General features: G+C 69.3%; 48 protein-coding genes and 1 riboswitch (2 of these 49 running past the window's edge). Of the genes, 36 read left to right on the top strand and 12 right to left on the bottom strand.

Annotation, left to right across the window (positions count from 1 at the left end; translation table 11 throughout):
- The 3 genes from rpsD to EOW65_RS05300 form a co-directional block, all read right to left on the bottom strand.
- Window positions 1-503 carry the 5' portion of a 30S ribosomal protein S4 gene (gene rpsD / locus EOW65_RS05310; RefSeq protein ID WP_128147947.1) on the bottom strand. It extends 118 nt beyond the left edge of the window, so only the first 503 of its 621 coding nucleotides appear in the window; its start codon is at window positions 501-503; its stop codon lies beyond the left edge, outside the window.
- 279 nt (window positions 504-782) lie between these two features.
- On the bottom strand, window positions 783-1,790 hold the full coding sequence (locus EOW65_RS05305; RefSeq protein ID WP_369407169.1) for a Hint domain-containing protein: 1,008 nt from the start codon (window positions 1,788-1,790) through the stop codon (window positions 783-785).
- A gap of 196 nt (window positions 1,791-1,986) precedes the next feature.
- The gene (locus EOW65_RS05300) at window positions 1,987-2,928 is read right to left on the bottom strand and encodes a lipid A-modifier LpxR family protein (protein WP_164880003.1); all 942 of its coding nucleotides are present in this window, start codon (window positions 2,926-2,928) and stop codon (window positions 1,987-1,989) included.
- A gap of 365 nt (window positions 2,929-3,293) precedes the next feature.
- Between EOW65_RS05300 and EOW65_RS05295 the strand changes: the two genes are divergently transcribed.
- The 15 genes from EOW65_RS05295 to EOW65_RS05225 all read left to right on the top strand — a co-directional run bounded on the left by EOW65_RS05295 (window position 3,294) and on the right by EOW65_RS05225 (window position 20,079).
- Window positions 3,294-4,493 (top strand): cytochrome P450, encoded by a 1,200-nt coding sequence (locus EOW65_RS05295; protein WP_128147944.1) that lies wholly within the window; start codon window positions 3,294-3,296, stop codon window positions 4,491-4,493.
- Between the two features lie 40 nt (window positions 4,494-4,533).
- Complete coding sequence (locus tag EOW65_RS05290; protein ID WP_113899193.1) at window positions 4,534-4,719, top strand: ferredoxin; 186 nt, start codon at window positions 4,534-4,536, stop codon at window positions 4,717-4,719.
- 4 nt (window positions 4,720-4,723) lie between these two features.
- Entirely contained in the window at window positions 4,724-5,941 is a 1,218-nt protein-coding gene (locus EOW65_RS05285) for an NAD(P)/FAD-dependent oxidoreductase (RefSeq protein ID WP_128147943.1), read from the top strand.
- Between the two features lie 7 nt (window positions 5,942-5,948).
- The gene (locus tag EOW65_RS05280; protein ID WP_128147942.1) at window positions 5,949-7,265 is read left to right on the top strand and encodes a type I glutamate--ammonia ligase; all 1,317 of its coding nucleotides are present in this window, start codon (window positions 5,949-5,951) and stop codon (window positions 7,263-7,265) included.
- A 26-nt stretch (window positions 7,266-7,291) separates the two neighbouring features.
- Complete coding sequence (locus tag EOW65_RS05275; protein WP_128147941.1) at window positions 7,292-8,773, top strand: glutamine synthetase family protein; 1,482 nt, start codon at window positions 7,292-7,294, stop codon at window positions 8,771-8,773.
- Window positions 8,774-8,801: 28 nt separating this feature from the next.
- The gene (locus EOW65_RS05270) at window positions 8,802-9,992 is read left to right on the top strand and encodes a PAS domain-containing protein (protein ID WP_164880002.1); all 1,191 of its coding nucleotides are present in this window, start codon (window positions 8,802-8,804) and stop codon (window positions 9,990-9,992) included.
- An 18-nt stretch (window positions 9,993-10,010) separates the two neighbouring features.
- Window positions 10,011-11,393: a sigma-54 interaction domain-containing protein gene (locus tag EOW65_RS05265; RefSeq protein ID WP_128147939.1), complete on the top strand. Its 1,383-nt coding sequence runs from the start codon at window positions 10,011-10,013 to the stop codon at window positions 11,391-11,393.
- Window positions 11,394-11,424: 31 nt separating this feature from the next.
- A complete protein-coding gene (locus EOW65_RS05260; RefSeq protein WP_128147938.1) occupies window positions 11,425-12,471 on the top strand; it encodes an ABC transporter substrate-binding protein in 1,047 nt (348 codons plus the stop codon).
- A gap of 112 nt (window positions 12,472-12,583) precedes the next feature.
- Window positions 12,584-13,681 (top strand): ABC transporter ATP-binding protein, encoded by a 1,098-nt coding sequence (locus EOW65_RS05255; protein ID WP_128147937.1) that lies wholly within the window; start codon window positions 12,584-12,586, stop codon window positions 13,679-13,681.
- Complete coding sequence (locus EOW65_RS05250; protein ID WP_206364018.1) at window positions 13,678-14,544, top strand: ABC transporter permease; 867 nt, start codon at window positions 13,678-13,680, stop codon at window positions 14,542-14,544. Before EOW65_RS05255 ends, EOW65_RS05250 begins: the two co-directional genes overlap by 4 nt.
- A gap of 1 nt (window position 14,545) precedes the next feature.
- On the top strand, window positions 14,546-15,364 hold the full coding sequence (locus tag EOW65_RS05245) for an ABC transporter permease (protein WP_128147936.1): 819 nt from the start codon (window positions 14,546-14,548) through the stop codon (window positions 15,362-15,364).
- Between the two features lie 14 nt (window positions 15,365-15,378).
- Window positions 15,379-16,875, top strand: coding sequence for an aldehyde dehydrogenase (locus EOW65_RS05240; RefSeq protein ID WP_128147935.1), 1,497 nt, complete (start codon window positions 15,379-15,381; stop codon window positions 16,873-16,875).
- 44 nt (window positions 16,876-16,919) lie between these two features.
- Window positions 16,920-17,645: a type 1 glutamine amidotransferase gene (locus EOW65_RS05235; RefSeq protein ID WP_128147934.1), complete on the top strand. Its 726-nt coding sequence runs from the start codon at window positions 16,920-16,922 to the stop codon at window positions 17,643-17,645.
- Window positions 17,642-18,856, top strand: a complete 1,215-nt coding sequence (locus tag EOW65_RS05230; protein ID WP_128147933.1) for an RNA polymerase factor sigma-54 — start codon at window positions 17,642-17,644, stop codon at window positions 18,854-18,856. Before EOW65_RS05235 ends, EOW65_RS05230 begins: the two co-directional genes overlap by 4 nt.
- Window positions 18,857-18,951: 95 nt before the next feature.
- Complete coding sequence (locus tag EOW65_RS05225; protein ID WP_128147932.1) at window positions 18,952-20,079, top strand: NAD(P)/FAD-dependent oxidoreductase; 1,128 nt, start codon at window positions 18,952-18,954, stop codon at window positions 20,077-20,079.
- Between the two features lie 6 nt (window positions 20,080-20,085).
- Here EOW65_RS05225 and EOW65_RS05220 read toward each other — a convergent pair whose 3' ends face one another.
- Entirely contained in the window at window positions 20,086-20,796 is a 711-nt protein-coding gene (locus EOW65_RS05220; RefSeq protein WP_121530190.1) for a winged helix-turn-helix domain-containing protein, read from the bottom strand.
- Window positions 20,796-22,775: a hybrid sensor histidine kinase/response regulator gene (locus EOW65_RS05215; RefSeq protein ID WP_164880001.1), complete on the bottom strand. Its 1,980-nt coding sequence runs from the start codon at window positions 22,773-22,775 to the stop codon at window positions 20,796-20,798. Before EOW65_RS05215 ends, EOW65_RS05220 begins: the two co-directional genes overlap by 1 nt.
- A 342-nt stretch (window positions 22,776-23,117) precedes the next feature.
- Between EOW65_RS05215 and EOW65_RS05210 the strand changes: the two genes are divergently transcribed.
- On the top strand, window positions 23,118-25,310 hold the full coding sequence (locus EOW65_RS05210; RefSeq protein WP_128147930.1) for a 3-hydroxyacyl-CoA dehydrogenase/enoyl-CoA hydratase family protein: 2,193 nt from the start codon (window positions 23,118-23,120) through the stop codon (window positions 25,308-25,310).
- 51 nt (window positions 25,311-25,361) lie between these two features.
- Window positions 25,362-27,002 (top strand): acyl-CoA synthetase, encoded by a 1,641-nt coding sequence (locus tag EOW65_RS05205; protein WP_128147929.1) that lies wholly within the window; start codon window positions 25,362-25,364, stop codon window positions 27,000-27,002.
- Between the two features lie 33 nt (window positions 27,003-27,035).
- Here the strand turns inward: EOW65_RS05205 and EOW65_RS05200 are convergent, their stop codons facing one another.
- Window positions 27,036-27,998, bottom strand: a complete 963-nt coding sequence (locus tag EOW65_RS05200) for a threonine ammonia-lyase (protein ID WP_128147928.1) — start codon at window positions 27,996-27,998, stop codon at window positions 27,036-27,038.
- A 159-nt stretch (window positions 27,999-28,157) separates the two neighbouring features.
- A riboswitch (cobalamin riboswitch) is annotated at window positions 28,158-28,357 on the top strand.
- 117 nt (window positions 28,358-28,474) lie between these two features.
- On the opposite strand from EOW65_RS05200, the gene EOW65_RS05195 reads away from it, so the two are divergent.
- The 7 genes from EOW65_RS05195 to metH all read left to right on the top strand — a co-directional run bounded on the left by EOW65_RS05195 (window position 28,475) and on the right by metH (window position 37,412).
- Complete coding sequence (locus tag EOW65_RS05195) at window positions 28,475-30,286, top strand: TonB-dependent receptor plug domain-containing protein (RefSeq protein ID WP_164880000.1); 1,812 nt, start codon at window positions 28,475-28,477, stop codon at window positions 30,284-30,286.
- Window positions 30,261-31,118: an ABC transporter substrate-binding protein gene (locus EOW65_RS05190; RefSeq protein ID WP_128148027.1), complete on the top strand. Its 858-nt coding sequence runs from the start codon at window positions 30,261-30,263 to the stop codon at window positions 31,116-31,118. Before EOW65_RS05195 ends, EOW65_RS05190 begins: the two co-directional genes overlap by 26 nt.
- A gap of 8 nt (window positions 31,119-31,126) precedes the next feature.
- Window positions 31,127-32,116, top strand: a complete 990-nt coding sequence (locus EOW65_RS05185; RefSeq protein ID WP_128148026.1) for a FecCD family ABC transporter permease — start codon at window positions 31,127-31,129, stop codon at window positions 32,114-32,116.
- Window positions 32,116-32,853, top strand: a complete 738-nt coding sequence (locus EOW65_RS05180; RefSeq protein WP_128147926.1) for an ABC transporter ATP-binding protein — start codon at window positions 32,116-32,118, stop codon at window positions 32,851-32,853. The genes EOW65_RS05185 and EOW65_RS05180 overlap by 1 nt, the downstream gene beginning before the upstream one ends.
- Window positions 32,850-33,533, top strand: coding sequence for an adenosylcobinamide amidohydrolase (locus tag EOW65_RS05175; RefSeq protein ID WP_128147925.1), 684 nt, complete (start codon window positions 32,850-32,852; stop codon window positions 33,531-33,533). Before EOW65_RS05180 ends, EOW65_RS05175 begins: the two co-directional genes overlap by 4 nt.
- A 105-nt stretch (window positions 33,534-33,638) precedes the next feature.
- Window positions 33,639-34,679: a homocysteine S-methyltransferase family protein gene (locus EOW65_RS20210; RefSeq protein ID WP_128147924.1), complete on the top strand. Its 1,041-nt coding sequence runs from the start codon at window positions 33,639-33,641 to the stop codon at window positions 34,677-34,679.
- 9 nt (window positions 34,680-34,688) lie between these two features.
- A complete protein-coding gene (gene metH, locus EOW65_RS05165; protein ID WP_128147923.1) occupies window positions 34,689-37,412 on the top strand; it encodes a methionine synthase in 2,724 nt (907 codons plus the stop codon).
- 87 nt (window positions 37,413-37,499) lie between these two features.
- On the opposite strand, the gene EOW65_RS05160 is transcribed toward metH, so the two are convergent.
- Window positions 37,500-38,591, bottom strand: a complete 1,092-nt coding sequence (locus EOW65_RS05160; RefSeq protein WP_128147922.1) for a hybrid-cluster NAD(P)-dependent oxidoreductase — start codon at window positions 38,589-38,591, stop codon at window positions 37,500-37,502.
- A 4-nt stretch (window positions 38,592-38,595) separates the two neighbouring features.
- Window positions 38,596-39,834 (bottom strand): aromatic ring-hydroxylating oxygenase subunit alpha, encoded by a 1,239-nt coding sequence (locus tag EOW65_RS05155; RefSeq protein WP_128147921.1) that lies wholly within the window; start codon window positions 39,832-39,834, stop codon window positions 38,596-38,598.
- A gap of 249 nt (window positions 39,835-40,083) precedes the next feature.
- Here EOW65_RS05155 and EOW65_RS05150 point away from each other — a divergent pair, with 249 nt between their 5' ends.
- The 8 genes from EOW65_RS05150 to EOW65_RS05115 all read left to right on the top strand — a co-directional run bounded on the left by EOW65_RS05150 (window position 40,084) and on the right by EOW65_RS05115 (window position 49,393).
- Window positions 40,084-41,031, top strand: a complete 948-nt coding sequence (locus EOW65_RS05150) for a LysR family transcriptional regulator (RefSeq protein ID WP_128147920.1) — start codon at window positions 40,084-40,086, stop codon at window positions 41,029-41,031.
- 132 nt (window positions 41,032-41,163) lie between these two features.
- Window positions 41,164-42,135 carry an ABC transporter permease gene (locus tag EOW65_RS05145; protein WP_128147919.1) on the top strand — a complete coding sequence of 324 codons (972 nt, stop codon included), beginning with the start codon at window positions 41,164-41,166 and terminating at the stop codon, window positions 42,133-42,135.
- Between the two features lie 61 nt (window positions 42,136-42,196).
- Window positions 42,197-43,222 carry a sugar ABC transporter substrate-binding protein gene (locus tag EOW65_RS05140; protein ID WP_128147918.1) on the top strand — a complete coding sequence of 342 codons (1,026 nt, stop codon included), beginning with the start codon at window positions 42,197-42,199 and terminating at the stop codon, window positions 43,220-43,222.
- A gap of 91 nt (window positions 43,223-43,313) precedes the next feature.
- On the top strand, window positions 43,314-45,437 hold the full coding sequence (locus EOW65_RS05135; RefSeq protein WP_128147917.1) for an ABC transporter permease: 2,124 nt from the start codon (window positions 43,314-43,316) through the stop codon (window positions 45,435-45,437).
- Window positions 45,434-46,480, top strand: a complete 1,047-nt coding sequence (locus tag EOW65_RS05130) for an NHL repeat-containing protein (RefSeq protein WP_128147916.1) — start codon at window positions 45,434-45,436, stop codon at window positions 46,478-46,480. Before EOW65_RS05135 ends, EOW65_RS05130 begins: the two co-directional genes overlap by 4 nt.
- A 2-nt stretch (window positions 46,481-46,482) precedes the next feature.
- Window positions 46,483-47,982: a sugar ABC transporter ATP-binding protein gene (locus EOW65_RS05125; RefSeq protein ID WP_128147915.1), complete on the top strand. Its 1,500-nt coding sequence runs from the start codon at window positions 46,483-46,485 to the stop codon at window positions 47,980-47,982.
- 22 nt (window positions 47,983-48,004) lie between these two features.
- Entirely contained in the window at window positions 48,005-48,409 is a 405-nt protein-coding gene (locus EOW65_RS05120) for a carboxymuconolactone decarboxylase family protein (protein ID WP_128147914.1), read from the top strand.
- 12 nt (window positions 48,410-48,421) lie between these two features.
- Window positions 48,422-49,393, top strand: a complete 972-nt coding sequence (locus EOW65_RS05115; RefSeq protein WP_128147913.1) for a quinone oxidoreductase family protein — start codon at window positions 48,422-48,424, stop codon at window positions 49,391-49,393.
- A gap of 4 nt (window positions 49,394-49,397) precedes the next feature.
- On the opposite strand, the gene EOW65_RS05110 is transcribed toward EOW65_RS05115, so the two are convergent.
- Window positions 49,398-50,783: an SLC13 family permease gene (locus EOW65_RS05110; protein WP_128147912.1), complete on the bottom strand. Its 1,386-nt coding sequence runs from the start codon at window positions 50,781-50,783 to the stop codon at window positions 49,398-49,400.
- An 85-nt stretch (window positions 50,784-50,868) separates the two neighbouring features.
- On the opposite strand from EOW65_RS05110, the gene EOW65_RS05105 reads away from it, so the two are divergent.
- Entirely contained in the window at window positions 50,869-51,669 is an 801-nt protein-coding gene (locus EOW65_RS05105; RefSeq protein WP_128147911.1) for an AraC family transcriptional regulator, read from the top strand.
- Here EOW65_RS05105 and EOW65_RS05100 read toward each other — a convergent pair.
- The 3 genes from EOW65_RS05100 to EOW65_RS05090 form a co-directional block, all read right to left on the bottom strand.
- Window positions 51,666-52,988, bottom strand: coding sequence for an aspartate aminotransferase family protein (locus tag EOW65_RS05100; RefSeq protein WP_128147910.1), 1,323 nt, complete (start codon window positions 52,986-52,988; stop codon window positions 51,666-51,668). The genes EOW65_RS05105 and EOW65_RS05100 overlap by 4 nt on opposite strands.
- Window positions 52,985-54,052, bottom strand: coding sequence for a phosphotransferase (locus EOW65_RS05095; RefSeq protein WP_164879997.1), 1,068 nt, complete (start codon window positions 54,050-54,052; stop codon window positions 52,985-52,987). The genes EOW65_RS05100 and EOW65_RS05095 overlap by 4 nt, the downstream gene beginning before the upstream one ends.
- 170 nt (window positions 54,053-54,222) lie before the next feature.
- Window positions 54,223-55,134 (bottom strand): pirin family protein, encoded by a 912-nt coding sequence (locus EOW65_RS05090; RefSeq protein ID WP_128147908.1) that lies wholly within the window; start codon window positions 55,132-55,134, stop codon window positions 54,223-54,225.
- Window positions 55,135-55,297: 163 nt separating this feature from the next.
- On the opposite strand from EOW65_RS05090, the gene EOW65_RS05085 reads away from it, so the two are divergent.
- The 3 genes in view from EOW65_RS05085 to EOW65_RS05075 are tightly spaced (at most 49 nt apart) and all read left to right on the top strand, a layout consistent with a single transcriptional unit that may run on beyond the window.
- Entirely contained in the window at window positions 55,298-56,827 is a 1,530-nt protein-coding gene (locus EOW65_RS05085) for a VOC family protein (protein ID WP_128147907.1), read from the top strand.
- Window positions 56,820-57,149: a GNAT family N-acetyltransferase gene (locus tag EOW65_RS05080; RefSeq protein WP_128147906.1), complete on the top strand. Its 330-nt coding sequence runs from the start codon at window positions 56,820-56,822 to the stop codon at window positions 57,147-57,149. Before EOW65_RS05085 ends, EOW65_RS05080 begins: the two co-directional genes overlap by 8 nt.
- A gap of 49 nt (window positions 57,150-57,198) precedes the next feature.
- A protein-coding gene (locus EOW65_RS05075) for a LysR family transcriptional regulator (protein WP_128147905.1) crosses the window boundary here: on the top strand, window positions 57,199-57,223 show its start. The gene runs 872 nt beyond the window's last position; 25 of the gene's 897 nt are visible here — the first part of the coding sequence; its start codon is at window positions 57,199-57,201; its stop codon lies off the right edge, out of view.

Here is a 57,223-nt window from a genome sequence, read left to right as displayed (position 1 = left end):
AGGTAATCCGGAACGTCACGCTCGCCCGACTGCACGGCTTCGAGCACCAGCGCGAGCTGACGCGACTTGTCGCGAACCGCGATCACGTCGCCTTCCTTCACACGGTAGGAGGCGATGTTGACACGCTTGCCGTTCACGGTCACGTGGCCGTGGTTGACGAACTGACGGGCGGCGAAGACGGTCGGCACGAACTTGGCGCGGTAGACGACCGCGTCCAGACGGCGCTCGAGCAGGCCGATCAGGTTTTCGCCGGTGTCGCCCTTGACGCGTTCGGCTTCACCGTAGATGCGGCGGAACTGCTTCTCGGTCAGGTCGCCATAGTAGCCCTTGAGCTTCTGCTTGGCGCGCAGCTGGGTGCCGAAGTCCGACAGCTTGCCCTTGCGGCGCTGGCCGTGCTGGCCCGGGCCGTATTCGCGCTTGTTCAGCGGCGACTTGGCGCGGCCCCAGATGTTCTCGCCCATGCGGCGATCGATTTTGTACTTGGCAGACGTGCGTTTGGTCACGGCTGATCTCCTTCATGTGTTCCGAAGGGCGTTGTCCTCCTCCCTCGGCCCCATCCGCGAGGCCTCAGGCGACAGGTTTCCCCTTGCGGGGTCCACCAACACCAATGAAATCCGGAAGACCGCGGCCATCCGGACTGGCGGGGCTTATACAGCCCGCCCGACCGGAGTCAATGCCCGAATGCCCTGCCCCCTCGCCCGGCGTTCTCCTTGCCGAAAATACCTCGGGGGTGACGGCGCCCGCGGCGCCGGAGGGGGCAGCGCCCCCAGCCCGGCCTGCCCTCAGGCAGCCAGATCGTGGCGCAGGATCGCCGCCTCGGACCCGCTCAGCGCGCGCCGCGCGAAGGTGCCATAGCGCAGCGGATCGGTGGCGATCTCGGGCAGCAGCGCCAGCAGCCCCGCCCGCTGCGGCTCGGAAATCATCTCGAGCGCGGTCGAGGCCGGGTGGAAGCTCTCGCTCTCCATGCCGTTCGCACGGATCACCTGATGGCGCGCGAAGAGCAGATGGATGTAGTGCAGCCCCGCCAGACCCTGCTCGACCCGCACCGCACCGCCGTCGACCAGGTCGCAGGCCTGCACCAGCACCTCGGGCTCGTTGAACAGCATCCGCGCCTGCGGGCCGCGGATCAGCATCCGGTGCTGCGGCGAGACGATCAGGTCGCCCGTCGGCCGGCCGATGCCGAAGGCGCCGGCGCGGATCCGCACCGGGCGCAGATGCGGCAGCGCATGCAGCCGCGCCCCGGTCATCCGCCGCGAGCCCATCCACAGCAGTTCCTGCGCGCCGTCGTCGCGGGTCAGCACCCGGTCCCCCGGGCGCAGCGACTCGACCGGGCGCATGCCGCCCGGCGTGTCGATCAGCGTGCCCGGCGTGAAGCAGATCACCCCCGGCGGCGGCAACCGCACCGGCTCGGCCCGGGTATCGAGCCCGAGCTCGACGACCCACAGATCGGCGCCGCGCGGCGGCACCCCGCCCGAGAACATCAGAAGCCGCACGCCCCCCGCCGCCTCGACCAGCGTCACCACCCAGGCGGCATGGCCATCGGTCACGGTGAAGCTCTGGTCGGGAAGCTCGGGCAGCGCCACCCGCAGCGGGTCGTCGGGCAGTGGCGTCTCCTCGGGGGCCGCGCCCAGCAGCCGACGCACCATCTTCGCCGCGCGCCGCCGCACCGCGGCCTCGCCCTCGGCGCCGCTCAGCACCAAAAGCCCGCGCGGACCATCGACGCAGACCGCCTCGCCGCCCCAGCGCCAGCAGCTGCCGATCGCCAAAGCGGACGCCGGCGCGCCAGCCACGCCGTCGATCTCCGTCTGTGCCCATGAAATGACAAACGTGCCCTGATAGCCCGTTTTCATTGCCTGTATGTCCCGCGCTCGTTCTTATGGACCTTTTGGCCCTTGATTGGGGACCACGCTAACATGGGCGAATCTTCTTGGGAATCCCCCTTGGCAACGATTGTGGCAGCGTGCCGCAGGCGCCCCCCCCCCCGCGTCAGAAGTTGACGCGCGCGCGCAGACTGCCCAGCACCTGCCCCTCGGGCTGGCCCTCGAATTCCTTCGACAGCCAGGTCACGCCGTAGAACAGCCCGAAGGTCCCGGACCGCAGGCTGACGCCTGCACGCAAACGGGTACGGGTGCCCTCGAAGTCGACCCCGTCTTCCGAGGGGAAATAGCTGCTGTCGAAGACATGGGCGACATCGGCGCCCAGAACGAGACTCGGGACCAGCGGCTCGGACCGGCCCGAGATACCGACATAGCGCTGCCCGGTGATCTCATCGCGCAGCCACAGCGCGCCCTGTTCGCGCATGCCAAAGGCAAGGTCGACGCCCGCGCGCACCAGCGTCTCGTCGCCCGCCCGCGCCTCGACGAAGGGCCGCGCGTCGAGCCCACCGAAGGAGAAGCTGCGGCCAAGCTCGCCGTCGATCACCGGATAGAGATGGTCCCCGAGCTGATCCTTCGCCGCCTTCGGTGCCGGCGCCGAGAAGATCCGGTGCACGGATTCGTGGAAATGCGAGACGCCGGTCGAGGGGCCGACGGCAACAAGGCCGAAGCCGAGCCCCGCCTCGACCTTCGGCGCCAGCTCGAACTGGGTTTTCGCGGCGAAATGCAGCACGCCCGCATAACGACGATCCCCGGCCGGCGGATTGCGCAGCTTCGACGGCGCGACGATCGAGGCGCCAAAGCGGTATTCCATGATCTCGAACGGCCGCGACGGCAGCGCCCCGTCCCAGCTCACGCCGCGCACCACCGAGATGTTGTAACTGCCGGTCTGCCAGCGGTCCTTGCCATCGCCCAGATAGTCGTTGTTGAAGAACCGCCCCAGGCCGAGCGTCGAGCGCCCGGACAAGTCGATCTCGGCCCGGGCCACGGCGGGCGCGAGCAGCGCAGCAAGAAGGAGCAGGCCGCGCAGGGCGGCCTTCGGGCGGTTCGTCATCGTGTCTGTCCTGCTCTGACGCCCGCACTTGGCCGGCGGGCTTGGTGATGGGCAAAAGGTCTTAAAGCTTCCTTCACCTAGAATCTGGCCAAAATGCGGACGGACCCGTATTTTTTCATGCCCCCGCGCCCCCTTTGCGCAGACGCAAGTGATGCGCAACTGCCGGCTGCAGGCGATGCAGCGACGCATCACCCGCAGCCCCCGGCCCGATGCGACCGCAAACCTTCCCCGGCCGCCCCCAGAATGAAAATTTCTTTCCCATAAATTTCAATGAGATGCGATTTTATTGCGGCCATCTGAAATTCTGGAATGCTTCTTGCATCTTGCTTCGGTGAACCGCGCACCCCTGACCGGAGCCTGAGCCGATGACGCAAGAAACCCTCGCCGAAGCGCCCTATCTGGACGTTGCCGACCCCACCTTCTCGATCCGCTCGCAGGCGGTCCTCGAGGCCCGCGAGGCGAGCTGGTATGCCCGCACCAACTACGGCATCGCGGTGCTGCGCTATGATGACGTGATGAAGCTGCTGCGCCATCCGAAGCTGCGCCAGGGCTCCTATCGCTGGCCCGAGCTGAGCGGTGTGCACGGCGGCCTCTTCGCCCGCTGGTGGGGCGCGATGCTGCTGTCGCAGGAGGGCGAGACCCATTCGCGCCTGCGCCGGATGGCCAACCCCGCCTTCTCGCCCAAGCTCATCACCGAGCTGCGGCCGAAGTTCCAGGCGCTCGCCAACAAGCTGATCGACGGCTTCGCCGCGAAGGGCGAATGCGACTTCATCGCCGAGTTCACCGAACCCTATGCCACCGGCGTCATCTGCGACCTGCTCGGCCTGCCCTTCGAGACCTGGCGCGAGCTTGCCGACATCGCCGCCGAGATGGGCCTCGCGCTTGGCGTGACCTTCAAGCAGGACCTCGCCACGGTCGAGGCGGCGACCGCGCGGCTACTGAAATACGCCGAGGATCTGGTGGCGCTGAAGCGCGCCAATCCGTCCGACGATTTCGTCGGCATGCTGGTGCAGGCGAATGCCGACAAGTCGCAGCTCTCGGATCAGGAGCTGCTCGACATGATCGTGCTGGCAATCTTCGGCGGCATCGACACCACCCGCAACCAGCTCGGTCTGGCGATGGCGACCTTCATCGAGCACCCCGAGCAATGGGCGCTTCTGGCCGAACAGCCCGATCTGGCCCGCGCCGCGGTCGAGGAGGTGATGCGCGTGCGCCCGACGGTGACCTGGGTCACCCGCGAGGCGACCGAGGACTTCACCTACAACGACCTGCCGATCAAGGCCGGCACCACGATCCACCTGTTCTCGCAATCGGCGACTTCGGACCCGGCGGTCTTCCCCGAACCCGGCTTCGACATCACCGCCGAGCGCAAGCCGCATTTCGGCTTTGGCGGCGGCGCGCACCATTGCCTGGGCCATTTCATCGCCCGCGGCGACATGACCGAGGCGCTGAAGCTGCTTGCCCAGCGGCTGAAGAACCCGCGCTTCAACGGCGAGGTGAAATGGCTGGCCGACAGCGGCAACACCGGCGCCATCACCCTGCCGATCGCCTTCGATCCGGCCTGATCCAGGCCACCCAGACCCCATCAGACACAGGGAAGCGAAAATGAAAGTTGATGTCGACATGTCGATCTGCCTGCTGCACGGCCAATGCGTGATCGCCGCGCCTCAGGTGTTCTCCTTCGACGACGACGGCGGGCTCGTCTGGGTCGCCGAAGTGGACGAGGCGCAGCGCGCCGATGTCGAAGCCGCCGCCGACGCCTGCCCCGAGCAGGCGATCCTTCTCGGCTGACGCCATGACCGCGCCGCGCATCACCATCGTCGGGGCTTCGCTTGCGGGCCTGCGCACGGCAGAGGCGGTTCACGCCGCCCTGCCCGCGGCGCGGATCACCCTTGTGGGCGACGAGCCGCTTGCCCCCTACAACCGCCCGCCGCTGTCGAAGGAGGCGGCCGAGACGCTCGCCCGCGACACCACGGCGCGCGAGGCGGTGTTCGGCAAGCTGCTGCTGCGCTCGAAGCTTTCGCCCGCAGCGCTGAGCCTGCGTCTCGGGTCGGGCGCGGTGGCGCTCGAACCGGGCGGCGTGCGGCTCGCCGATGGTGCGCTGGTGCCGGGCGAGCGGGTGATCGCAGCGACCGGGCTGCGCCCGCGCCGCCTGCCCCTTCCGGGCGCCGAAGCCCGCCGCCACGTGCTGCGCAGCTTCGACGACCTCGTCCGCCTGGCCCCGAGCCTGCGCCCCGGCGCGCGGATGGTGGTGATCGGCGGCGGCTTCATCGGCTGCGAGATCGCCGCGACCGGCCGCAAGCTCGGTCTCGAGGCGACGATCGTCGAGCCGTCGCCGCAACCGATGCTGCGCGCCCTCGGCCCGCGCGTCGCCGCGGCGATGGCGGCGCTGCACCGCGCCCATGGCGTCGTGCTGCTCACCGGCCGTTCGGTCGCGGGCTTCTCGGACGAGGGCGTGATCCTCGACGACGGTCAGGCGCTTGCCGCCGAGGTGATCGTCGAGGCGCTCGGCTCGCACCCGAATGTCGAATGGCTTGCCGGATCGGGCGCCGATCTGCGCGACGGCGTGCTGGTCGACGACCGGATGGTCGCCCCCGGCGCCGAAGGGCTGATGGCCGTGGGCGACGTCGCCCGCTTCGTCAACCCGCTCTTCGGCCCCGAGGCGCGCCGCACCGAGCATTGGTGCGTGCCCGGCCAGACCGCGAAACGGGTGGGCGAGACGCTGGCCGCCGAGGCCGCGGGCACCGCGCTTGCCACCCGCTTCGCACCGATGCCCTCGTTCTGGTCGGACCAGCACGGGATGCGGCTGCAGGCCTTCGGCGCGCCCTCTCTCGCCGACGCCTGCCGGGTGCTGGAAGGCGAGCTGTCGCTTGTCGGCCGCGCGCCGGTGATCGTCGAATACCTGCGCGGGGGCGAGCCGGTCGGCGTGCTCGGCCTCGGCGCGAACCCTGCCGCCCTCGCAAAGGCCCGCGCCCGTCTTGACGCGGCGCTGACCGAAACGCTTACCGCCTGAGGCCCCGATGACCCACGCCCTGACCGCCGCCCTTGACGCCCTGAATGCCGAGATCGTCCATGTCGGCCAGTTCGACTATGCCTCGGTGTTCCGCGAACGCCGGCTGCGCCGCCCGCAATTCCTCGACTGGGCGACGGACGCGCGCTTTGCCAACGTCCTCGCCTATTGGGACAGCGCCGACAACCTCTATGGCGGCGATGCCTTCTACACCGAGACGGTGGAGATCGACCCGAGTTCGATGCGCCGCAACCCGTCCGAACCCGGCGCCGTCACGGTGATCGCCGAGCTCTCGGGTGCCGCGAAGGAGCTGATGCCGCGCGAGGTGCTGCGCCGGCAGATCGACCGCGCCGCCGCCATGGGCTTCACCGTCGACGCGGCCTTCGAATTCGAGGTGATCGTGCTCGACGAGACCGACACCTCGGTGCGCGAGAAGGGCTTCGCCGGCCTTGCGAAATTCGCCCCCGACAACAAGTGCTGGTCGGGCGCCACGGCAAACACCCATGCCGCGTTCATCGCCGGGATGGAGGCCGAGATCCTCGGCCATGACGTCGCGCTCTACGGTCTGGGCGTCGAGCTCGGGCCGGGCTGCCTCGAGGCGACGCTCGGCGCGACCGAGGGGCTGCGCGCGGCCGATGACGCCGCCTTCTTCCGCATGGCGGCGCGGTCCTATGCCCGCAAGATGGGCAAGACGGCGAGCTTCATGCCCTATCTCGGCGCGGACTACCCCGGCATCGGCGGGCATTGCACCGTCTCGCTGCGCGACAAGGCCACCGGCAAGAACCTGTTCTCGGACCCCGAGGCGAAGACCTCGGCGCTTGCGGGCTCGTTCATCGCCGGCATGATGCAGATCGTGCCGCAGGCCTTCGCGATGTGCACCTCGACGGTGAACGCCTATCGCCGGCTTGCGCCGGGCAGCTGGGCGCCGAAATCGCTGACCTGGGCCGAATACCCGTTCACCGTTGCGGTGCGCTCGGCCCCCCATGCGGGCGACCGCGCGCGACTCGAATTCCGGGTGCCGCCGGCCGACTGCAACCCCTATCTCACGCTTGCGCTGATGCTGGGCGCGGGGCTCGACGGGATCGAGCGGCAGCTTGCCACCCCCGCCCCCGCCACCGCCACGCATCCCGATGTCGTGCCCGAGGGCGCCCAACGCTTTCCGCGCGACCTTGCCGAGGCGGCCGACCGCCTCGACGCCTCGGCCGATGCCGCGCGCCTCTTCGGGCAGGCCTTCTGCCAGAATTTCGCGGCTGCCTGCCGCGCCGAATACGCCAGCCTCGCGAAAGCGGTCAGCGCCGAAGAACGCGCCCGCTATCTCGAAGGCTGAGTGGTCAGAACAACAGGGAGACGACCATGACCACCACCGACACCGACTATCACCGCGAGATCGAGGCGCCCGGCCGTGCCGCGCTCGTCGAGCGCGTGCGCCGCAAGATCGACGCGCTTGGCGTCGATTACATCTACTACCAATACATCTCGATCACCGGCCGCGTGATGGGCAAGGCCGCCCCGGCGCGGCACTGGGAGACCCAGGCGCGCAAGGGCGTGCAGACCTGGATGGGCGGCGTCGCCGACGTCACCCCGAACTTCAAGGGCAACCTGATCGGCTTCGACAGCAACGCGATGGAATGCATCGCGCTGCCCGATCCCGACACCTTCTGCCAGCTGCCCTGGGACAAGCGCGTCGCCCGCGTCTTCTGCACGCTCTACTACAGCCTCGAGGACCCGAATTTCCCCGGCCAGCATTACGAATACGACACCCGCGGCAACCTCAAGCGCTTCGACCGCGAGTTCCGCGAGGCGCATAACGGCCTCACGCTGCGGGTCGGCCTCGAGCCCGAGATGCTGTGGCTCAAGCCGAAGGACGGCGAGGTCCGCCCCTACGAGGGCATCACCGAGGCCTATGCCTATCACATCGGCCAGTTCGAGAGCGCCCGCAACATCTGGATGCAGGTCTCGGATTACGCCCGCGCCATGGGCCTCGACATGATCCAGGGCGATTGCGAGGACGCGCCCGGCCAGATCGAGCTGAACTACCAGTTCGACGACGCGCTGCCGACCTGCGACCGGATGACCACCTACCGGCAGATCTGCGCCGAGGTGGCGCGGCAGAACGGGCTCATTGCCTGTTTCATGGCGAAACCCTTCATGGGCTATGCCGCGAACGGTTGTCACCACAACTGCTCGGTCTGGACCGGCGGCTCGCGCGAGTTGCAACAGCTGATCCCGGGCGAGCTGCCGGGCATGGAAGAGCTGTGGCACTACTCAAAAGGCGGGGTGAACGAGTTCGAGAACACCGACGGCGGCTGGCTGCCGACGGAGCTGGGCCACCACATCCTCGGCGGCTCGCTCAAGCACATCGACGCGCTCACCTGCCTCGGCGCCTCGACGGTGAACTCCTATCGTCGCTTCAACGACTTCGGCCTCTGGGCGCCGATCGGCGCGAACTGGGGTCTGCAGAACCGCTCCTGCACGATCCGCATCTCGTCGCCCGACCGCTTCGAGTTCCGCGCCGTCGACAGCATGGTGAACCCGCATCTCTTCTGCGGCGCGCTGCTGAAGGCGATGGACGACGGCATCCGCAACAATATCGACCCGGGCGCCCCCGAATCGCGCAACGTCACCGAGGTCTGGCAGTCGGGAGAGCCGGTGAAACTCATCCCTCTCAATCTGCGCGATGCACTGACCGCTTTGGAAAAGGACGAGGTCATCCGTTCGGCACTTCCCGGCCGGCTCTACGACGTCTTCGACGAATACAAGCAGGATGAGTGGACGCGCTTCCTGCGAGAGGTCACCAATTGGGATGTGGAACGCTACTTGCACTGCGTGCCCTGACGCGGTGCCGACCGGGGGAGATCACCTGATGGGAGCACGGGAACCGCAAGGTTCGATGCTGGAAGACTGGCTCGCGCGCGACGGGACGATCCTGCGCGCGAGCCCGGCACAGGACACCGCGCTCGGGCTTGCCCCGGGCGCGGCCGCAGGCCGTCCGTGGTCGCTGATCTATCCGCTCGCCGCGCGCGAGCGGCTGGAGACGCTGTTTGCCCTCACCGGCCCCTGGCCGCAGGTGCTGGCGCTCGAGCTGCGCTGTGCCGGCGCGGCGCTGCTGCCGGTGACGGCGGTGATCGAGCGGGTCGAGGACCCGCTCGCGGGCCCCTGCCTGCGGCTCTTCAAATGGCCGCGCGGCGGGATGATCGACGCGGTCGAGCGGCTGGCCGAGGAGAACGAGGTGATCGCCTCGATCCTCGCCACCTCGGACGATGCGGGCTGGTGCATGGAATGGGCCGAGCCCGTCGACCTGTCCGCGCCCGAGCAGGAGACGATCCGGCAGGTCTTCGAGAACGGCCCGCGCTGGCGCTTTTGCAACGACGCGATGGCACGGCTCTACCGCACCCCGCCCGGGCGCGATTTCAACGAATTGCCGGTGCACGAGACCTTCCCGCGCACGCCGGAAAACGAGGATTTCGTCCGCCGTCTGGTGCGCGCAAGTTTCGACGTCACCGCCTCGCCCTCGCACGATCTGCGCTATGACGGGGTCTGGATCGAGGTCGAGAACGACGTGCGCGGCCATATCCGCGGCAACCGGCTGACCCGGATGTGGGGCACGGTGCGCGACGTCTCGAAACACGCCCGCCGCGCCGCGGTGCTGCGCGACGAGATCGAGGCGCTCGAGGCGGTGCTGACGGCGCTGCCCGATGCGGTGCTGGTGATCGACCGCGCCGGGCACCTGCTGCGCACGAACCTTGCGGCGGAAGAACTGCTGTCGCTCGCGACCGATGCCTATGCGACGCGCGAGCTGGGCGATTACATCGAGCTGCCCCTGCCGCTCGAGGCGCTGTTCGAGGCCGCGGCGGGCCGGCTGCCAGGTCATCCCGACCGGACCTGGACGGTGGAGCCGCTGCGCTCGGAAACCGGGGTGCGGGCCGAGATGCAGGCCCGGCCGCTGCGCCTGCGCGAGACCGAGTGTCTGGTGCTCAGCCTGCGGCTGAAGCGCGGCCCGGCGCTCGCGGGTGCCCCCGCGGGCCGCATCGCCCGCTTCCGGGCGGAGCGCTGAGGGATGGGAGGTGACGCGATGACCAGCCACACCGACCCGCAGCGCCCCGCGCTCGAGACCGCGCTCGATGCGCTGCCCGACGGGCTGATCGTGCTCGACGCCGCGGGCGCCGTCACCCACCTGAACCGCGAGGCGGCGATGATCGGCGGGCTCGACGCCACGACCGCGCCGGGCCAGACGCTGGCCCGGCTCGGTGCCGGCTCGGCGCTGAACTGGCTGCCGGTCGAGGAGATGATCGAGGCCGGGCGCACCGGCTCGGTGATGCTGCGCGGCGACACGGTGGGGGCGGTTCTTGTCACCCTGCGCCGGATCGCGACCGGCGGCCATGTGCTGACCCTGCGCGATCTGGCGGTGCTCGACCACGCCCGCCGCCAGGCTGCGGGCCAGCGCGACGCCGCGCCCTTCCCGACCACCGCCGAGCGCCGCTTGCGCCCCGACTTCGCGCGCCAGCGCCACCTGTCGCCCTGGCTCGACCGGATGATGTCGCGCGGCGAGCGGGCACTTTTGCAGGGCGCGCGGGTCATCATCACCGGCGAGTCGGGCGTCGGCAAGACCGAGATCGCGCGCCACCTGCACGCCTTCGTGTCGAACGCCACCGACCCGTTCATCGCGGTCAACTGCGCCGCGATCCCCGAGACGCTGTTCGAAAGCGAGCTCTTCGGCTACGAGAAGGGCGCCTTCACCGGCGCCTCGACCGAGGGCAAGAAGGGCCTGATCGAGATGGCCGAGGGCGGCACGCTGTTCCTCGACGAGATCGGCGAGATCCCCCTGCCGCTGCAGGCCAAGCTGCTGACCTTCCTCGAGGACGGGATGGTGATGCGGATCGGCGGCACCCGGCCGCGGCGGGTCAGCGTGCGGGTGATCTCGGCCACCAACCGCGACCTGCTCGCCATGGCCGAGGAGCGCCGCTTCCGCCTCGACCTCTATTACCGGCTGGCGGTGGTCAACATGCCGATCAAGCCGCTGCGCGAGGTGCCCGAGCTGCTCGACCATCTGATCGAGCGCTTTCTCACCGCGATCAACCAGCGCCGCTCGCAGCCGCTCGACCTCAGCGAGGATCTGTGCGCGCGGCTGCGCGCCTATCAGTATCCCGGCAACATCCGCGAGCTGTGGAACCTGATGCAGCAGATCTCGGTGCTCGGCGACGATATCGACGAGCTGCCGCGGCGATTGATGGCCATCGACCTCGATGTCGGGCCTGTCCGGGCCCCGGCGACGGCACCGGCCGTCGCCGGGGCGGAAGACCGGCCCGAGGGCCTGCCGCTGCGCGAGGCGCTCGCGGAATACGAATTGCGGATCATCGAAGAGGCGATCCGCATCCACGGCAGCAAGCGCAAGGCCGCTGCCGCTCTGGGTGTCGATATCGGCACCATCTCGCGAAAGACCCGAAAAGAGCCGTGAACGGCCGTTCAACCAACAGTGGAGACACGAAATGACCCGGAAGATCCTGCTCGGTGCGCTTGGCGCCCTCGCCCTGACCACCGCCGCCCCGGCGCTTGCCGAAGGCACGCTCAACGTGCTGACCTGGGAAGGCTATGCCGACCCCTCCTTCATCTCGAAGTTCGAGGAAGAGTCGGGCTGCAAGGTGAACGCGACCTATGTCGGTTCGAACGACGACTTCGCGCCCAAGCTGATGTCGGGCGGTGGCGTCTATGACCTGATCACCCCCTCGATCGACACCACCAAGCTGATGATCGACCTCGACTTCGTCGAGCCGCTCGACACCGCGAAGATCAGCGAGTGGAACAACATCTACAAGAAATTCCGCGACCTCGACGGGATCCAGAAGGACGGCGAATATTACGGCATGCCCTATGTCTGGGGCGCGATCGCCTTCATGTATCGCGACGATGCCTTCACCACGCCGCCGACCTCGATCGCGGACCTGTGGAACCCCGCGCTGAAGGGCAAGGTCGCGCTGTGGGACGACAAGTCCTCAATCTATGTCGCGGCGCGGCTGAACGGCGACATGGACATCTACAACCTGACCGACGAGCAGATCGCCGCCGCGCAGAAGAAGCTGCTCGAGCAGAAACCGCTGATCCGCAAGTACTGGGCCACCGCGGGCGAGCTCGTCGACCTCTACAAAGCCGGCGAAGTGGTGATCTCGAACACCTGGGCGGGCTACCAGTCGGGGCTGCTGAAGGCCGAGGGCATCAAGGTCACCGAGTTCATCCCGAAGGAAGGCGCCGAGGGCTGGATGGACAGCTGGATGGTGGTCAAGGGCACGCCGAACAAGGAATGCGCCTACAAGTTCCTGAACATGCAGCTGTCGCCGCTCGGCCAGTGCGGTGTCGCCAACATCAACGGCTATTCGGTGACCAACCCGGTCTCGGCCAAGGCCTGCATGACGCCCGAGCAGTACAAGGACCTGCATCAGGACGACCCGGCCTATCTCGACAGCCTGATGGTCTGGCAGCCGCTCGGTGACCGCTTCGAGGCCTACACCAACGCCTGGAACGCCGTGAAGGCGCAATGACGACCCGCCCGATCCGGGGTGCCGCACGGCATCCCGGGCCGGGCCACCAATCAAAAGGCGCCGGGTTTTCGGGGGAGGAGAGCCCGGGCGCCACGTTTCAGGGAAAGGCGACATGGCCGCAATCATCGAACTGGAGAACATCTCCAAGCACTACAGCCCGACGATCATCGGCGTGGACAATGTCTCGCTGACGGTCGAGGACGGCGAATTCGTCACGCTGCTCGGCCCCTCGGGCTGCGGGAAATCCACGCTCCTGCGGATGATCGGCGGCTTCGAGACGCCCACCGCCGGCTCCATCCGCCTCGCCGACAAGGACGTCACCTGGGACCCGCCCTACAAGCGCGAGGTCAACATGGTGTTCCAGGACTATGCCCTCTTCCCGCACATGACCGTGGGCGAGAACGTCGGCTACGGGCTCAAGGTCAAGGGCCTCGGCCGGCTCGAGATCGAGACCAAGGTGCATGATGCGCTGAAGCTCGTCGGCCTCTTCGACAAGGTCAAGCTGCGGCCCCAGCAGCTCTCGGGCGGCCAGCGCCAGCGCATCGCCCTTGCCCGCGCCATCGTGCGCGAACCGAAGGTGCTGCTGCTCGACGAACCGCTCTCGGCGCTTGACGCGAAACTCCGCGAGCAGATGCAGATCGAGATGAAGCACCTGCACGAGAAGGTCGGCATCACCTTCGTCATGGTCACCCACGACCAGACCGAGGCGCTGGTGATGTCCGACCGCGTCGTGGTGATGGAGAAGGGCCGCATCGCCCAGCAGGGCCGCCCGCAGGAGCTTTATGACCACCCCGCCTCGCCCTATGTCGCGAATTTCATCGGCACCACCAACTTCCTGCCCGGCCGCGTCATCCGCTGTGCGGGCGAGCGCGCCGAGATCGAGATCGGCGGCGGCCGGCTGAGCGCGATCGTCGATGCGCCGCTGGTCGCGGGCAGCACCGTCACCGCCGGCTGCCGCCCCGAGAAGGTGCGCCTGCTCGCCGAGGGCGAGACCGCCGAGAACGTGCTCGAGGGCCGGGTCGCCGAGGTGATCTATTACGGGCTCGGGCTGCGGCTTGCGGTCGAGCTCGCGGACGGCAGCCGCGTCTATACCGACAGCCTGCTTCCCGACCGCCTCGCGCTCAGCGCCGTGCCGCCGCTCGGACAAAGCCTGCGTCTCGCCGTCGAGCCGCACAACGTCTTCGTCTTCGAGGGGGAGGTCACGCCGTGAGCCACGCCCGCCGCAACCTCTCGGGGGGCATGGTGCTGGGCATTCCGCTGCTCTGGATCGCCCTCTTCATGCTGCTCCCCTACGGGATCATCGTCACCTTCTCGTTCTGGGTGAAGAAATACCCGACCTTCGTGCCGGCCTTCCAGTTCGGCAATTACGTCACCCTCTTCACCGACCCGCAATATGTGCTGGTGCTGCTGCGCACGCTGAAGATCTCGGTGCTGGTCTCGGTGGCCTCGCTGCTGCTCGCCTATCCCTTCGCCTATTGGCTGGTGTTCCGCTGCCGCTCGGCCAAGCTGCGCACCTGGCTCTACATGGCGGTGATCGCGCCGCTTTGGGTCAGCTATCTGCTGCGCGCCTATGTCTGGAAGACGATCCTCGGCACCGAGGGGGTGCTGAACTCGTTCCTGAAATCGATCGGCCTGATCGACGAGCCCTCCTCGATCTTCCTCTACAACCAGTTCGCGATGGTGGTGACGCTGACCTATATCTTCATCCCATTCATGGTGATGCCGATCTATACCGCGCTCGAGAAGATCCCCGCGAACCTGACCGAGGCGGCGGCGGATCTGGGCATGGGGCCGTGGCGCAGCTTCTGGACGGTGACGCTGCCGCTCTCGGCACCGGGCATCGCGGCGGGGGCGACGCTCACCTTCTGCCTGTCGTTCGGCGACTTCATCGCGCCCTTCCTGGTGGGCGGGCCGGACGGCAACCTGATCGCCAACGTCATCGCCACGCAATTCGGCGCCGCACTGAACTGGCCGCTCGGCTCCGCGCTCGCCATCGTGATGCTGGTCGTCGTGCTGACCATCGTCTCGCTCAGCGACCGGATGGAGCGCAAGGGCGCCACGGGAGGGATCTGACATGGCACAATCACCGAACCGCGCCCCGGGCCTCGTCTCGCGCTATGGCGCCGACACCGCCTTCATGACCTTCGTCGCGGCGCTGATGGCGTTCCTCTACATCCCGATCTGGGTGCTGATCGCCTTCTCGTTCAACGACTCGCGCTCGCTGACCTGGCCGCTGTCGGGCTTCACCCTCGACTGGTACGTCAAGCTTGCCTCGAACGGCGACCTGCTCGCCGCGATCCGCAACAGCTTCTACGTGGCGACCGGGGCGACGATCCTGACGCTCTGCGTCGGCGTGCCCGCGGCACTCGCGCTGCACAAGGTCAGCTTCCCCGGCAAGACCGTGTTCCGCCGCCTGATCCTGCTGCCGATCACCCTGCCCGGCATCGTCACCGGCATCTCGATGCTGAACATGTTCAAGCTGATCGGCTTCCCGCTCAGCCTGGAAACGGTGATCCTCGGCCATGCCACGGCGCTTCTGGGCGTCGTCGTGACCCAGGTCTATGCAAGGCTACAGCGGCTGCCGAAATCGCTCGAGGAGGCGGCCTTCGATCTCGGCGCCTCGCCCTGGCGCAGCTTCGTCGACATCACGCTCCCCAACATCCGCACCGCCATCGTCGGCGCCGGCATGCTGAGCTTCGTGCTCAGCTTCGACGAGATCCCGGTCACCTTCTTCCTGACCGGCCGAGACAACACCTTGCCGATGTACATCTATTCCACCCTGCGCCGCGGCGTGACCCCAGAGATCAACGCCGTCGGCACCATCATCGTCCTGCTCTCGCTCGTCCTCATCGTCGCATCCGTCGTCGCAACACGAGAAACAAAACAGAAATGACAGGAGGTTCCCCCATGACCCTGACGCTGAAAGACTGGCAGGCGCGCGCCGCCGCGCTGAAACCCGACACCCGCCTGTTCATCGACGGCACCTTCGTCGATGCCGCGAAGGGCGGCAAGTTCGAGACCGTGAACCCCGCCACCGGCGAGGTCGTGGCCGAGCTCGCCCGCGGCACCGCCGAGGATGTCGACCGCGCCGTCGCCAGCGCCAGGAAGGCGTTCAAGTCGGGCGTCTGGTCGCGCATGGCGCCCTCGGACCGGATGTCGGTGATGCGCCGCTTCGCCGATCTGATCGAAGCGCACGCCGAGGATTTCGCGCTTCTCGACACGCTCGACATGGGCAAGCCGATCTCGGACATGCTCAACATCGACATCCCCGGCTCTCTGATGACGATCCGCTTCTTTGCCGAGACGATCGACAAGATGGAGGGCGTCGTCACCTCGACCAAGGCCGATGCGCTGCACTACATCCTGCGCCAGCCGCTCGGTGTGTGCGGCATCGTGGTGCCGTGGAACTACCCGCTGATGATGGCGGCCTGGAAACTGGCCCCGGCGCTGTCTTGCGGCAACTCGGTGGTGCTGAAACCGGCCGAACAGTCGCCGCTCTCGGCGCTGCTGCTCGCCCGACTGTTCTGCGAGGCGGGTGGGCCCGCCGGCGTCTTCAACGTCGTCACCGGCTTTGGCGAGGAAACCGGCAAGCCGCTCGCGCTGCACATGGATGTCGACAAGATCGGCTTCACCGGCTCGGGCGAGGTCGGCAAGCTGATGATGGTCTATGCCGGCCAGTCGAACATGAAGCGCGTCACCACCGAATGCGGCGGCAAGTCGCCGCAGATCGTGCTGGCCGATTGCGACGACCTCGAGAAGGCCGCGACCTTCGGCGTAGCCGGCATCTACGGCAACCAGGGCGAGGTCTGCTCGGCCGGCTCGCGCATCCTGGTCGAGCGCAAGGTCTATGACGAGTATGTCGCGCTTTTCACCGAGGCCGCGAAGGGCATGCATGTGCCGGGCAACCCGCTCGACCCCGCGACCACCATGGGCCCGCTGGTCACCCCCGAACAGCAGGCGCGGGTGCTCGGCTACATCGAGAAGGGCAAGGCCGAGGGCGCGAAGCTTGCCTTCGGTGGCGGCGTGCCGGCGGGGTTCAACGCCGGCTGCTATGTCGAGCCGACGCTCTTCACCGATGTCTCGAACAAGATGACCATCGCGCAGGAGGAAATCTTCGGCCCGGTCGCCTCGATCATCCCGGTCGACGATCTCGACCATGCGATTGCCACCGCGAACGACACGATCTACGGCCTCGCCTCGGCGATCTGGACCTCGAATCTGAAAAGCGCACATCGCTTCGCGCAGGAGATCGAGGCCGGCATCGTCTGGGTCAACGCCTACGAGGCGGGCGATGCCACCACGCCCTGGGGCGGCTTCAAGCAATCGGGCAACGGCCGCGACAAGTGCCTCGAGGCGCTGACGCAATACACCCAGACGAAATCCGTCTGGATCGAACTGAGCTGAGCGCAACGGGCGGGGGGCCCTCCCCCGCCCCTTCCGAGGACCCCATGAAGATCTGCATTCTCGAGACCGACACCACCGGCCCCGCCTTCGAGCCCGTCCATGGCAGCTATGCCGATATGTTCTCGCGCTGGCTTGCCCCCGTGCTGCCCGAGGCGCGGTTCACCCGCGTCTTCGTCGCCGAGGGCGAGACGGTGCCCGAGGATCTGACCGCCTTCGACGCCTTCCTCGTCACCGGCTCGCGCGCCGGGGTCTACGAGGACCGGCCGTGGATCGCACCGCTGATCGCCGGGTTGCAGCGCATCGCCGCGGCGCGGGTGCCGCTCGCCGGCGTCTGCTTCGGCCATCAGGTGATGGCGCAGGCCTTCGGCGGCGAGGTGCGCAAGTCGCCCGACGGCTGGGTGGTGGGCCGGCATGACCACGACCTGAGCGCGACGGGGGCTGCGGTCTTCGGGCCGGGCGCGCTGCCCGCGCTCTCGATCCATCAGGATCAGGTCATGGTGCCGCCGCCGCGGGCCGAGCGGCTGTTCTCGACCGCCGCCTCGCCGAACGGCGGCTTTCTCTACAGCGACTTCCCGGCGATCTCGTCGCAGGCCCACCCGGAGTTCACCCTCGACTTCCTGCGCGCGCTGATCACCCCGCCCGACGGGGTGCGGCTGGCCGACGATCTGCATGCCGAGGCGATGGCCTCGCTGTCGGGCCCGCTCGATCAGCAGCGCATCGCCCGCGGCTTTGCCCGCGTGCTGCGCGGCGAGGAGATCGCGCACGGATGAAGCTGCGTCAGGACATCGCGCTGCGCCAGCAGACCCGGCTGACCCTCAGCCAGGATCTGGTGCGCGCGATCGGCCTGCTCGGCCTGTCGAACCTCGATCTGGGCGAGAGCCTGCGCGAGGCGGCGGCCGAGAACCCCTTCCTGCGGCTCGAGCTGCCGAGGGCCGCGGCGCTTGAGGATGTCGAGATCGCCGACGAGGGGCCCTCGCTCATCGCCCATGTGTTCGAGTGCCTGCCCGGGCTTGTCCCCGCCCCTGCCGATCGCGCGGTGGCGCTGGCGCTGGCCGAGGCGCTGGATGCGCAGGGGTTTCTGGCCACGCCCACGCCCGCAATCGCCGCCCGCCTCGGCCTGCCGCCCGCGCATATCGAGGCGGTGCTGGCGCAGCTGCAGCGGATCGAGCCACGCGGGCTGTTCGCCCGCTCGCTTGCCGAGTGCCTCGCCCTGCAACTGGCCGAGGAAAGCCCGATCGCGCCCGAGATGCGCCGCGTCCTCGAGGCGCTTCCCGCCCTTGCCGAGGGCGGCCCCGCGGCGCTCGCCCGCGCCACGGGGCTGCCGCCCGACATGCTTGCGCCGCTGCTCGCCCAGCTGCGCGGGCTGAGCCCCCGCCCCGCCGCGGGCTTTGCCACGCCCCCTGCCCGCGCCCGCATCGCCGATCTCGTCTTCGCCCCCGAGGGCACGGGCTGGGCCGTGCGGCTGAACCGCGAGACCGCGCCGCGCCTGACCCTCGCCGCGATCACCGGCCCCGCGCGCGAGCGCCGCGCGGCACAGGCGCTGATTGCCGCGGTCGAGCGGCGCAACGCTGCCCTTCTGGCGCTTGGCACGGCGCTCGCCCGCGAACAGCCGGGCTTCTTGCGCGACGGCCCCGCCGCGCTGCGCCCGCTGACCCGCCGCGCCGTCGCCGCGGCGATCGGGCTGCATGAAAGCACGGTCAGCCGGATGGTCGCCGCGGGCTCGGCCGAGACGCCCCGCGGGACCGAACCGCTGGCGGCCTTCTTCGGCCGCGCCGTCGCCCAGGCCGAGAATGCCGAGGCCGGCCCCGCCGTCATCGCCCGCATCCGCGCGCTGGTCGGCGCCGAGCATCCGAGCGCACCGCTGACCGACGGCGCACTGGCCGAGGCACTGGCGCAGGCGGGCATCACCGTCTCGCGCCGGGTGGTGGCGAAGCTGCGTGCCCGCGCCGGCATTCCGCCCCGCGCCCTGCGCCGCCGCTGATCCCCCGCGCCCCCTGCGCCACGACGCCGCGCTTGCTTCTGCGCTGCGGCAAAGTTACATTCCAGAGATCGAATATCTCAGCCCGGATCCAGCACATGACCAGAATTGCCATTCTCGGCTCGGGCTTTGCCGCCCTCACCGCCGTTCGCGAACTGCGCCGCCAGAAGGTCGAGGCCGAGATCACCGTCGTCTCGCCGCGCGAGGAACTGCATTACCTGCCCTCCTCGATCTGGATCCCGGCCGGGCTGCGTAAGGCCGAGGCGCTGCGCCTGCCGCTCGCGGCCTTCTTCGCGCGCCACCAGGTGAAGCACGTGAAAGCCTCGGTCACCGGCATGCAGGCCGCCGAGAAGGTGATCGAGACCGACGCCGGCCCGATCACCGCCGACCAGATCCTGATCGCCACCGGCGGCCGCTTCATCCGCAAGCTGCCCGGCGTCGAGAACGCCATCATCCCCTGCGAGGGCATCCTTGCCGCCGAGCAGATCGCGGTGCGGCTGAAGGCGATGGTGGGCGGCACCATCGCGATCGGCATGGCGACGAACCCGAACGAGCCGGGCGCGATGCGCGGCGGTCCGATGTTCGAATATCTCTTCATCCTCGACACGCTGTTGCGCCGCGAGGGCCGGCGCGACAAGTTCCGTCTGGTGTTCTTCAGCCCCTCGTCCCGCCCCGGCCAGCGCCTTGGCGAGAAGGCGGTCGACGGCATCCTGAAGGAGATGGCGAAGCGCGGCGTCGAGACCCATCTGGGCCACAAGATGGTGCGGATCGAGCCCGCCAAGGTGGTGACCGAGGGCGGCGAGATCGCGGCCGACCTGATCCTGTTCCAGCCCGGCATGACCGGGCCGGCGTGGCTCGCGAATGCCGATCTGCCGCTCTCGCCGGGCGGCATGGTGCTGGCCGACGGGCTGTGCCGGGTGGCGGACCGGCCCGGGATCTGGGTCGCGGGCGATGCCGGCAGCTATCCGGGGCCGGACTGGATGCCGAAACAGGCGCATCAGGCCGACCTGCAGGCGAAGGCCGCCGCCGCGAACATCGCCGCGACGCTGAAGGGCGAGGCGCCGAAGGCCGCCTTCGAGGCCGAGCTGGTGTGCATCATGGACAGCCTCGACCGCGGCATGCTGGTGTTCCGTCGCGGCAAGATCAACATCGTGCTGTCGGCGCTGAAACCGCTGCACTGGCTCAAGCGGATGTTCGAGAACCACTATCTGCGCGCCTATCGCTGAGGCGCGTCACAGCCAGTCGACATCGCTCGTCAGGATGTAGCCCGCGCCATAGACGGTGCGGATCAGCTCGGGCGCGTGGCTGTCATCCTCGAGCTTACGGCGCAGCCGGCACACCCGCGCGTCGATCGAGCGGTCGAAGGGCTCGTCGGCGCGCCCGCGCGTGGCATCGAGCAGCTGCGCCCGGCTCAGCACCCGGTTCGGCGCATTCAGGAAGGCGCCGAGCAGGCTGGTCTCCGAGGAGCTGAGCGCCACCTGCTGCCCCGCCGGGCCGGCAAGCGTGCAGGCCGTCAGGTTCGCCACCCAGCCGCCGAAGCGCGCCTGCGCATGCGCCGCCGCCTCGCTTTCCTCGCGGGCGAGCGTGCCACGGCGCAGCACGGCGCGCACCCGCGCCACCAGCTCGCGCGGTTCGAACGGCTTGGTGATGTAGTCGTCCGCCCCGATCTCGAGCCCGATCACCTTGTCGGTGACCGACCCGCGCCCGGTGACCACCACCCGCGGCACCGAGCGCGGCAACAGCCCGGATCCCAGCAGGCCGAGCCCGTCGCCATCGGGCAAAGACAGGTCGATCAGGCACAGGTCGGGCAATTGCCGGCGCACCTCGCGCTCGAACTCGGCCAGACGGCGGAACTTGCGCAGCGCATAGCCCTGCTGGCTCAGCGTGCGCTCGATCAGCCGGGCGATGTCGAGGTCATCCTCGAGCAGGTAGATCAGGGGCATCAGTCTCTCCTTGCCGGCTGGGGTGCATGCGCCTGCGCCCGCGCGGTGGCAAGCGCCGCGGCCAGCGCCGCATCGGTGAAGGGCTTGCGCAGGATGGGCAGGCCCGGCAGCTCGGCCGCCGCCTGACCGGCAAGCCCCGCCTTGCCGCTCATCAGCACGACGCCGGTGCCCGGCCGCTCGGCCGCCAGCCAGCGCGCCAGGCCGAACCCGTCGAGCGTGCCGGGCATGTCGATATCCGAGATCACCACCGCAATCGCGCCGATGCGCTGGATCAGCAGCTTCGCCTCGTCGGCGCTGTCGGCCTCGATCAGCGGATGGCCGAGGGCAGCGATCTTGCGGCGCAGGGTGCGGCGCACGTCGCGGTCATCCTCGACCAGCAGCAGCAGCGGCGGGCTTTCCTCCTCGGACGCGGGCTCGGGGGCGGGCAGCGCAAGTGGCGCGGGCGGCAGCGCGGCCAGCTCGACGCTGGGCAGCAGGATGGTGAAGCTCGCGCCCTTGCCCGGCGCGCTGTCGACCATGATCGCGCCATTCGACTGCTTGACGAAACCATAGACCATCGAGAGGCCGAGCCCCGAACCGGCGCCGGCCGCCTTCGAGGTGAAGAAGGGTTCGAAGATCCGCTCCACCTGCTCGGGCGACATGCCGCAGCCGTCGTCGGAAAACCGCAGCCGGACATAGCGGCCGACCGGCAGATAGAGAAGTTCCGCCTCCTGCGGCGGCAGGTCGTAGGGCGCGATTTCGATCCGGATGTGCCCCGCCCCGCCGGTCGCGTCGCGGGCGTTCATCGCAAGGTTCAGGAGCGCCATCTCAAGCTGCGCGCGGTCGACCAGCGCCGACGGCACCTCGGCCGTGCTTTCGGTGCCGATCACCAGCTTGCGCGGCATCGAGGCACGCAGCAGCGTGCAGATCTCGGCCACCGCGCCCGGAATGTCGGTGGGCTCGGGCGCGAACTGCTCGCGCCGGGCAAGCGTCAGAAGCCGCTGCGTCAGCGCCGAGCCGCGGCGGGCGGCGGCAATTGCCGGCGCCAGGAACTCGCGGTTCAGCTCGCCCTCGCCGATCTCCTCGGCAAGCGGCAGCAGGTTGCCCAGGATCACCGTCAGCAGGTTGTTGAAATCATGCGAGATGCCCGAGGCCATGCGGCCAAGCGCATCCATCTTCTGCGCCCCCATCAGGGCCGCCATCGCCGCCTTGCGCCGGGTGACATCGATCGACAGCAGGTAAAACCCGATCACCTCGCCCGAGGACGGTCGCTCGGGGCGCAGCAGGGTGCGGATGTCCTTGAAACGGCCGTCGGGCAGCTCCACCCGCATCTCGAAATCGACGAGCGCGCCGCGCCGGGCCTGTTCGAAATAGCATTCGGAGTCGCCCAGCGTGCGGGACGACAGCACCTCGGTCGCGTGCAGCCCGATCATCTCGGCCGGGCTGCGGCGATAGGCGCGGGCAAAGCGGCGGTTGGCATAGAGGATGCGCAACTCGCTGTCGAAATGCGCGATGCCCGCAGGCACCTCGTCGGCGATCAGGGCAAGACGCTCCTCGCTCAGCCGCAGCGCGCGGGTGCGCTCCTCGACCTGCGCCTCGAGCTGCACGGCGCGGTTGCGCCGCGCCGTGACATCGGCACAGGTCGACAGATAGCCGCCCGAGGCCAACGGCCGCCCCACCGCCTCGATCACCCGATCCATCGGTTTCGCCAGCTCGATTTCGATCCGCTCGGCGCGCCGCGCGCCGGTCATCCGCCCGCGCACCAGCGCCGCCGGCTCGCCCGGGCCGTAATCGCCACGCTCGGCAAAGCAGCGCACGAAGCTTTCGTATTCCGCCCCCGGAAAGGCCAGCGCCGCGGGCAGGTCGTGCAATTCCAGAAAGCGCCGGTTCCAGGCCAACAGCCGGAACTCGGCGTCGAAGACGGCAAAGCCCTCCTCGAGCTCGTTCAGCGCCTCTTCGAGCGGCACCGACAGGCCGGGGCGCACGGGTCTGTTCTGCATCGCGATTCCGATCGGTTCTCCTCCACCGCGGCCAGCATGCAACATCCCTCGCCCCCTCCAAAAGCCCGAAGCGGCGGACGTCACATTTCGATACAATTCGACAAAACTTGCGCAACACCTGCATGAGCTAGTGCCGGATGCAGCCGGGATCGGAGGGGTTCGGGCTGCGCGCGGGAGGACCCGTCACCAGATTTCGGGGCCAGCGGCCAGCACACTTCCCAGGCGGAAGGTGGCGGCCCGTGCACCCCTGCCGGGCCATCCCCGGCCCCGAGACAGACGACCGCGGCGGCACGCTGCCCGGTCCCGACGGCCCCGCGGGGCAAAGACGAGAAAGGCACGAAGATGACGGAACTGACGCAGGCCTGGGGCGTGGCGACAAGCGGATGCCGCCGCGCCGTGGTGATCGGGGCGGGCTCGATGGGCGCGGGCATCGCCGCGCAATTCGCCAACGCCGGCGTTCCGGTCGACCTGCTCGACATCCCGGCCGAGGGCAACCGCAACGCCCGCGCCGAGGCCGGCATCGCCGCGCAGCTGAAGGCAGGCGGTTTCGCCGGCCCCGGCCCCGCGGCACTCGTGCGCCCTGGCAACGTCGAGGACGACATCGCCCGCATCGCCGAGGCCGACTGGATCATCGAGGCGGTGATCGAGAACCTCGAGGTGAAGCGCGCGCTCTTCGCCAAGGTCGCGCCGCTTCTGGCGCCGGGTGCCGTGGTGTCCTCGAACACCTCGACGATCCTGCGCGAGTTGCTGACCGAGGGTTTCGGCGCCGACTTCGCCGCGCGCTTCGCGATCTCGCATTTCTTCAACCCGCCGCGGCACATGGCGCTGCTCGAGCTGGTCGCCGAGGATGGCGGGCCGGCGCAGGCCTTCATCCGCAAGGCCGGGCGCGCGGTGCTGGGCAAGACGGTGATCGACTGCCGCGACACTCCCGGCTTCATCGCCAACCGCATCGGCTGCACCTGGATGTCGATCGCCATGGTCGAGGCGCTGCGCCTTGGCCTGACGATCGAGGAGGCCGACGCCGTGCAGACCGTCTTCGGCATCCCGCGCACCGGCGTCTTCGGCCTGTCGGACCTCGTGGGCGTCGACATGATCCCGAGCATCTGGGGCTCGCTGATGGGCGAGTTGCCCGCCGGCGACGCGATCAACCGCTTCGACCTGCCGGCGAATGCGCTGGTCAGGGACATGATCGCCAAGGGCCGCTTCGGCCGCAAGTCGGGCGCGGGCTTCTACCGCAAGGCGGCCGACGGCAGCCGCGAGGTGATCGACCCGGCAACCGGCGAATACCGCGCGGTGCAGCCCGTCACCGTGCCCGGCGGCGGCAAGGATCTGGCGGCGCTTCTGGCCGATCAGGGCAAGCTCGGCGCCTATGCGCGCGAGGTGCTGGGCGAGGTGCTGCGCTATGCCGCGGCCCATGTCGCCGAGATCTCGACCGGCCCCGCGGCGCTCGATGCGGCTCTGGAGCTGGGCTTTGCCTGGCGCAAGGGGCCCTTCGCGATCGCCCGGGGCCTCGATGCCGCCAGCCGCGCCGCGCTGACCCTGCCGGCGATGCCCGCGGTGGTGAAGGACGCCGCGGCGCAGGATCCGCTCGACCGGGCGAAGGCGGCGGGCGCGAAGCTTGCCGGCAATGCCTCGGCCGGCCTGTGGGATCTGGGCGACGGCGTCGGCTGCCTCGAACTCACCACCAAGATGAACGCGGTCGACGACGGCGTCTTCGACATGATCGAGGAGACGCTGGGCCGGATGGGCGGTGCGGTGAAGGCGCTGGTGGTCGGCAACCACGACCCGCGCGCCTTCTCGGCCGGCGCCAACCTCGCCCGTTTCGTCGGGATGATCGAAAGCGCGAACTGGGGCGCGATCGGCGGCTTCATCGCCCGCGGCCACGCGCTTTATCCGCTGCTGCGGCAGGCGCCGGTGCCCTCGGTGGCGGCGGTGCAGGGGATCACGCTCGGCGGCGGCTGCGAGCTGACGCTGCATTGCGCGGCCCGCGTCGTGCATCTCGAGGCGAAGATCGGCCTGCCCGAGCACACGCTTGGCATCCTGCCGGGCTGGGGCGGCTGCACCCGGCTGACCGCGCGGCTTGGCGCGGCGAAGGCCTTCGCGGCACTGACCCAGCCGCGCCCGGCGGGCTCGGCGCGCGAGGCGGTGACGCTTGGCTTCCTCGACCCGGCGACGACGCAGGTGGTGATGCACGCGGATGACCGGATCGGCGCGGCGATGCAGACCGCGCTGGCGATGATCGACGGCTACACCCCGCTTGCGCCCGAGCGCATCACCACCGGCGGCGCCGAGGAGGCCGAGGCGATCCTCGCGCCGCGCCGCGAGATGGTGGCGGCGGGCAAGCTCTCGGCGGCCGATCTGGCGGTGCAGGAGCACATCGCCTCGGTCATCACCGGCGGCCCGCTCGGCGGCGAGCTGGCCGAGGAGGATCTGCGCGCGCTCGAGGCCCGCGCCTTCGTCGAGATGATGCAGGTGCCGCTGACGCTTGCCCGGATCAAGCACATCCTCGAGACCGGCAAGCCGCTGAAGACCTGATCAGACAACCTGCGGCCGGGCGCCCTGCCCGGCCACACCAAGGGAGGACCCATGGAGCACAACATCTACAACATCGGGGTGGAGAAGACCCCGGCGAACTATCTGCCGATCACGCCGCTGAGCCTGATGGACCGCTCGGCCAAGGTCTATCCGGACCGGCTTGCGGTGGTCTACGAGGGCGTGCGCCGCACCTGGGGGGAGACCTATGCGCGCTGCCTGAAGATGGCCTCGGCGCTGTCGAAGCGTGGCTACGGCAAGGGCGACACGATCTCGATCATGGCGACCAACATCCCCGAGATGTTCGAGTCGCATTTCTCGGTGCCGATGGCCGGCGCCGTGCTGAACGCGATCAACACCCGCCTGGATGCCGAGGCCGTGGCCTTCATCCTCAGCCATGCCGAAAGCAAGGTGATCTTCGTCGACCCGGAATTCGCCGAGATCGTCGACCGCGCCGTGCACATCGCCCGGCCGCGCGACCTGCTGGTGGTCGACATCACCGACCCGGCCTTCGGCGAAGCGCGCAAGATCGGCCAGATCGGCTATGAGGAGCTGCTGGCCGAGGGCGACGCCGATTTCCGCTGGATCCGCCCCGATGACGAATGGGACGCGATCACGCTGAACTACACCTCGGGCACCACCGGCAACCCGAAGGGCGTGATCTATCACCACCGCGGCGCGCATCTGAATGCGCTGGCGAATGTCGTGTCGTGGCACATGGGGGACCGGCCGGTCTATCTGTGGACGCTGCCGATGTTCCATTGCAACGGCTGGTGCTTCCCCTGGACCATCGCCGCCTCGGCAGGTGTCGCGGTCTGCCTGCGCGCGGTGCGCGACGAGCCGATCTATCGCCTCATCAAGGAAGAGGGCGTCACCCATTTCTGCGGCGCCTCGGTGGTGCTGGCGATGCTGGTGCATGCGGCCCCCGAGATGAAGGAAGGCCTGCAGACCGGCGTCAAGGTGCTGACCGGCGGCGCCCCGCCGCCCGCGATCATCATCGAGAAGATGGAGGCGCTCGGCTTCGACGTCACCCATGGCTATGGCCTGACCGAGACCTACGGCCCCGGCGTCACCTGCGCCTGGCACGAGGAATGGGACGGGCTGTCGCTGCCCGAACGCGCGAAGCTCAAGGCGCGGCAGGGCGTGCGCAACCATGCGATGGAAGAGATCATGGTGGCGAACCCCGACACGCAGGAGCCGGTGCCGGCCGATGGCGTGACGATGGGCGAGATCTTCATGCGCGGCAACAACGTGATGAAGGGCTATCTGAAGAACCCCACCGCCACCGACGAGGCCTTTGCCGGCGGCTGGTTCGCCTCGGGCGACCTCGGCGTGATGCACCCCGATGGCTATATCGAGCTGAAGGACCGCTCGAAGGACATCATCATCTCGGGCGGCGAGAACATCTCCTCGATCGAGGTCGAGGACGTGCTCTACAAGCACCCCGAGGTGATGGAAGCGGCCGTCGTCGCCCGCCCGCACGAACGCTGGGGCGAGACGCCCTGCGCCTTCGTCAAGCTGCGCGCGGGGGCCGAGGTGACGGACAAGGAGCTCATCGCCTTCTGCCGGCAGAACATGGCGCATTTCAAGGCGCCGAAGACGGTGGTGTTCGGCGATCTGCCCAAGACCTCGACCGGCAAGGTGCAGAAATTCGTGCTGCGCGACCGGGCGCGGCAGATGGAGCTGCAGTCCTGAGACGGACAAGGGGGCCCGGCGGGCCCCCTTTCGCTATCCGGCCAGCGCGCGGGCGATCATCGCCGGATCGGCATTGCCGCCCGAGACCACGGCGATCACCGGCCGGTCGGGCTCGAAGGCCACCGGGTGCGACAGCGCCGCGGCCAGCGCCACCGCGCCACCGGGCTCGGCCAGGATCTTCAGCCGCAGCGCCGCCGCCCGCATCGCCGCCAGCGCCTCGTCATCGCTGACTGCGATCCCCGGGCCGCACAGCCGCGCCATCACCGGGAAGGTCAGCTCGCCCGGCATCGCCGTGACGATCGCGTCGCAGATCGAGCCCGCCGCCTGCGCATTCGCCACCCGCCGCCCGGCAACAAGCGAGCGTGCGGCGTCATCGAAGCCCTCGGGCTCGCAGGGCCGCACCCGCAGCCCCGGCGCCCGCGCCTGAAGCGCCAGCGCAATCCCCGCCGTCATCCCGCCACCGCCGCAGGGCACCAGCACATCGGCGGCGGCAATGCCAAGCCGCGCGCAATCCTCGGCGATCTCGAGCCCGATCGTGCCCTGCCCGGCAATCACCTGCGGCTCGTCATAGGGTTTCACCAAGACCAGCCCGCGCTCGGCCGCGATCCGCGCGCCGATCTCCTCGCGGCTCTCCTCGACGCGGTCATAGAGCACCACCTCGGCGCCGAAGGCCCGGGTGTTGTCGATCTTCAGCGCCGGCGCGTCCGAGGGCATGACGATCACCGCCGCCAGCCCGAGACGCCGCGCCGCATGGGCGACGCCCTGCGCATGGTTGCCCGAGGAAAAGGCGATCACCCCGCGCGTGCCCGCGGGCAGCGCCGTCAGCGCCGACCAGGCGCCGCGGAACTTGAACGAGCCCGTGTGCTGCAGGCATTCGGGTTTCACCAGCACCCGCCGCCCCGCGACCGCGTCGAGGAAGGGCGAGGAGAGAAGCGGCGTGCGCCGGGCATGGCCGGCAAGCCGCGCCGCGGCGGCCTCGATCATCGTGATGTCCATGCGCCTTCATCCCACGCCCCGGCGCAATCGGGCAAGAGGGCTTGGGCGGGCAAGAGGGCATGGGCCCACCCCGTCGCTGCACTGCGGCAAATCCGCATCGCCGGCTCACGCGGCCCTCGCGCAGGCTCACGGGCGCTTGACAGCGCCGCCCCCGATCGCGCAAGACGAACGCGCCTCGGTTCCGGGCCCAAAGTCCGGATGAAAAGGGAATGCGGTGCGCCTTCGGGTCATGCCGCAGCTGCCCCCGCAACTGTAAGCGGCGAGCGAAGACGGCAACTGCCACTGGGGCGATCCCCCGGGAAGGCCCGTCCGAGCCCAGACCCGCAAGCCAGGAGACCTGCCGCGGCACTCACCCTTGTCCGATGCGGGGCGCATCGGTTCAGCGGCCATCCGCAGTGGTGATTGTCGCCGTCTGCGGGATCTCCCGTCAGATTTCGTTTCACGAGGGGCCCTGCCCCGCCCTGAGGGAGTTCCGCATGCAAACCCTGCGCATCTCGCTGCTTCTCACCACCGCCCTTGTCACCGCGCTGCCCGCCGGCGCCGAGGACACCACCGCGCTCGACGAGATCACCGTCTCGGCCAATCTCGAGGCCACCGGCACCGACCGCACCGGCGCCACCGTCACCGTCGTCACCGCCGACGCGCTCGCCCAGGCCGGCGACACCCGCGTCGCCGATTACCTCTCGCGCCTGCCCGGGATCTCGGTAAACAGCTCGGGCCCGATCGGCACCACCGCCTCGCTCTATCTGCGCGGCGCGCCGGCGCAATACATCCCCGTGCTGGTCGACGGCATCGAGGTGGGCGATCCGGCCTCGCCCCAGGGGGCCTATGACTTCGGCACGCTCTCGACCTCCGATGTCAGCCGCATCGAGGTGCTCGAGGGCTCGAGCTCGGCGCTTTACGGCTCGCAGGCGGTGGCCGGGGTGATCAACATCACCACCAAGCGCGCAACGAAACCTGGCACCGAACAGTCGGTCGCCGCCGAATACGGGCAATATGCCACCCGCAAGTTCAGCTATTCGGTCGCCACCAAGACCGAGAACGCCGAAGCCGCGCTGACCTATTCGCATATCTCGACGCATGGCTTCTCGGCCCGCGACGAGAATGACGGCAATTACGAGGCCGACGGCTATCGCGCCAACCGGCTCAGCTTCTTCGGCCAGTACACTTTCGCGAACGGGCTGACGCTGGGCGCGAACGGTTTCGCCGAGAAAAGCTGGGGCGAGTTCGACGATTACGAAGGCGACGTCGCCGGCACGCCGGGCAACGACTTCACCACCCGCGACAGCAAGGGCGCGCGGGTCTTTGCCGATTTCGTCACCGGCACCGTCGACAACACGCTCGAGGCGACCTGGTTCGACAGCGACCGGCAATCGTGCTCGAACGGCTGGTGCGACCCGTTCGACGGCACCCGCACCAAGCTCGGCTATCAGGGTGCGACCGACCTTGGCGCCACGGCCCGGCTCGCCTTCGGCGCCGACACCACCAAGGAGAAATCCGCCGGCGCCTCGACCCGCACCAACGGCGTCTTCGGCGAGCTGAACTGGGCCGCGGCCGAAAAGCTCGACCTGACCTTCTCGCTGCGCCACGACACCCACAGCGATTTCGGCAGCTTCACCTCGGGCCGGATCGCGGCGGTCTACCGGCTGCAGGACGACCTTCTGTTGCGCGCCTCGCTCGGCAACGGCTTCCGCGCCCCCTCGCTCTACGAGCTTTACAGCGTCTATGGCGATCCGGACCTGAAGCGCGAGGACAGCCAAAGCGCCGACATCGGCATCGAGAAACGCTGGGGCGAGACCGCAAGCCTGCGCGCCACGGCCTTCTATCTCGACGCCAAGAACCTGATCGGCTGGGATTACGCCGCCACCGCCTGCGGTCAGGCCTGGGGCTGCTATGCCCAGGTCGACGGCCATTCGCGCCGCTCGGGGCTGGAACTCGCCGGCCATTACCGGGTCTCGCCGCGCCTCGATCTGGCCGCGGCCTATACCTACACCGACAATTCGGTCTCGACCGGCTGGGCCGCCGTCGCGCACCACGACCTGACCGTCACCGCGACCGGCGAGATCACCGAGGCGCTTTCGGGCGACATGTCAGTGCATTACGTCGCCGACCGGCCCGACGGGATGGAGGATTACGCGGTGGTGAATGCCTCGCTCAGCTACGACTTCGGCGAGGGGCGGACGGCCTATCTGCGGGTCGAGAACCTGTTCGACAAGGAATACCAGACGAACAAGGGCTATGGCACCTCGGACCGCGCCTTCTATGTCGGGCTTCGTGCGTCGTTCTGAGCGGCATAAGGGGTGGCAGGCGCTTGCGCTTGCCGCCGCGCTGATGCTGGCGCTTCCCGCCGCGGCCGAGGTGCCGCAGCGGGTGGTGTCGATCAACCTGTGCACCGACCAGCTGGCGATGCTGCTCGCCGCACCTGGACAGCTTGTCTCGGTGTCGAACCTCGCGCGCGACCCGCTCGCCTCGGCGATGGCCGGGCAGGCCGCGGCCTATCCCGAGAACCACGGCCTTGCCGAAGAGGTCTTCGCGCTGCGCCCCGATCTGGTGCTGGCCGGCACCTACACCAGCCCGGCGACCACGGCCCTGCTGCGTCGCCTCGGCGTGCGGGTCGAGACCTTCGCCCCCGCCTCCGACATGGACGCGGTGCGGGCCGAGGTTCTGGCCATGGGCACCGCCCTCGGCCGCGACGAGGCCGCGCGCGCGATGGTGGCGCAGTTCGATGCCGATCTGGCCGCGCTGCGCGCCGATCCCGCCACCGGCCCGCGCGCCGCACTCTACTATGCCAACAGCTATTCGCTGGGCGACAAGACGCTCTCGGGGCAGATCCTCGCCGCCGCCGGGTTCCGCAATGTCGGTGCCGAGGCGGGGCTGAGCATCGGCGGCACCCTGCCGCTCGAGGTGCTGATCCTCGCCCGCCCCGACCTCGTGATCTCGGGCCAGCGCTATCCCGGTGCCTCGCGCTCGGAAGAGGTGCTCGACCACCCGGCGCTCGCCGCCCTTGGCACCGCCTCGGCGCGGGCCGCAATGGCGGATCGTGACTGGATCTGCGGAACGCCCTATGTTCTGCGCGCCGTGCGGGCGCTGCGTGCCGCCCGCGACGGCCTGACGGAGTGACCATGCGCCTGCCCTATCCCGCGCTTCTTGCCGCGCTCGGCCTTGCCGGCGCCCTGCTGTTCCTCGCCTCGCTGCTGGTCGGCCCGGCGGCGATCGGGCTGTCGGACAGCCTCGCCGCGCTGATCCATGGTCAGGGCGAGGCGGTGACGCTGGTGATGCGCGAGGTGCGGCTGCCGCGCGCGATCCTCGGCGCGGCGATCGGCGCGGCGCTCGGGCTGTCGGGCGCGCTGCTGCAGGGGCTGCTGCGCAACCCGCTGGCCGAGCCGGGGCTGATCGGCACCTCCTCCTCGGCGGCGCTCGGCGCGGTGCTGGCAATCCAGACCGGGGTCTCGGCGGCCTTTGCGCTCGCCCTGCCGCTTGCCGCACTTGCCGGCGCGCTTGCCTCGGTCGCGGTGCTGCTGCTGCTCTCGGGCCCCCGCGGCTCGACGCTGACGCTGATCCTCGCCGGCATCGGGATCTCGTCGCTCGCCACCGCCACCACGGCGCTGATCCTGAACCTGTCGCCCAACCCCTTCGCCGCGAACGAGATCATCTTCTGGATGATGGGCTCGCTTGCCGACCGCTCGATGCTGCATGTGCAGCTGGCGCTGCCCTTCCTCGGCCTCGGCGCGGTGCTGGCGATCCCCGCCGCGCGCAGCCTCGACGCACTGACGCTGGGCGAGGATGCCGCGGCCTCGATGGGGGTGAACCTGCGCCGGCTGCGGCTGCTGACGGTGCTTTCCGCCGCGCTGATGGTCGGCGCCGCGACCGCCGTCGCCGGCGCCGTGGGCTTTGTCGGCCTCGTCGTGCCGCACCTGCTGCGCCGCGCCTGCGATGCGCGGCCCAGCCGGCTGCTCGCCGCCTCGGCGCTTGGCGGGGCGGCGGTGGTGCTGGCGGCCGATGTCGCGGTGCGCCTGATCGCGCCGGACCGCGACCTGAAACTGGGCGTGCTGACCGCGCTTGTCGGCGCGCCCTTCTTCCTGCACCTGATCTTGCGCACCCGGCAGGAGGGGCTGTGATGCGGCTTGTCCTCGACCACCTGACCGTCCGCCGCGGCCCCTGCCCGGTGCTGCACGACATTTCCCTGACGCTGGCCGAGGGCGAATTCGTCGGCCTGCTCGGCCCGAACGGCGCGGGCAAGACCACGCTGTTGCGCGCGGCGCTTGGGCTCTTGCCGGCCGAGGGGCACTCCTCCGTCGCCGCGCTGCCGCCCGCCGCCCGCGCCCGTGCCGCGGCCTTCCTGCCGCAGGGCCGCGAGATCGCCTGGCCGATGCCGGTCGAGACGCTGGTCGCACTCGGCCGGCCCGGCCGCCGGCCCGAGGATGCCGCCGCCGTCGCCCGCGCCATCGACCGGCTCGGCCTTGCGCCGCTGCGCAAGCGCCCCGCGACCGAGCTTTCGGGCGGCGAGCAGGCGCGGGTGCTGCTGGCCCGCGCGCTGGCGCAGGAGGCGCCGCTGCTGCTGGCCGACGAGCCCACGGCGGGGCTTGATCCCGAACAACAGCTTGCGGTGATGACGCTCTTTGCCGGACTTGCGGCCGAGGGTGGCACGGTGCTCGCCTCGCTCCATGACCTCGGCCTTGCGGCACGGCACTGCACCCGGCTGATCGTGCTCGACACGGGCCGGATCGTCGCCGACGGCGCCCCCCGCACGGTGCTGACCGAGGCGCTGCTGGCCGGCACCTTCGGCATCCGCGCGCACCTGTCCGAGGGACCCGAGGGGCTGATCTTCCAGCCGCTCGGCCGGGTCGCGCGATGATCGTCACCTGCGACCGGCCCTGGCTTTGTGCCGATCTCGGCGCGCCGCACCGGGTGCTCAGCTGGGCCGTGCACAACGGCGGGCTGACCCGCGCCTCGAGGATCTGGTGGCGCGAGGTACGCAACGCCGACCTGCCCGCCGATCTTGACGTCACTCCGTGGCTTGCGCGCGAGATGGCGGGGCGCGGTGGCGCCGATGCCGTCGGCCTGCTGACCTCGCGCGACATCCGCGCCCATGCCCTGACCCGCACCGAGGTCGAGGGCGTGGCGGTCGAGGCGCTGACCACCGCGGGGCTGTCGAATGCCGAGGCCGTGGGCCGGCGGCAGGACTGGGCCGGCATGGACTGGGGCACGATCAACATCGCGGTGCAGATCCATGCCGCGCTGACCGAGTCCGCGCTTTTCGAGGCGCTCAGCATCGCCACCGAGGCCCGCACCGCCGCGGTGATCGAGGCGGCGATCGAGCTGCCGACCGGGCTTGCCACCGGCACCGGCACCGACTGCATCGCGATTGCCGCGCGCGAGGCAGGCCCCGCCCTGCCCCATGCCGGCCTGCACACCGCGCTTGGCGAGGCGATCGGCGCCGCGGTGCGCGCGGGCGTCGCCCACTGCATCGCCGACTGGCGCGTCGACATCCGCCGGCTGCGGCGCCTGAAGGCGGAGGGCAAGCCGCTCGACTGACCCCGAACTTCGATTTCGCTCATAATCTTTACGAAAATTATGAATTTGCGCGCGGGTTGCCGGCGCAGTAGGGTCTTTGCTGCTTTGCAAGGAGGCCCGACGCCGATGATCAACCTTCGCCTGCCCCGCACCGAGGCCTTCGCCCGCCTCGAGGCGCTTTCCCGCGAGCGCATCCTGATCCTCGACGGCGCCATGGGCACGCAGATCCAGAGCCTTGGCCTGAGCGAAGAGGATTATACCGGCTGCGGCGGCGGCTGCGCCTGCCACATCCATTCGGACAAGCCCCAGAAGGGCAACAACGATCTGCTGATCCTGACCCAGCCCGAGGCGATCGAGGAGATCCACCTGCGCTATGCCCGCGCCGGTGCCGATATCGTCGAGACCAACACCTTTTCCTCGACCACCATCGCGCAGGCCGATTACGGCATGGAAGACAAGGTGTTCGAGCTGAACCGCGAGGGCGCGCGCCTTGCACGCCGGGCGATGGACCGCGCCGAGGCCGAGGACGGCCGGGCGCGCTTCGTCGCCGGCGCCGTCGGGCCCACCAACCGCACCGCCTCGATCAGCCCCGACGTGAACGACCCGGGCTATCGCGCCGTCACCTTCGACGACCTGCGCCGCGCCTATGGCGAGCAGGTGCGCGGCCTGATCGCCGGCGGCTCGGACCTGATCCTGATCGAGACGATCTTCGACACGCTGAACGCCAAGGCCGCGATCTTTGCCTGTTTCGAGGCCTTCGCCGAGCACGGCGCGCGGCTGCCGGTGATGATCTCGGGCACGATCACCGACGCCTCGGGGCGCACGCTCTCGGGCCAGACACCGACCGCCTTCTGGTATTCGGTGCAGCACGCGCAGCCCTTCACCGTCGGGCTGAACTGCGCCCTTGGCGCCGCCGCGATGCGCCCGCATCTGGCGGAACTGTCGGCCGTTGCCGACACCCGGATCTGCGCCTATCCGAACGCCGGTCTGCCGAATGCCTTCGGCCAGTATGACGAGGGCCCGGAAGACACCGCCCGGCAAGTGGCCGACTTCGCCCGCGAGGGGCTGGTGAACGTCGTCGGCGGCTGCTGCGGCACCACGCCCGAGCATATCCGCGCCATCGCCGAGGCGGTGCGTCCCTTCGCCCCCCGCAAGATCCCCGCCTGAGGTAAGACCATGACCAACCACCTGCTGCGCCTCTCCGGGCTCGAACCCTTCACCCTCACCCCCGACATCCCCTTCGTGAACGTGGGCGAGCGCACCAACGTCACCGGCTCGGCAAAGTTCCGCAAACTCATCACCAATCGCGACTATGCCGCGGCGCTGGAAGTGGCGCGCCAACAGGTCGAGAACGGCGCGCAGGTGATCGACATCAACATGGACGAGGGGCTGATCGACTCGAAAGCGGCGATGGTCGAGTTCCTGAACCTCGTCGCCGCCGAGCCCGACATCGCCCGCGTGCCGGTGATGATCGACAGCTCGAAATGGGAGGTGATCGAGGCCGGCCTGCAATGCGTGCAGGGCAAGCCGATCGTCAACTCGATCAGCCTGAAGGAGGGCGAGGACGCCTTCCGCGCCCATGCCTCGCTCTGCCTCGCCTATGGCGCAGCGGTGGTGGTGATGGCCTTCGACGAGAAGGGCCAGGCCGACAGTTTCGAGCGCAAGACCCGGATCTGCGAGCGCGCCTATCGCATTCTGGTGGACGAGCTCGGCTTCCCGCCCGAGGACATTATCTTCGACCCGAACATCTTCGCCGTGGCGACGGGCATCGAGGAACACGACAATTACGGCGTCGACTTCATCGAGGCGACGCGCTGGATCAGGCAGAACCTGCCCTATGCCCATGTCTCGGGCGGGGTGTCGAACCTCTCGTTCAGCTTCCGCGGCAACGAGCCGGTGCGCGAGGCGATGCACGCGGTGTTCCTCTATCACGCCATTCAGGCGGGCATGGACATGGGCATCGTCAACGCCGGCCAGCTTGCCGTCTATGACCAGATCGACCCCGAGCTGCGCGAGGCCTGCGAGGACGTGGTGCTGAACCGCGCGCCCAAGGCCGGCGGCACCGCGACCGAGCGGCTTCTGACCATCGCCGAACGCTTCAAGGGCGCGGGCGCGAAGGAAGAGAAGGCGCGCGACCTCGCCTGGCGCGACTGGCCAGTGGCGAAGCGGCTGGAGCATGCGCTGGTCAACGGCATCACCGAATTCATCGAGGCCGACACCGAGGAGGCCCGTCAGGCCGCCACCCGCCCGCTCGACGTGATCGAGGGGCCGCTGATGGCCGGCATGAACGTCGTCGGCGACCTCTTCGGTGCGGGCAAGATGTTCCTGCCGCAGGTGGTGAAATCGGCGCGCGTGATGAAGCAGGCGGTGGCGGTGCTGCTGCCTTACATGGAAGAGGAAAAGGCCGCGAATGGCGGCACCGGGCGCGAGACCGCAGGCAAGGTGCTGATGGCGACGGTGAAGGGCGATGTGCATGACATCGGCAAGAACATCGTCGGCGTCGTGCTGGCGTGCAACAATTACGAGATCATCGACCTTGGCGTGATGGTGCCGCCGCAGAAGATCCTCGAGGTGGCGAAGGCCGAACGGGTCGATGCGATCGGGCTCTCGGGTCTCATCACCCCCTCGCTCGACGAGATGGTGCACATGGCGGCCGAGCTCGAACGCGAGGGCTTCGACATTCCGCTGCTGATCGGCGGGGCGACCACCTCGAAGGTGCACACGGCGGTGAAGATCGCGCCGCGCTACACCCACAGCCAGGCGGTCTATGTCACCGACGCGAGCCGCGCCGTGGGCGTCGTCAGCCAGCTGCTGAGCGCCGAGCACAAGGTCGCCTATATCGACCAGGTCCGCGCCGAGTATCGCGACGTGGCCGAGCGGCACGAGCGCGCGGAACTGGCGAAACAGCGCCTGCCGCTGGCCGAGGCGCGGGCGAATGCGCTGGCGATCGACTGGGCGGGCTATGCCGCGCCGGCGCCGCGCTTCCTTGGCACGAAGGTTCTGGCCGACTGGGACTTGGCCGAGATCGCGCGCTATATCGACTGGACCCCGTTCTTCCAGACCTGGGAGCTGAAGGGCGTCTATCCGCGCATCCTCGAGGACGAGAAGCAGGGCGAGGCGGCGCGCGCGCTGTTCGCCGATGCGCAGGCAATGCTTGACCGCATCATCGCCGAGAAGTGGTTCAACCCCAAGGCGGTGGTCGGCTTCTGGCCGGCGAATGCCGAGGGCGACGACATCCGGCTCTTCACCGGCGAGGACCGGACGACGCCGCTGGCCACGCTCCACACCCTGCGCCAGCAGACCCGCAAGCGCGAGGGCCGGCCGAACGTGGCGCTCGCCGATTTCGTCGGCCCGGCGGGCGTGCCCGACCATGTCGGCGGCTTCGTGGTGACCGCAGGCCCCGAGGAGCAGGAGATCGCCGCGCGCTACGAGCGCGCGCATGACGATTACGGCGCGATCCTGGTCAAGGCGCTCGCCGACCGCATCGCCGAGGCGCTGGCCGAGCTGCTGCACGCCCGCGTGCGGCGCGAGTTCTGGGCCTATGCGCCCGACGAGGGCTATACCCCCGAGGAGCTGATCGCCGAGCCCTATCGCGGCATCCGCCCGGCACCCGGCTATCCGGCACAGCCCGACCACACCGAGAAGGTGACGCTCTTCGATCTGCTCGACGCCACCGAAGCGACCGGGGTGACGCTGACCGACAGCATGGCGATGTGGCCCGGCTCGTCGGTCTCGGGGCTCTATATCGCCCATCCCGACGCCTATTACTTCGGCGTCGCCCGGGTCGAGCGCGACCAGGCCGAGGAGTACGCAAGGCGCAAGGGCATGACGCTCGCCGAGGCCGAGCGCTGGCTTGCCCCGGTGCTGAACTACGTTCCGGTGGCCAGCTCGGCCGCCTGAGCCCTCCTCCGCAGACAAGAAAACGCCCGCCGGAAATGGCGGGCGTTTCAGTCTGTGAGTGGTGGCTCTTGCCGGCCCCTGAACGGGTCAGACCTCGACCTCGACCTTGCCCATCGGGTTCGAGCAGCAGGCAAGGATCCAGCCCTCTTCGATATCCTCGTCCGAGATCCCGCCGTTGTGCACCATGTGCACCTCGCCCGAGACCTTCTTGATCTTGCAGGTGCCGCACAGCCCGAAGGTGCAGCCCGAGGGGATGTTCAGCCCCGAGCGCTTGGCGACGGCAAGGATCGTGTCGGTCTCGGCGCAGGGCGTGGTGATGCCGCTTTCGGTGAAGGTGATCTCGGCCTTCACCCCTTCCTCGGGGGTGACATCCTCGATCACCGGCGCCTCGGCCTCGGTCGCCACCGGGGCGCCGAAGCTTTCCTGGTGGTAATGCTCCATGTCATAGCCGAGCGAGATCAGCATCTCGCGCACCGCCTGCATGAAGGGCTCGGGGCCGCAGCAGAACACCTCGCGCTCGAGATAGTCGGGCGCCATCAGGCCCAGCATGATCTGGTTCAGCCGGCCGTGATAGCCGGGCCAGGAGCGGAACGGGTCCGGCTCCTCGACGGTCAGGCGCAGCTGCAACCCCGGCACCCGGTTCGCGAACTGCTCGAGCCGCTCGCGGAAGATGATCTCCGAGGGCCGGCGCGCGGCGTGGACGAAGGCGATGTCGGGCATCTCGCCCGAATCCCACGCCCAGGTGGTCATCGACATCATCGGGGTGATCCCCGAGCCCGCCGAGATGAACAGGTACTTCTTCGCCGGGTGGCGCAGGAAGGAGAAGATCCCCGAGGGGCCGAAGGCGCGGATCCGCATCCCGGGCTTCAGGTGATCGAGCATCCAGCGCGTGCCGATGCTGTCCTTCTGCGCCTTCACCGTCACCGAGATCGAGAGCGGCCGCGACGGGCTCGACGAGATCGTGTAGGTGCGCTGCACATTGCCCGCCGCCCCCTTCGCCGGATCGACCGGCAGATCAAGGGTGACGAACTGCCCCGGCTGATAGTCGAACCACGCGCCCGAAGGCGCGCGGAAGGTGAAGGTGGCGGTGTCGGAGGTCTCCGGCACCACCATCGCGCATTCGAGCGGCTCCGAATCCTGCCAGGGCTCGGCGCCCCAGTTCAGCCGGGGTTTCGCCATCCGATCACTCCGCCGCCAGCGCCGGTTTCGGCGCGAGACGTTCGGTCATCAGACCGCAATACCAGTCGACGAACTGGATCACGCCCTCCTCGACCACGGTCGAATAGGGACCGGGCTCGTAGGCCGGCGACAGGATCCCCTTCTGGTTCTCCTCGACGACGCGGCGGTCCTCGTCGTTCGTCGCTTCCCAGACCTCGGTCAGTTCCTTGAGGTTGTAGTCCTCGCCCTCGACCGCGTCCTTCGGCACCAGCCAGGTGGTGGTGACGAGGGTCTCCGTGGGGCTGACCGGCAGCACGCGGAAGACGATCGCGTGATCGGCAAGGAAGTGGTTCCAGGTGTTCGGATAGAGGTAGAACAGCAGCGAGCCCGCGTCGTGGAAGGGCATCTGCCCCATCAGCTTGTTCACCGCGCGCTTCGTGCTCATGGTGTAGCTCTCGGCGTTGTTCAGCAGCGGGATGCGGGCAAGGCGCCACTGCATCTTCGGCTCGTTGGTGAAGCGCGAGGGCAGGCCGGCCTCCTCGCAGCGCTTCCAGTGCTCGAGGATCTCGGGCGCGGCGCTGTCGGGGCCTTCCATCGCCGTCATCGTCGGGCTGTCGGAATAGGTGCGGCACAGCGAGGGGTGCGAACCGCCGCAGTGATAGCACTCGCGGTTGTTTTCCAGCACGAGCTTCCAGTTGCCCTTCTCGACGATGGTCGAGGTGAAGGCGACCTTGGCCTCGGCGATGCCCGAGGGGGCGAGATAGGCCGACAGCTTTTCTTCCAGCAGCGCGGTGTCGGGGGGGGTGTCGGCGAGGCAGACGAAGACCATGCCGCCGATGGTCTTGCACGCGACCGGCTTCAGCCCGTGCGCCGCCGGATCGAAGCCCTGCTGCATGTCCTTCGCATAGAGCAGCCGGCCGTCCAGCTCATAGGTCCACTGGTGATAGGGGCAGACGATCTTCGGCGCCGAGCCGGTTTCCTTCGCGCACAGCCGCTGGCCGCGGTGACGGCAGACGTTGTGGAAGGCGCGGATCGCGCCGTCGGCGCCGCGCACGATGACGACCGGATAGGCGCCGATCTGCAGCGTCGCATAGGCGCCGGTCCTGGTCAGCTGCACCGCCGGAATCGCGAACAGCCATTCCTTGTACCAGATCTGCTCGAGATCCGCCTCGAAGACGCCCGGATCGCAGTAGAGATCGCGTTCGAGCGCATAGTTCGGGCGGCGTGCGTCGAGAAGCGCGCGGATTTCGGTCTTGCCCAGCATGTGGCACCTCTGTTGGCTCCGCGCCTTGTGCACGGATCGGGCTGAAGGGGGGCGGCAGGCCGCCGTGACTCGCTGCGGACGGGGCCGCATGAGCCCACTCTAGCCAGAGTTTTCGTGGCGCCGATCGACATTTGCGACACCGGATCGACGGAAAAAGACCTGCCGCTTCGCGCCGCCGCGGATGCAGCAGGATTGTTGACGCATCGCCCTGCCCGCGCCTAGGCTTTCCCCGGCCAAACCGGAGCGCCCATGGACATTCGCACCTACACCGCCTTCGCCGCCACCGCCGAGACGCTGAACGTCACCCGCGCGGCGGAACGGCTGAACCTGACGCAATCGGCGCTGTCGCGGCAGATCAAGGCGCTCGAGGATCACCTGGGCGTCGCGCTGTTCGAAAAGGCCGGGCGCAACATCCGCCTGACCGCCGCGGGCGAGGCGCTGCGCGGGCGGGTCGGCGCGGTGCTCGCCGCGGACCGCAGCCTTTTGGCCTGCGCCGAGGATCTGGCGAAGGGCGACAGCGGGCTTCTGCGCGTCGGCGCCTGCTCGCAGATGATCGAGCGCTATCTGCCCACCTTCCTACGCGGCTGGCGCGCGGCCAATCCGGGGATCGAGCTGCGGCTCGAGGATGGCGGCGGGCCGGAACTGGCCGGCAAGCTCAAGGACGGGCAGTTGCACCTGACCCTCTCGGCGGCGCCCTCGGCGCCGATCGACGTGCTCGAAAGCCTGCCCCTCGGCCGGCTCGGCTTTCTGGCCGTGGCCGAGCCAGAACTGTTGCCCGAGGGCAATGCGCCGGTGGAACTGGCCGATCTGCTCGACCGGCCGATCCTGACGCTGAACCGTCGCCACGCCTCGCGCGAGGTGTTCGATGCCGCCTGCCGGGTGTCGGGCGTCGTCGCCGACATCGTGCTGGAAAGCTATTCGCCGCACACGCTGTTCGCCATGGCCGAGGGCGGCAACGGCATCGCGGTGGTGCCCTCCTCGGCCAAGCCCCCGGTCGATCGGCTGGTGAGCCGGCCGATCGCGCTCAATGGCGATCCGGTGCTGTTCGGCATCTGCGCGATGTGGAACGCGCGGGCCGGGCTGCCGGTCTATGGCCGGCGCTTCATCGAGGCGCTCGGCGCCCATATCCGCGCCGATCAGGCGCCCGAGGACGGCCGCCTTCCCGCCACCCGCTACGGCCGGCTGCAGGTGGTCTGAGCCCCGGATCCATTCCGGTTTCGCATCGGTTTTGCCCGATATTATTCATTGGACCGTGCCGCGCGCGCACGACTAGCCTGACCCAATCGGACCGCCCCGCGAGAGGACGGCCGCCACAGGAAGGTCTTGCCGATGGGTTTTCTCGGATCCCTCAATCAGGAGCGCATCGTCTTCGCGATCGCGGTGGCGATCTTCGTCATCGCGGCACTGACCCTGCCGGGGTTCTTCACCGCCGACAATCTGGTGGCGATCGTGCGCTCGGTCTCGGTGCTGGGCATCCTTGCGCTCGGCATGGCGGTGATCGTGATCGGCCGCGGCATCGACCTGTCGATGGTGGCGGTGATGGCGATGTCGGTGGCGTGGTATCTGCAGATGCTGGGCAACGGCATGAGCGACGGTGCGGCACTTGGCCTTGCGCTGGCGGGCGTGGTGGTGATCGGCTTCGCGAACGGCTTCCTTGTCGCCTATGCCGAGGTGCCGGCGATCTTCGTCACCCTGGCCTCGGCCTCCTTCGTCTACGGGCTGGTGCGCTCGCAGCTGATCGGCTCGGACGCGGTGCCGGTGCCGCCCGGGCACTGGGTGGCCGAGCTCGGCGCGCTGCGGCTTGCCGACGTGCCGGTCGAGGTCTTCGTCTTCGCCGGTCTCGCCCTTGCGGCCTTCGTCTTCCTGCGCTTCACCAAATGGGGGCGCTATGTCTATTACGCGGGCGACAACCCGGCGGCGGCGCGCAATGTCGGCATGCCGGTGCGGCCGATGCTGGTGCTGCGTTACGTGCTCTCGTCGCTCGTCGCCTTCGCCGCCGGGATCCTGACCGCGGGCAGCCTGCAGTCGATGAACACCCGCGTGGTGAACTCGACCCAGCTTTACGACATCGTTCTGGTGACGGTGATCGGCGGCATCGGGCTTGCGGGCGGCAAGGGCGGCGTGCGCAACGTGCTGATCGGCGCGGCGCTGATCGGCATCATGCTGAACGCGATGACCATCCTCGACATCCCGCTTCTCTATCAGAACCTGATCAAGTCCGCGATCCTGCTGGCCGCGATCATCTTCGACGGGGTGCTGAACCCGCGCGACGAGCAGACCGCGCAGCAAGGCGACATCTGAGACCGACGACCGCCCCCGCGCGCGAGGCGGGCGGCGGGCCATTTCCAACAAGGGGAACGACATGAAGACACTGCTGAAGACTGCCGTGATGACCGCCGCGGCCGCGGGGTTCCTCGGCGCCGCGACGCTGCCCGCCGCGGCGCTCGACGACCCGGGCCCGGCCGCCTATTCGGCCGCGCTGAAGGGCAAGAAGGTGATGCTGGTGCCGCTGTCGATGGGCTTCGACCTCGCCCAGGGCTGGACCGCCTTCCTCAAGCGCGAGATCGACGCCTTCGGCGGCACGCTCGAGACCCGCGACCCGAACTGGTCGGCCGAAGCGGGCGCGCAGGCGATCACCGAGGCGATCTCCTCGGCCGAGAAGCCCGACGTGCTGATCGTGATGTCGCCCGACCTGAACAGCTATTCGAAGCTGCTCAAGAAGGCGCAGCAGGCCGGGATCTACGTGATCCTTGTCGACAACCCGGCGAACTTCAAGGCCGACGTCTACACCGGCTCGGACTGGACCCAGCTTGGCCGGCTCGAGGCCGAGGCGGTGGTCAAGGGCTGTGGCGAGGGCAGCTCGAAGAAGATCGGCCTTGTGCAGGGCGATCAGGTCAACGCCACCAGCCTGTTCCAATATGCGGGCATCATGGAGGTGCTGGCGAAATATCCCGATTTCCAGGTCGTGGCGAAACCCGACTCGAACTGGGACGCCACCACCTCGCGCAACGTGACCACCACGATGCTGCAGCAAAACCCCGACATCTGCGGCATCATCGACTTCTGGGACGGTGACGCGACCGGCGCCGCCGCCGCGATCCGGGATGCGGGAAAGCAGGATCAGGTCTACCTGGTGACCACCGGCGGCGGCGAGAAGACCGCCGATTGCGACCGGCTCGAGGACGGCACCTATGACGCCGTGGTGATGACCGATCTCGCCCATGAGTCGAGCGACATGGTGGCGATGATCAAGTACCTGCTGCAAGGCGGTCAGGCGCCGGGCACCTCGTCAGCCTATCTCTACACGCTGCTCAAGGCCACCACCAAGGCCGACCTGACGCCCGGCACCTGCTGGGATCTGCAGGCACTGCAGGCGGCGGCGAAGTAAGCCCTTCCCCATTCACGCGACGACCACTCACGCGAACCGGGGCGGCCCTGCGGGGCCGCCCTCCCCTCCTCCCGAGCCGGACACCCCCGACATGCCGTCACGCGAACGCCTGCAGGCCCTGCGCTACAACCTCATTCCCGATCACCTGATCGGCGAGATCCTGACCAAGCGCTGGACCGACAACGCGATCCCGTTCCTGGTGCTGGTGGCGGTGATCGCGCTCTTCGGCACGGCGATACCGGGGTTCTTCAACCCGTTCAGCCTGCAGGAATCGACCCGACAGCTCGGCGAGTTCGCGATCGTGGTGATCGGGCTGACCGTGGTGATGCTCGGCGGCGGCATCGACCTTTCGGTGGGCTCGATCTTCGCGCTTGCAACCTTCGCCTCGGTGGGCTCGTTCTTCATCCTCGGCCTGCCGGTCTGGGTGGCCTTTCTGGCGGCGCTGGCGACCGGCGCGCTTTTCGGTGCGATCAACGGCTATCTCGTCGGCTTCCTGCGGCTGCGGGCCTTCCTGACCACGCTGGTCACCTTCATCATCGGACGCGCCGTCTTCGACATCCTGGTGGTGCAGTTCGGCGCCGCGATCCAGATGTCCTTCGCCAGTTCGGATGCGTGGGACTTCATCGGCGACGGCACCCTTGCCGGGCTCTCGGTGCCGGTGATCGCGGCCGGGCTGCTGGCGCTTGTCACCCATGTCACCCTGACCCGAGCCCGCATCGGCTGGCACATCCTCGCCGTCGGCGGCTCGCGCCGCTCGGCGCATAACGCCGGCATCAAGGTCCGGCGCACGGTCTTCCTGACCTATGTCTTCTCGGGCCTGTGCTCGGGCGCGGCGGGGTTCCTGATCGCCTGCCGGCTCTCGGGCGCAGGCCCGGGCACCGGCGCCGGGCTCGAGATCCTCGCCCTCACCGCGGCGGTCGTCGGCGGCAACGCCCTTGGCGGCGGGCGCGGCTCGGTGGTCAAGGGGCTGATGGGCGCGGTGATCGTGCTGGTGATGACGAACGGGCTCATTCGCCTGGGCTATGGCACCGGCACCAACCAGATGGTTCTGGGCATCATGCTGGCCGTCGCCGTCACCATCGACATCCGCTGGCTGAAGAACCGCCACAAGGTGCTGAACGAGGTCTATGTCGCGCCGGTCTATCTGAAGATGGGCGAGACCCAGTCGGCCGAGCCGCAGTCGGGCACGCCCTTTGCGCTCAACAGCCGCCTCGCAGCGGCCGAGTCGATCGGTCTGGGCGCACTTGAGGGGCCCGAGGACGTGATCCTCGACGCCGACGACCATCTCTATTGCGGCACCCGGCATGGCGAGATCGTGCGCTTCTTCGCGCCCGACTACACCCGTTCCGAGGTCTTCGCCCATGTCGGCGGCTTCCCCCTCGGCCTCGCCTTCGACCGCGACGGCAACCTGATCTCCTGCGTGGGCGCCATGGGGCTTTACAAGATCGCGCCCGACCGCACCGTGACGCGGCTGAGCGCCGAGACCCGGCGCTCGCTCACCTCGGTGCAGGATGACGCGCGGCTGCGCGACCCCAATGACCTCGACATTGCGCCGGACGGGCGGATCTATTTCACCGACTCGACGAAGCGCTATGACGCGCATGACTGGACGCTCGACAGCATCGAGAACCGCGGCACCGGCCGGCTGCTGGTCTATGATCCCAGGGACGGCTCGACGAAGACGCTGCTCGACGGCTATCGCTACACGAACGGCGTGTGCATGGCGCATGACGGCAAGTCGCTCTATTTCGCCGAAAGCTGGGCCTGCCGGATCCACCGCTATTGGCTCGAGGGGCCGAAGGCCGGCACCGCGGAATGCGTGATCAAGGACATGCCGGGCTATACCGACAACATCAACCGCGCCTCGGACGGCACCTATTGGATGGCCTGGCTCGGCATGCGGACGCCCAGCTTCGACCTGTCGCTCCGTCACCCGGCGATGCGCAAGCGGATGACCCGCCGCCTGCCGCAGGACGACTGGCTGTTCCCGAACATCAACACCGGCGGCATCGTGAAATTCGACGACAGCGGCCGCATCCTGCAGACCTTCGGCGACCTCACCGGCGAGAACCACCCGATGGTCACCTCGATGCGCGAACACAAGGGCGAGCTGTTCATCGGCGGCATCCTGAACAACCGCATCGGCCGCTACCGGATCGAGGGCGCCGACCCCGAGTGGACCGGGATGCGCGCCTATTGGGGGACCCGCGCATGATCTTCGATCCGATCCTCGACCTCTTCCGCGGCAAGGCGGTGACGATCCCGCCGATGGACGGCGCGTTCCGGCCGAATACCGCGCTTGACGAGGCGCCGGTGCTGGCGCTTCTGGACGAGCCCGACAACCTCGCCGTGCTCGGGAACGAGCTCGTCGCCTCCTCGGGCAATGCACTCTACCGCCTCGTGCCGGGGGCCGAGCCCCGGCCCCTCCAGCGCTTCGCGGCGCCGGTGACCGCGCTGGCGGTCTCGGCCGGGGGGCAGCTTGCGGTGGCGCTTGAAACCGGCGCGCTGCTGGTCGACGGGGTGGCACAGCACCTGCTGCCCGAGGTGCGGGCGATCACCGGCCTTGCCTTCTCGGCCGACGGCGCGCTGTGGCTGACGAACGGCTCGGCCGAGCACGCGCCCTCGGACTGGGCAGCCGATCTGATGAAGCGGCGCGCCACCGGCTCGATCTGGGTGCGCCGCGCCGAGGGGCAACCCTTCCACAAGGTGGCACAGGATCTGGCCTGGCCGAACGGGCTGTGCCCGCGCCCGGGCGGCGCCATCGCCTTTTCCGAAAGCTGGCGGCACCGGGTGATGGAACTGGACGCCGGGGGCGGGCTGAAACCGCTGATCGAAATGATCCCGGGCTATCCCGCGCGGATCTCGCCCGCCCCCGACGGCGGGGCGGTGCTTGCGGTCTTTGCGCCACGCAACCGGCTGATCGAATTCGTGCTGCAGGAAACCCATTACCGCGCGGACATGATCCGCGAGGTGCCGCGCGACTACTGGATCGCGCCGGCGCTCGCCTCGGGGCGCAGCTTCCTCGAACCGCTGCAATGCGGCGGCATCCGCACCATGGGCGTGCACAAGCCCTGGTCGCCCTCGCGCTCCTGGGGCCTTGTGGTGCGGCTCGACCGGCAGATGAACCCGGTATCGAGCGCGCACAGCCGCGCCAACGGCCACCGCCATGGCGTATGCTCGGCGATCGTGCACGCGGGCCGGCTTGTCGTCGCCTCGAAGGGCGGCGACGTCATCGTCACCCTGCCGGCGGAGGGTTGAGCATGGACGATGCGATCCTGCGGCTCGAGAAGATCACCAAGGCCTATCGCGGCGTCCCCGCCGTGCGCGAGGTCGATTTCGAGCTGCGCAAGGGCGAGATCCACGCCCTTCTGGGCGAGAACGGCGCCGGCAAGTCGACGCTGACGAAGATGATGGCGGGGGTCGTCGCGCCCAGTTCCGGGCGGATGTGGCTGCATGGCCGCGAGACGGTCTTCGCCACGCCGAACGCGGCGCTCGAGGCCGGCATCGCGATGGTCTTCCAGGAGACCTCGCTCGTGCCCTCGATGACGGTGGCGCAGAACCTCTATCTCGGCTCCGAGAAATTCCTGAACCGGCTGCGCGGCACCTACATCTCGGCACAGCAATTCCTGCAATCGCTGAACTTCCCGGTCGATCCGGCGGCGATGGTCGAGACGCTGGGCGCCGCGAAGAAGCAGATGGTCGAGATCGCCCGCGCCGTCCATCACAACGCCGAGGTCATCATCTTCGACGAGCCGACCGCGACCCTGACCCCCGAGGAAAAACGCCACTTCTTCGCGCTGATCCGCCGGCTGAAGGCGCGCGGCGTGTCGATCGTCTTCATCTCGCACGCGCTTGAGGAGGCGCTCGACCTGTCGGACCGCATCACCATCCTGCGCGACGGCGAGCTGGTGGCGACGGGGCCGACCGCAGACTTCACCCGCGAGACGATCGTCGCCGCGATGGTCGGGCGCACGCTGTCGGACGCGCTTTACCGCGACCGCTCCGCCGCGGGCACCCGCAAGGCGGGGCAGAAGGTGCTGTCGGTGCAGGACCTGTCGATGGGGGCGATGGTGCGTAACACCTCGTTCTCGGTCTTTGCCGGGCAGGTCACCGGGGTCTTCGGGCTGGTGGGCTCGGGCCGGACCGAGACCTTCAAGGTGGTCTCGGGGATCTACAAGCGCGACTTCCTGCGCGGCGGGGCGGTGGCGCTCGACGGCCGGCCGGTGCGCTATACCGTGCCGCGCGAGGCGGTGCGCGACGGTATCGTCTACATCACCGAGGACCGCAAGGCCGAGGGCTTCTTCGAGACGATGTCGATTGCCGAGAACATCTATTCCGGGCTTCTGGCGGCGGGGCACGACCACGCCTGGTATGTCGGGCGGGCCGAGATGGCGGCGGTGGCGGCCGAGTGGACGCAGACCCTGAACATCCGCGCGATCAACGAGAATGCCCGGGTGGTCGAGCTGTCGGGCGGCAACCAGCAGAAGGTGGTGATCGGCAAGGGGCTGGTGCAGAAGCCGCGGCTCGTCATCTTCGACGAGCCCACCCGCGGCGTCGACGTCGGCGCGATCGCCGAGATCCACGCGCTGATCAACCGGCTCGCCGACGAGGGGCTCGCGGTGGTGGTGATTTCCTCCTACCTGCCCGAGGTGATGAACCTCTCCGACCGCATCCTCGTGTGCCGTCAGGGCCGGATCGTCGAGGAATTCTCGCCCGGCGAGGCGACCGAGGCCAGGATCATGTATGCCGCCGTGCATTGAGCGGCGGAAAAAGGAGGACGCGATGGCGACCGTGAGACTGATGAGCGATGCCGAGGCGGAGACGATCCCCGCGGTCAAGGCGGTGTTCGACGACATCCGCGCGACGCGCAAGACCGACTTCATCAACAACTTCTGGCGCGCGCTCGCCTTCGACGCGGGGCTTCTGGCGCGCACCTGGGAAGGGCTGAAGGCGGTGATGACCGTGCCCGGCGAGATCGACCCGAAGACGCGCGAGATGATCTATGTCGCGGTCTCGATCGCCAACAGCTGCAGCTATTGCGTGCATTCGCACACCGCACAGGCGAAGGCGAAGGGCATGGGCGCGGCCGAACACGCCGAGCTTCTGTCGATCGTCGCGCTCGCGGCGCAGACGAACCACCTCGTCACCGGGATGCAGATCCCGGTCGATCCCGAATTCCAGCTGTAAGGAGGCCACGCGATGGACATGGCCCTTGTCGCCCGCCGCCCGGGCGGCCCCGAGGTGATGGAATGGAGCGCGGTCGAGACCGCCGCCCCCGGCCCCGGCGAGGCGCTGGTCCGCCACACCGCGATCGGGGTGAATTTCATCGACGTCTATCACCGCTCGGGCCTGTACCCCTGGCCCGAGGGCATGATGATCCCCGGCGCCGAGGCCGCGGGGGTGGTCGAGGCGGTGGGCCCCGGCGTCAACACGGTGCGGCCCGGCGACCGGGTCGCCTATGTGCTGAAATTCGGCGCCTATCGCACGCGCCGCGTGGTGCCCGCGGGCCGGCTGGTGCGGCTGCCCGACGCGATCCCCGACACGGTGGCGGCAAGCGTCATGCTGAAGGGGCTGACGGCGCAATACCTCGTCACTTCGTCCTACGCGGTGCAACCGAGCGACACCGTTCTTGTCCATGCGGCAGCGGGCGGCGTCGGGCTGCTCCTCGGCCAGTGGCTGCGCGCGATCGGGGCGCGGGCGATCGGCACCGCGGGCGGGCCCGCCAAGGTCGCGCTGGCGCTCGAACATGGCTACAGCGACGTCATCGACTACACCGCCACCGACTTCGCCCCCGAGGTCGCGCGGCTGACCCGGGGCGCGCTCTGCGCCGCGGTCTATGACAGCGTCGGGCGCGACACCTGGCGCGGCTCGCTCGCCTGTCTGAAGCGCTTCGGCATGTTCGTGAACTTCGGCCAGTCCTCGGGGATGATCGAGGATTTCAAGCTCTCCGACCTCGCCCGGGGCTCGCTGTCGGCGAACCGGCCGATGCTCTTCGACTATGTCGATGCGCGCGAAGACCTCGAACGCCGCGCCGCCGATCTGTTCGGCCGGCTCGAACGCGGCGAGGTGCGGGCCGACGTGGTGGCGACGCGGCCGCTCAGCGAGGCGGCCGAGGCGCATGCCGCGCTCGAGGGGCGGCGCACCACCGGCACCACAGTGCTGATCCCCTGACGCGTCAGATCCAGCCCAGGAGCTTCCACCACAGGAAGTCGAGCGGGGCGAGCACGAGAAGCGTGATCAGCGCGAGCGGCAGCACCACCTTGACGAGGTGGGAAAGCCGCTCGCCCGAGAGCTGCATCGCCACCACCAGGGGCCCCACCTGATAGGGGAAGAACACCGTCGAGAAGCCGATCACCTGGGTCATCAGCACCGCCTTCAGGCTGAAACCGGTGAGGGTGGCCAGATCCTGCGCCATCGGCGTCAGCACCGCGGGCACCCCCGGCACGGTGGCGAAGAGGCCGGTGCCGCTGGCCATCGCGACGAGCGACAGGAAATTCGTCGCATCCGCCCCGGGCGCCATCGGCAGCACCTTTTGCAGCCCCGCGCCGAGCAGCGCGCCCAGCCCCGAGGCATTGACCATCGCGCCAAGCGCCAGCGCGCCGACGACGAACAGCAACATGCCGAAGTCGACGCCCTGCCGGAAGGCCGGCGGCGTCACCACGCCGATCCCCGGCATCAGCAGGATCACCGCCGCGACCAGCCCGACCCAGGCCGCGTTCACCCCGTGCCAGCTGTCGGTCATCCACAGCACGAGCGTCGCAAGCAGGATCACCGCCACCCGGATCTGCTTGCCGCGCTCGCCGGGTTGCGCGCCCGCCGCGGCCTCTGCCTCGAGCACACCCGGCAGCGGCGCACCGACCTCGGCCGGGAACAGGCGCAGCACCAGCGCGACGGTCAGCGCCGCCTTGAGAATGCCCAGCACCGGGTAATGCAGAAGCAGGTATTCGGTATAGCCGAAATGGACGTGGTGGATGGTCTCGGCCGCGCCCGACAGCACCATGTTCGGGATGTTCGAGGGCAGGATCGCGAAGCTCGGCATGTTGCAGCCGATCGCCAGCACCGCGGCGATGCCGATCCGCCCGTTCGAGCCGCGGCCAAAGCCCGCCCGGTCGGCAAGCGCCATGCCGATCGGCACCAGCACCACCGCGCGCCCGACCGAGGAGGGCATCAGGAAGCCAAGCGCCATCGCCACGATCATCAGCCCGCCGATGAGCCGCGGATAGGAGCGGCCGAGCACCGGCCCCACCGCTTCGGCCAGACGACCGCCAAGGCCGGACACGCCGATCGCCGTGCCGATGACGAAACCCGAGACGATCAGCCAGACCGCGGTCGAGCCGAAGCCGGCAAAGACCGTCGCCGCCGGCGCAAGGCCGAGGATCAGCACCACGGCGAAGAAGATCAGGCTGGCCAGATAGCCCGGCACCACCCCCGTCGCCCAGAGCGCCAGCGTGACCAGCACGATGCCGAGCGTGCGCGCCTGCTCGAGTGTCAGCCCGGCGGGCGGCAGCAACGCCAGCACCAGCGCCGCCAGCACGACCAGCCCGACGAAAAGCGGTTTCATCGAAATTCTTGCGACAGACATGGGACCCCCGTTCGCACGCGCCGCCACACTAGCCCGGCGCGCGCCCCTGCGTTAGACCATCATCATGACAAAGGATGTCGCCGAAACGCCAACCCGGCCCGCCAGTGGTGCCGGCTTCGTGCGCGATGCCGCGCGCCCGGTGCTGGTGCACAGCGGGCGGATGCCGGCCGGGCAGATGGTCGAGCCGCACAGCCACCCGCGCGGCCAGCTGATCTGGGCGATGCAGGGGGTGTTGCGGGTGACGAGCCGCGGCGGCGTCTGGATCGTGCCGCCCAGTCACGCGGTCTGGATCCCGGGCGGCACCGACCACCACGTCACGACCGAGACCGAGGTCGAGATCCGCAACCTCTACGTCGACCCGACGCTGGCGCTGCGCCGGCAGGTGCCGCGTTGCGCGGTGCTGCTGCTGACGCCGCTGCTGCGCGAACTGATCCTGCGGCTCGCCGCGCTGAGCACCGACGCGCCCTTCGACGCACGGCGGCTGCATCTGGCCGCGGTCATCACCGACGAGATCGAGGCGCTGGCCGAGGCGCCCCTCAGCCTGCCCGGCGCGCATGACGCGCGGCTGGTGCGGCTGATGCGGCACCTGCGCGAGACGCCCGACGAGGCGCGCCCGCTTGCCGATCTGGCGGCCCTTGCCGGGGCGAGCCCGCGCACGCTGGAACGCCTGTTCCGCGCCGAGACCGGGCTCACCTTCCGGCAATGGCGCAGCCGGCTGCGGCTGATGGCGGCGATCGAGCGGCTTGAGCGCGGACAAAGCAGCACCGAAATCGCCTGGTCGCTCGGCTATCGCAGCCCGAGCGCCTTCGTCGCCGCCTTCCGCACGCAATTCGGCCGGCCGCCGCAAAGCTTCCTGCAGGGTTAGGCGCCGAGCCCGCCAAGCACCCGGTCGAGCCGCGCCACCAGCAGATCGGCCTGCTCGCGGGTGAAGATCAGCGGCGGGCGGATCTTCAGCACATTTGCGCCCTTGGCACAGGCCGAGATCAGCACGCGCTCCGCGCGCAACCCGTTGACGATGGCCGCCGTGCGCGCCGGATCGGGGGTCTTCGCGGCGCGGTCCGAGACGATCTCGACGCCGATGAAGAGCCCCGCCCCGCGCACGTCGCCGATGCAGGGATGGCGGTCGGCGAGCCCACGCAGCCCGTCGCGCAGATGCGCGCCGACGTCGCGGGCGTTCGCGACCAGCCCCTCGCCCTCGATCACATCCAGCACCGCGGTCGCCGCCGCAACCGCCACCGCATTGCCGCCGAAGGTGTTGAAATAGCGCGCCTTGCGGCCGAACTCGGCGACCACCTCGGGGCGCAGCGCGACGCCCGCGACCGGATAGCCGTTGCCCATCGGCTTGCCCATGGTGACGATGTCGGGGGTCACGCCGTGGCGCTGAAAGCCCCACATCGCGTCGCCGGTGCGGCCAAAGCCCGATTGCACCTCGTCGGCGATGTAAAGCCCGCCCGCGGCCCGGATCGCGGCAACGGCGCCCTGCAGGAAGCCCGCCGGCCCGTCGAACACCCCGTCCGAGGCGAAGATGCCGTCACAGATGAAGAGCGCCGGGCGGATGCCGTGGCGGGTCAGATCGGCGATCGCCGCCTCGACCGAGGCGGTGAAGGCGCCCGCCACATCCGCCTCGCGGTAGCTGTCGGGGGCGGGCACGGTGCGCACATGCACGCCAAGGTCAACCGCCGGGCCGAGCGAGGGCGAGAACTCCGCCACCGCCTGGGTGACGCCGTGATAGGCGGTCTCGGTCACGATGATGCCGGTGCCGCCGGTGAAGGCGCGCGCGATGCGCACGGCAAGGTCATTCGCCTCGGAGCCGGTGCAGGTGAACATCATCTGCCCGATCCCGGTGGGCAGCGTGGCGAGCAGCCGCTCGGCATAGTCCAGAACGCCCGCATGCAGGTAGCGGGTGTGGGTGGCCAGAACGCCGGCCTGCGCGGCGATCGCCGCCACCACCTTCGGGTGGCAATGCCCGACCGAAGTGACGTTGTTGTAGCCGTCGAGATAGGCCTCGCCCGCGGCATCATAAAGCCACGCGCCCTCGCCCCGCACCAGATGCAGCGGCTTTTCGTAGAACAGCCGATAGGCGGGCCCGAGCAGCGCCTGCCGCCGCGCGATCAGCGCCGCGGTCTCCGCATCGAGGTCGGCCGCCCCCTCGACATAGGCGTTCACCATCGTCTCGCGCGTCATCGCACGCCCTCCTCTGCCGCGGTTCGCAGTGCCGCCGTGACCACCTCGCGCGGCAGGGCGGCAAAGCCTGCCATCCCCGCCCGCGCGCCGCGGTTGTTTCGCAAGATATACTCGGCATTCTCCGGATAGCGCGCCGCGCGCCACTCGGTGATGGTGATCGAGGCGACCAGCCGCGCCACGATCAGGTCGCGCAGCAGCTCGACCTCGGCCGCATCGAGCGGCGTGACCGCGGCATAGGCCGTCACCATCCGCGCCACCGGGGCAAGCGGATCGTCCTCGAGATGGGTGAGATAGGAGGCCGCCACCGCGACATCGACGGCGCGCGGCGTGCGCACCATGTCGCCGAAGTCGAGCACGCCCGCGATCCGCTCGGGCGCCTGTGGGTCGATGACGATGTTGTGGTGGTTGAGGTCATTGTGCACCACCTGCCAGCGCAGCGCGGGCAGGCGCGGCGCCACCGCGGCGGCGAAATGGTCAATCTCGGCCTGAAGCTGGTCGCGCAAGGCGCCGGCGGGCAGCGATGCGAGCAGCGGCATCAGCCGCGGCAGGTGGCGGATGTCCCACAGGATCTCGTGCCCCGAGGCGGGATGGCGGAAGCCCGCCAGCCCCGCGCCCAGCTGCGCGGCCAGCGTGCCGATCTGTGCCGCCAGCCGCCCTGCCCCGCCCGTGCGCGCCACCGGCGTGCCCGGCACCCAGCTGAGCAGCCGCACCGTGCTGTTCCGTCCGTCGTCAAGGGTAAGCGGCGCAAGGAAATCACCCGTCCGCGTCGCGACCATCCGCGGCACCGGCAACGCCGGGGTGCGGCCTTCCAGCCAGCGCAGCGCCTCGACCTGAAACGCGGTGGTGGCGCGCGCCTCGGCCGGGTTTGCGACCTTCAGCACATAGCCCGGCCCGGCGTCGGTGGTGACGCGGAAATTCGCGTCGCGCTCGCAAGCGAGGCTCTCGGCCCGCCCCTCGATCCCCCAAAGCTCGCGCAACAGCGCCTCGGCCGCCGCGGTATCGACGGGCGGCGGCGGGCTGTCGAGGAGGACGGCGAAGATCGGGTCGGAGAGCGCCTCGCTCATCGGCACGCCCGGAAACGGGGCGCGCGCGCCGGTCGCAAGGGGAAGTGGGTCATCGCAGCGCCTCCGCATCGGCGCCCCGCGCGATGGGGCAGCCTTGGTCCGGCGCCGATTAGTTCACCAAGCGCCCCGGCGCGTCAATGCACCGGGGCAGCGGGGTGAGGCAGACCAGCTCAGGGCAGCGGGATGAACTCGTCGTGGTCGGTGGCGGGCAGGTCGAACAGCCCCCGCCCCCACCGCGCCGCACGCCACTCTTCCTTCGCATGCTCGATCCGCTCGCGGCTCGATGCGACGAAGTTCCACCAGATGTGGCGCGGCCCGTTCAGCGTGGCACCGCCAAGCGCCATGATCCGCGCGCCGCGCTCTCCCGCCTCGACGGTGATCCGGTCGCCCGGGCGGAAGACCATCATCCGCCCCGCCTCGAAGCGCTGACCGGCGACACGGATCTCGCCCTCGGTGACATAGATGCCGCGGTCCTCGTGATCGTCGGGCAGCGGGAAGCGGGCGCCGGGGGCCAGCGTCACGTCAAGGTAGAAGGTTTCGGAAAACATCGTCGCCGGCGCTGCCTCGCCATAGGCGGTGCCGAGGATCAGCCGCGCGCTGACCCCGCCATCCTCGAAGAGCGGCAGCGCGCCCTTGCCGTGATGCTCGAACACCGGGGCCATGTCCTCGCGGTCCTCGGGCAGCGCGATCCAGGTCTGGATGCCATAGAGGCTGTGCGGCCCGTGCTTGCCTTCCTCGCTGGTGCGCTCGGAATGGGTCACGCCCTTGCCCGCGACCATCCAGTTCACCTCTCCGGGCACGATCACCTGATCGGCGCCGGTGCTGTCGCGGTGGTGGAAGTCGCCGCGGTAGAGATAGGTCACCGTGCCCAGCCCGATATGCGGGTGCGGGCGGATGTCGATGCCCTTGCCGGTGAGGAACTCGGCCGGGCCGATGTGGTCGAAGAAGATGAAGGGCCCGACCATCTGGCGCTGCACCTCGAAGCCGCCCAGATCGCGGGCGCGGGGAATGATCGGGGTCTCGATCGCGTCGGGGCCGACGGTGTCGGGATCGCCCGGGGCGAGGGCGGGGTTCCAGCTCATGGCGTTCTCCTGTCGTTGGTTGACTCTGAGATAGCACGAAATCATGAAACGCGTGAGACGTAACACGTTCGCAATTCGAGAACACCGGGTTCTGCTCCGGGCCGCTTCGCCGGCGCGCGGCCGCGCCCTATCTTCTGGTCGAACCTCCTTCAGGAGAACGCCCATGACCACCGGACTGCATCACGTCACCGCCCTCACCCGCCGCGTTCAGGCGAATGTCGACTTCTACGCGGGCTTCCTCGGCCTGCGGCTCGTCAAGCGCACCGGCGGCTTCGAGGATGCGAACCAGCTGCACCTGTTCTATGGCGATGCCGCCGGCGCGCCCGGCGCGCTCGTCACCTTCCTGGTGTGGGAGGATGGCGGGCCGGGCCGCGCGGGCCATGGCGCGCCGGGCGAGATCGCGCTCGCCGTTCCCGCCGACAGCATCGGCCTGTGGCTGACCCGGGCGCTCGCCGCGCATGTGCCGGTCGAGGGGCCCCTGCGCGAATTCGGCGAGACGGTGCTGCGGCTGAAGGACCCCGACGGCATCATCGTGAAGCTGGTCGGCGCCGATCTGCCCGCCACCGCGCCGCTCGGCCCCGTCGAGGCGCCGCGGCGGCTGCGTGCGGTCACGCTCTTCACCGAGCACCCGGACGAGACCGCGGCCTTCGTCGCCCGCTTCGGCTATCGCGAGGCGGCGCGCGAGGGCGCGGTGCGGCGGCTGGTGTCCGACACAGACGCGCTCGACATCCGCGACGCGACCGGGTTTTGGGAGGCGGCGCCGGGCACCGGCGGCATCGACCACGTCGCCTTCCGCGCCCCCGATGTGGCGGCCGTCGCGGCGATGGAGGCGGCACTGGCCCCGGCCGAGCCCACTGCGCTGCATGACCGGACCTATTTCACCTCGCTCTATGTGCGCGAGCCGGGCGGCAGCCTGCTGGAATATGCGACGGACGGGCCCGGCTTTGCGGTGGACGAGGCACCCGACCATCTGGGCGAGACGCTCTTCGTGCCGGTCGACGATCCGCGCCGCGCTGCCGATCTGCGGGTGATGCTGCCGCAATTCGCCCTGCCGGGCGCGCCGCGCCTGCCGCAGCGCGATCTGCCCTTCGTGCACCGGATCTTCACCCCCGAAGAGCCGGACGGCACGACGCTCGTGCTGCTGCACGGCTCGGGCGGGAACGAGGCCGACCTGCTGCCCTTCGCGCATCGGGTGGCCCCGCACGCGACGCTGGTCGCCCTGCGCGGCCGGGCGGTCGAGGAAGGCACGCCGCGCTGGTTCCGCCGCGAGGGGCTGATGCGCTTCGATCAGGACGACATCCGCGCCGAGGCCGAGGCCTTCGACGCCTTCCTGACCGAGGCCCGCCGCGCCTATGGGCTCGACCCGGACGGGCTGAGCGTGATCGGCTATTCGAACGGGGCGGCGTTCCTCGGCGCGGTGCTGCAGCTTTACCCGGGGGCTGTGCGGCGCGCGGTGCTGCTGCGCCCGGCCGCGGCGCTGGAACAGGCCCCCGCGGCTGACCTGCACGGCACCCGGGTGCTGGCGCTGACCGGCACGCGCGACTTCTTCCGCGCCGAGGCGCCGAAGCTCACCGCGGCACTGACTGCGGCCGGGGCCGAGGTCACGCTGCGCGCGCTCGATGCCGGACATGACATCACCACGGCCGACGAGGCCGCGGTGCACCATTGGATGACAGGAGAGACCGATGACTGAGATCACCCTGACCCGCGAATGGCACGACGACCTGCACGGGCGCTATGTCGCCCACATCGCCGGCATCGACGCCGAGGCGGAACTGACCTTCACCCGGCGCGGCCCGGCGGTTCTCAGTGCCGATCACACCGGCGCGCCGGAGGCCCTGCGCGGCACCGGCGCCGCCGCGGCGCTGGTCGAGCGGCTGGTGGCCGATGCCCGGGCCGAGGGGGTGAAGATCATCCCACTCTGCCCCTATGTGCAGCTCCTCTATACCCGGAACCCGGACTGGGCCGATGTCTTCACCACCGCCCCGGGCGAGAAACCGAAACTGCCGCTTTAAGCTGCGTTCGGGATTTGCGAACGGAGCGGGCGGCGGATATCGTCTGCGCATGAACTGGACGCTCGCGGATATCG

The sequence above is a fragment of the Paenirhodobacter ferrireducens genome (assembly GCF_004022265.1).
Classification (GTDB): Bacteria; Pseudomonadota; Alphaproteobacteria; order Rhodobacterales; family Rhodobacteraceae; genus Rhodobacter; species Rhodobacter ferrireducens.
Note: the sequence above shows the minus strand (reverse complement) of the source record. Positions and strands in the feature narration are given on the sequence as shown.

Excerpts from the sequence above, each read along its gene's own strand:
- EOW65_RS05300 (WP_164880003.1), bottom strand. The coding sequence starts at position 2,928 with ATGACGAACCGCCCGAAGGCCGCCCTGCGCGGCCTGCTCCTTCTTGCT.
- EOW65_RS05295 (WP_128147944.1), top strand. The coding sequence starts at position 3,294 with ATGACGCAAGAAACCCTCGCCGAAGCGCCCTATCTGGACGTTGCCGAC.
- EOW65_RS05290 (WP_113899193.1), top strand. The coding sequence starts at position 4,534 with ATGAAAGTTGATGTCGACATGTCGATCTGCCTGCTGCACGGCCAATGC.
- EOW65_RS05285 (WP_128147943.1), top strand. The coding sequence starts at position 4,724 with ATGACCGCGCCGCGCATCACCATCGTCGGGGCTTCGCTTGCGGGCCTG.
- EOW65_RS05280 (WP_128147942.1), top strand. The coding sequence starts at position 5,949 with ATGACCCACGCCCTGACCGCCGCCCTTGACGCCCTGAATGCCGAGATC.
- EOW65_RS05275 (WP_128147941.1), top strand. The coding sequence starts at position 7,292 with ATGACCACCACCGACACCGACTATCACCGCGAGATCGAGGCGCCCGGC.
- EOW65_RS05270 (WP_164880002.1), top strand. The coding sequence starts at position 8,802 with ATGGGAGCACGGGAACCGCAAGGTTCGATGCTGGAAGACTGGCTCGCG.
- EOW65_RS05265 (WP_128147939.1), top strand. The coding sequence starts at position 10,011 with ATGACCAGCCACACCGACCCGCAGCGCCCCGCGCTCGAGACCGCGCTC.
- EOW65_RS05260 (WP_128147938.1), top strand. The coding sequence starts at position 11,425 with ATGACCCGGAAGATCCTGCTCGGTGCGCTTGGCGCCCTCGCCCTGACC.
- EOW65_RS05255 (WP_128147937.1), top strand. The coding sequence starts at position 12,584 with ATGGCCGCAATCATCGAACTGGAGAACATCTCCAAGCACTACAGCCCG.
- EOW65_RS05245 (WP_128147936.1), top strand. The coding sequence starts at position 14,546 with ATGGCACAATCACCGAACCGCGCCCCGGGCCTCGTCTCGCGCTATGGC.
- EOW65_RS05240 (WP_128147935.1), top strand. The coding sequence starts at position 15,379 with ATGACCCTGACGCTGAAAGACTGGCAGGCGCGCGCCGCCGCGCTGAAA.
- EOW65_RS05235 (WP_128147934.1), top strand. The coding sequence starts at position 16,920 with ATGAAGATCTGCATTCTCGAGACCGACACCACCGGCCCCGCCTTCGAG.
- EOW65_RS05230 (WP_128147933.1), top strand. The coding sequence starts at position 17,642 with ATGAAGCTGCGTCAGGACATCGCGCTGCGCCAGCAGACCCGGCTGACC.
- EOW65_RS05225 (WP_128147932.1), top strand. The coding sequence starts at position 18,952 with ATGACCAGAATTGCCATTCTCGGCTCGGGCTTTGCCGCCCTCACCGCC.
- EOW65_RS05220 (WP_121530190.1), bottom strand. The coding sequence starts at position 20,796 with ATGCCCCTGATCTACCTGCTCGAGGATGACCTCGACATCGCCCGGCTG.
- EOW65_RS05215 (WP_164880001.1), bottom strand. The coding sequence starts at position 22,775 with ATGCAGAACAGACCCGTGCGCCCCGGCCTGTCGGTGCCGCTCGAAGAG.
- EOW65_RS05210 (WP_128147930.1), top strand. The coding sequence starts at position 23,118 with ATGACGGAACTGACGCAGGCCTGGGGCGTGGCGACAAGCGGATGCCGC.
- EOW65_RS05205 (WP_128147929.1), top strand. The coding sequence starts at position 25,362 with ATGGAGCACAACATCTACAACATCGGGGTGGAGAAGACCCCGGCGAAC.
- EOW65_RS05200 (WP_128147928.1), bottom strand. The coding sequence starts at position 27,998 with ATGGACATCACGATGATCGAGGCCGCCGCGGCGCGGCTTGCCGGCCAT.
- EOW65_RS05195 (WP_164880000.1), top strand. The coding sequence starts at position 28,475 with ATGCAAACCCTGCGCATCTCGCTGCTTCTCACCACCGCCCTTGTCACC.
- EOW65_RS05190 (WP_128148027.1), top strand. The coding sequence starts at position 30,261 with ATGTCGGGCTTCGTGCGTCGTTCTGAGCGGCATAAGGGGTGGCAGGCG.
- EOW65_RS05180 (WP_128147926.1), top strand. The coding sequence starts at position 32,116 with ATGCGGCTTGTCCTCGACCACCTGACCGTCCGCCGCGGCCCCTGCCCG.
- EOW65_RS05175 (WP_128147925.1), top strand. The coding sequence starts at position 32,850 with ATGATCGTCACCTGCGACCGGCCCTGGCTTTGTGCCGATCTCGGCGCG.
- EOW65_RS20210 (WP_128147924.1), top strand. The coding sequence starts at position 33,639 with ATGATCAACCTTCGCCTGCCCCGCACCGAGGCCTTCGCCCGCCTCGAG.
- metH (WP_128147923.1), top strand. The coding sequence starts at position 34,689 with ATGACCAACCACCTGCTGCGCCTCTCCGGGCTCGAACCCTTCACCCTC.
- EOW65_RS05160 (WP_128147922.1), bottom strand. The coding sequence starts at position 38,591 with ATGGCGAAACCCCGGCTGAACTGGGGCGCCGAGCCCTGGCAGGATTCG.
- EOW65_RS05155 (WP_128147921.1), bottom strand. The coding sequence starts at position 39,834 with ATGCTGGGCAAGACCGAAATCCGCGCGCTTCTCGACGCACGCCGCCCG.
- EOW65_RS05150 (WP_128147920.1), top strand. The coding sequence starts at position 40,084 with ATGGACATTCGCACCTACACCGCCTTCGCCGCCACCGCCGAGACGCTG.
- EOW65_RS05145 (WP_128147919.1), top strand. The coding sequence starts at position 41,164 with ATGGGTTTTCTCGGATCCCTCAATCAGGAGCGCATCGTCTTCGCGATC.
- EOW65_RS05140 (WP_128147918.1), top strand. The coding sequence starts at position 42,197 with ATGAAGACACTGCTGAAGACTGCCGTGATGACCGCCGCGGCCGCGGGG.
- EOW65_RS05135 (WP_128147917.1), top strand. The coding sequence starts at position 43,314 with ATGCCGTCACGCGAACGCCTGCAGGCCCTGCGCTACAACCTCATTCCC.
- EOW65_RS05130 (WP_128147916.1), top strand. The coding sequence starts at position 45,434 with ATGATCTTCGATCCGATCCTCGACCTCTTCCGCGGCAAGGCGGTGACG.
- EOW65_RS05125 (WP_128147915.1), top strand. The coding sequence starts at position 46,483 with ATGGACGATGCGATCCTGCGGCTCGAGAAGATCACCAAGGCCTATCGC.
- EOW65_RS05120 (WP_128147914.1), top strand. The coding sequence starts at position 48,005 with ATGGCGACCGTGAGACTGATGAGCGATGCCGAGGCGGAGACGATCCCC.
- EOW65_RS05115 (WP_128147913.1), top strand. The coding sequence starts at position 48,422 with ATGGACATGGCCCTTGTCGCCCGCCGCCCGGGCGGCCCCGAGGTGATG.
- EOW65_RS05110 (WP_128147912.1), bottom strand. The coding sequence starts at position 50,783 with ATGAAACCGCTTTTCGTCGGGCTGGTCGTGCTGGCGGCGCTGGTGCTG.
- EOW65_RS05105 (WP_128147911.1), top strand. The coding sequence starts at position 50,869 with ATGACAAAGGATGTCGCCGAAACGCCAACCCGGCCCGCCAGTGGTGCC.
- EOW65_RS05100 (WP_128147910.1), bottom strand. The coding sequence starts at position 52,988 with ATGACGCGCGAGACGATGGTGAACGCCTATGTCGAGGGGGCGGCCGAC.
- EOW65_RS05095 (WP_164879997.1), bottom strand. The coding sequence starts at position 54,052 with ATGAGCGAGGCGCTCTCCGACCCGATCTTCGCCGTCCTCCTCGACAGC.
- EOW65_RS05090 (WP_128147908.1), bottom strand. The coding sequence starts at position 55,134 with ATGAGCTGGAACCCCGCCCTCGCCCCGGGCGATCCCGACACCGTCGGC.
- EOW65_RS05085 (WP_128147907.1), top strand. The coding sequence starts at position 55,298 with ATGACCACCGGACTGCATCACGTCACCGCCCTCACCCGCCGCGTTCAG.
- EOW65_RS05080 (WP_128147906.1), top strand. The coding sequence starts at position 56,820 with ATGACTGAGATCACCCTGACCCGCGAATGGCACGACGACCTGCACGGG.